Below are 53,451 nucleotides of genomic sequence, written 5' to 3'. Positions count from 1 at the left end.
GACCCGACCTACGTCTCGGCCAGCATCAGCCTGATCGTACACCCGCGCTCGCCGCGCGTGCCGACCGTACACATGAACACCCGCTTCCTGTCGACGGCCGAGAGCTGGTTCGGCGGCGGCGCCGATCTGACTCCGATGCTCGACGTTCAGCGCAGCCAGGAAGCCGACGACGCCAAGCTGTTCCACGCGGCCATGAAGGACGCCTGCGATCCCTACGATCCGGAGTGGTACGGCAAGTACAAGGCCTGGTGCGACGAGTACTTCTTCCTGCCCCACCGCAACGAGACGCGGGGCGTCGGCGGCATCTTCTACGACCGCCACAACAGCGGCGACTTCGAGAAGGATTTCGCCTTCACCCGCGCGGTCGGCGAGGCGTTCCTCGACGTCTATCCGAAGATCGTCCGCCACCGCATGGACGAGCCCTGGACCGAGGCCGACCGCCAGGAACAGCTGGTCCGCCGCGGCCGCTACGTCGAGTTCAACCTGCTCTACGACCGCGGCACGATGTTCGGCCTCAAGGCCGGCGGCAACATCGACACCATCCTGTCCTCGATGCCGCCGATGGTGGCCTGGGTCTAGGGGACAGGCGGCCCTTTCCCCTCCCGCCCGGAAGGGGAGATGTCAGGCGCCGAAAATTTCCCCTCTCCCCTTCCAAGGGGAGAGGTCGGGTGAGGGGTTAGCGCCGCCCAGCGGCGCCCTTCGGCCTCGGTGAAAGCGGAAACGCCCGCGCCCCCTCACCCTACCCTCTCCCCCGCGGGGGAGAGGGAGATGTCGAGCGCGCCAACGCCGCCCCGCGGCGTCCGCAGGCCCTAAGCCGTCTCGATGAACCGCTGCAGCCAGGCGCCGACCCGCACGCGGTCGTCGGGCTGCTCATAGCTCATCACCGCACGGTCGGCCTCTTCCACGCTCAGCCGCGTCCCGCGCCGCGTCTCGATCAGCGCCTTGGCGTAGTCAGGCTCGAATTCGGGATGCAGCTGCAGCGAGATCGCCCGGTCAGCGCCGTAGTCCAGCATGCCGACCGGGCAGAAGTCGTTGCCGCCGATGACCTTGGCGCCGGGCGGCGCCTCGACGACCTGGTCCTGGTGCGAACCGGGCACGGCGATCGGCTCCGGGCTGTCCATCCAGCCGCGCGCCGCCCCCATCCGATAGCGCTGTAGCCCCAGCCCCCAGCCGTTCGGCGACTTGATCACCTTGCCGCCGAACGCCTGGGCCATGATCTGGTGGCCGAAGCAGATCCCGACCAGCGGCGCTTGGCCCTTGGCGGCGCGCAGGAAGTCCTCCAGCGGCGCGATCCAGGGTTCGGGGTCGTACGCGCCCGCCGACGAGCCGGTGACCAGCCAGGCCCCGCACTCGGCCACGCCCGCCGGCATCTCGCCCGCCGCCACGTCGTAGACGGCGTAGTCATAGGCGCTTTCGCCGAACAGCCGCCGGAACATCGACGGATAGCTGCCGTACCGCCCGCGGATCTCCTCCGGCGGCGCGCCGGTCTCCAGGATGCCGAGTTTCATCGGGCCAAGGTCTCCACTTCTCAATTCCTCCCCCACCGGGGGAGGTGGATCGATGCGCAGCATCGAGACGGAGGGGGCTTGCTGCCGGAGTCGCAGTCCCCCTCACCGGGTCTCCGGCCCGGAGCTCCCCCAGCGGGGGAGCAATTGGGATCTAGTACGCCATGCCCTGAGCCACGGCCTTCAGCTTCTCGATGGCCGAGAACTTGTCGTCGATGAAGTCGTGGTCGATCCACCAGTCCTCGACCTCGCGCAGCACCTGGCCGACCATCGGCCCCTTGGGCACGCCCGACTTGAGCACGTCCTCGCCGGTCAGCGGGAACGGCGGCGGGGTCCAGCTCTCGGCCAAGGCCAACAGGCCGCGCCACTGGTGCGTGGCGGCCGAGCGCTCCGAGTGCGACCAGGCCAGCTTGATGCGGTCGCTGAAGGCCTGCACGCCGATCTTGTAGACCGCCCGCCGGCTCTCGCGCGGGCTCATCCACGAGGTGATGCGGGGGGTCTTGCCCATCGCCGCTATCAGCCGATCACGCTGCTCGTTGGAGAGCCTCAAGGCTTCGGCCGCCTTGCCGACCCCGACCTCGTTGTCCGGCAACAGCGTCGCCAGCCGCAGCAGCGGGTCGCAACTGAACAGCTGCTCGGTCTCGATCTCGACCAACTGGTTGAAGCCGGCGAGGTCCGTAGCGCTCGGCAGCAGCTGGGTCAGCACGCCGGTCTGGGCCATCAGCGCCATCGCCGGGCGCGGATCGTAGGCGGCCAGCAGCTTCAGCAGCTCCTTGGCCACCCGCTCGGCGGCCAGATTGCCCATCAACTCACGTCCCGCCTCGCAGGCGGCCAGCGCCGCGCCGTCCGGCTCGCCCTTGCCGTACCAGGCCAGGAACCGGAAGTAGCGCAGGATGCGCAAGCTATCCTCGGCGATGCGGGTGGCCGCCTCGCCCACGAACACCAGCCGCCCGGCCTGGGCGTCGGCCACCCCCGTCCCGGTCGGGTCGGTCAGGTTTCCCAGCCGGTCGGCATAGACCGCGTTCATCGTGAAGTCGCGGCGCTGGGCGTCCTCAGCCCAGTCCTTCGTGAAGGCCACCACCGCCCGGCGCCCGTCGGTCTCGACGTCGCGGCGCAGGGTCGTCACCTCGAAGGGCTGGCCGCCGACGATCGCCGTCACAGTGCCGTGGTCGACGCCGGTCGGCGCCACCTTGATGCCGGCGCTCCGCAGCGCCTTGGTCGCCTCGTCAGGGGTAAGGGTGCAGGCGATGTCGACGTCGTCCACCGGCGCGCCCAACAGCGCGTTGCGCACCGCCCCGCCGACGAACCGCGCGCAGCCCTCGCCTCCGGCGGCCTCCAGCGCCTCCATCACCGGCGCGGCGGGCTTCATCCAGGGCTTTTCGCCGATGCTCTGCGTCACTGTGCGGGCGCCTTCTTCTCGAAATGTCCCGGCGCCACGTGTCCGCCGGCCTCCACTTCCGCAGGAACATAGGTCTCCCCGCGGTTGTCGCCATGGAAAAGGCCGGTCGCCAGCAGCGAAATCGCCAGCAGCACCCCGGCGATCGCCACCAGCCAGGTCCAGGGCGTCGAGCCCATCGGCCGCCCCGTGCGCAGCGCCACCTCGCGCCAGACGAACCAGATGACGAACGGCGCCGCCATCAGCAGCAGCCGCGGGGCGAGCTCCCTAAGCAACCGCCGCCCCATAGAGCCGGTCATAGAGCGCCCGCAGCATCCCGGCCGTCGCGCCCCAGATGAAGCGGTCCTCGTGGGTCATGGCGTAGAAACGGCGCAGCTGCCCGTCAGGTCCCTGGCGCTCATGTCGTTCGTGGTTGGCCGGGTCCATCAGGAACCCGAACGGCGTCTCGAAGATATCGGCGACCTCGGCCGGATTGGGGGTCAGCGAGAACCCCGGCTGGATGAACCCCACGACCGGCGTCACCAGGAACCCGGTGCCGGTCCGGTAGGGCGAGGAGAGCCCGGCCAGCGTCACATAGTCCGGCGCCAGCCCGACTTCCTCGTGCGCCTCACGCAGGGCCGTGACCGGGCTGGTCTCGCCCGGGTCGCGGCGGCCGCCCGGCAACGCGATCTGACCGGTGTGGCTGCGCAGGGTGTCGGCCCGCCGGGTGAGCAGCACCGAATAGCCGTAGGGCCGCTCGATCAGCCCGACCAGCACCGCCGCCGGCTTCAGGTTCACCGGCTCGTTCGGAAAGGCGTTGGGGCCCAGGTCGAAATCCGAAGCCGTCGCGCTCGGCGGTTCAGCATCCAGCGGATCGAGGTGCCCGGAAATCCACTCGCGCAGCTCGGCCGGTTTGGCGCTCGGGCTCACAGTTGGTGGGCCCCAGCCGGGCCGACCGGGAACCAGGCGCCGTTCGATTCGACCCCCAGGCGCGGTCCGTCGGGCGTGTCGCGCTCCTGCGCCAGCTCGACCAGCTCGTAGAACACCGGCCGGGCGATCAGCGCCTCCAGCCCGCGCCGCACGTGCAGATACGGTCGCGGCTCGCCGGTGGCGGGGTCCATCTCGACCCGGATCTCGTTCTCCGGCCCGGCGACCACCTCGTCGCCGACATTGGTCAGGAACTTCAGCCCCTCGCCCTCGCGGTCCACCCGCGTGGCGATGAACGGCGCGTCCTCGACGGTGATCTTCATCTTCTCCACCGGGGTCACCAGGTGGAAGCCGTCCGGATCCTTGCGCAGCACGGTCGAGAACAGCCGCACCAGCGCCTCGCGCCCGATCGGCGATCCCTCGTGGAACCAGGTCCCGTCCTTGCGGATCACGATGTCGATCTCGCCGCAGTGGGCGGGGTGCCACAGGTGCACCGGCGGCAATCCGCGTCCAGGCGCCTGCTTGGCCGCCGCGATCACGCCCTCGAGGCCGGGCTTGGTTGTCGTCTCTCCCATGCAGCAAAGGTAAGGACCCGCGCGCGTCGCCTCAACGTCCTTCTTCCACAAGCTGCGGGGATCGCACGGCTCGACATCGACGGGCCGTTCGCCGCAAGGTGGCGCCCGCCGCCGAAGGACACGCCAGCATGACGCCGCCCGAATCCGCCTCAGCCGAGATCGACGCCCGCATCGCCGCGCTCGGCGACTGGCGCGGAGAGACCCTCGCCCACGTCCGCAGCCTGATCCATCAGGCCGTCCCGGAAGTGGTTGAGGAGGTGAAGTGGCGCGGCACGCCGGTCTGGTCCCACGACGGCATCATCTGCACCGGCGAGACCTACAAGGCCTACGTCAAGCTGACCTTCGCCAAGGGCGCGGCCCTCGACGACCCGGCCGGCCTGTTCAACTCCAGCCTTGAGGGCAATACCCGCCGCGCCATCGACATCCCGCAAGGCGCAGCCCTCGACGAGACGGCTTTCAAGGCCCTGATCGCCGCCGCCGCGGCGCACAACAGCGCCTCGAAGAAGAAGCCCAGGAAGGGCTGACAGCTCAGGCGCCCATGGCCGATCTCGACATCGCGCTGCGCGGCGCCGTCACGGTTCTCGCCGTCCTGGTTACGGCGCTGGTGCTGCGCGACCATCACGGGCGAGCAAGCGCCCGGCTGGCGGCGGTTTTCGCGCTGGGTGTCGCAGCGCACGCCTGGTGCGCCGCGCCGGGCCTGGCGGCGACCACCGGTTGGCTTCACGCCGCCTTGCTGGCGCTCAGCGCCGGCAACGCCGTCGTGGGCTGGCTCCTCGCGGCCTCGCTGTTTCGGACGTCATTCCGCCTTCGACCCTGGCATGGCGCGGCGTGGACCGCGATCGCCGCCCTCGGCTTCGCCGCGGCCGCCCCCGGACTCGACGCAGAGTGGACCAACCGCCTGCGCCTGGCGGTCAGCGCAGCGGTTCTGCTGGTCTCGGCCGGCGCCCTCACCGAAGTGTTCGCCAGCTGGCGCGACGACCTGGTCGACGCCCGGCTGCGCCTTCGCCTGATCGTCGTCGTCAGCCTCGCGGCCGCCACCATGCTCAACGCCGGGCTGTTCGCGGTGCACGGGCCTTCGCCCCGCGCCGACTTGGCGAGCGTCGCGGCGATCTCCGCCGTCCTGGCGGGCCTGGGGGCGGTGTCCTGGGGCCTGCTGAACCTTCAGGCCCGCGATCTCTTCGATCGACGGTACAGCCCGGACCGCCCCGCCCGCAGTCCGCCGCCCGAACAGGCCGAACGTCTCGCGAAGCTGATGACGGAAGAGCGCGTCTATCGCGAAGACCTCACCATCGGCAGCCTCGCCGCGCGTCTGGGCATGGCCGAACACCAGTTGCGCCGCCTGATCAACGACGGTCTCGGGCACCGCAACTTCTCGGCCTTCGTGAACGGCTATCGGCTCGCCGAGGCGCAGCAGGCGCTCGCCGATCCCACCCAGGTCGAGGTCTCGATCCTGACGATCGCGCTCGATACCGGCTTCTCCTCGATCGGCCCGTTCAATCGCGCCTTCAAGGCGCAGACCGGCGTCACGCCCAGCGCCTATCGCCGAGCGGCCCTGCCCCGCCCCAAATAGCGACTGGCCGATTTCGAAATCGGCCAGACCGGCCGCCCAGCCGCGCGCAGACCTCCCGAACGACCCGTTCGAAGAGGCCCCCATGTCCCCGAAGTTCCCCTTCCGCACCCTGCTGTGCGGCCTGCTCGCCCTGGCGCTCACGCCCCTTGCGGCGCTGGCCGCGCCCCCGGCGCTCGATCCGACCGGCGCGCCGCGCCTGTCGCGCTTCCAGGCGCGCGACGGCGCAGCCCTTGCCTACCGCGCCTATCCAGGCGGCCGCCGGGTCGCGATCCTGCTGCACGGATCGGCGGGACAGTCGCTGACCATGAACCCGCTCGCCAAGTCGCTGAACGCGGCGGGCGCCAGCGTCTACGCGCTCGACGTCCGCGGCCACGGCGCATCAGGCCCCAAGGGCGACATCGCCTATGTCGGCCAACTCGACGACGACCTGGCCGACTTCGCCGCCGTGGTCCGGCGCGAGCATCCGGGCGCCGACATCACCCTCGTCGGCTTCTCCGCCGGCGGGGCTTTCGCCCTGCGCACCGCGGGCGGGGCCGATCAGGATCTGTTCGACCGGTACATGCCGCTCGCCCCGGCGATTCCGTTCCCCTCGAAGATCGCACGCCGCGGCGGCGGCTGGGCGCAGATCGACCTCGCCCGCATCGTCGTCATCATGGGCCTCAACCGTCTTGGCCTGCACGGTTGGGACGGGGCCGAAGTGGCGCGCTTCGCCGTGCCGCCTCAGGTCGCAAGCCTGATGACGCCCGCCTACTCCTATCGCCTGGCGATGAACTATGGGGTCCGCGACCACCGCTCGGCGCTACGCGACGCCGATCGGCCCATCCTCGTTCTGGCCGGATCGCAGGATCAGCAGTTCCATGCCGACCGCTACGCGCCGGAGTTCCAGGCCGCCAATCCGAAGGTCCGCGTGCAGCTGGTCCCTGGCCTCGACCATGTCGGCCTGGTGACCCAGCCGGCCGGGCTGGCGGCGATCACCGCCGCCTTCCTCAGGCCGTGACCGGCCCGTCCAGCAGGTCGACGCCGCGCGCCAGCACCCGGCGCTGATTCACCGGCCCCGGCATCCGCACGCCCTTGCACGGCGCGGCCGAGAACCCGAAGCGGCTGAAATAGGGCTCGTCGCCGACCAGCAGCACCGGATAGCCGGCGGCCTGGGCGGCGGCGCAGGCGCGCTGCACCATCTCGCCGCCGACGCCGAACTTGCGGCCTTCGGCGCGCACCGCCAGCGGTCCCAGGAAGATCGCGGGCGTTGCGCCCACATGCACCTTCCACATCCGCACCACCCCGACCAGGCGGCCGCCGTCCCACGCGCAGAACGACATCTCGGGGCGGAATTCGGCGAACTCGCGCACGCGCTCGGACGACTTCACGAAGCGGCCCGGCCCGAAGGCATGGTCCAGCAGCGCCTCGATGGCGTCGGCGTCGGCGGGTTGTTCTTGGGTGTAGGAAAGGGCCTGGTCGGCGGGATCGATCATGAACGTCTTTGCGATGCGGGAGGCGACGGGGTCCGCCGCCATACGCGCAACGGCGCCGGCGAGCGGGGCTCTAGCTGGCGCGGCGGGCGCGCCCGGTTCGTCGCTGGCGTCGCATGGACGTGTTCCAGATCGTTCACAGGAAGCGCGGCGCATAAGGCCATGACGGGCCCGCGTCAATCGCGCGTTGCGGCGCAGGACGTCGCGGTCCAAGTTGCGCGGCCTTTGCAGTCCCCGAGTGCCGAGCTCGCATGTCCGACCAGACCGAAGCTTCCGACCAGCCGACCACCGCCCGCGAGCTCCTCGCCCACCGCGACTACATGCTGTTCTGGTCGACGCGCGTCGCATCGACCCTCGGCGTGCAGATCCAGAGCGTGGCGCTCGGCTGGCAGGTCTACGCCGTCGCCCGCCAGACCCACAGCGTCGCCCAGTCGGCCTTCTATGTCGGCATGATCGGGCTGGTGACCTTCATCCCGGTGCTGCTGCTGGCGCTGTGGGCCGGCGAGGCCGCCGACCGCTACGACCGCAAGCGCATCCTCCAGCTCTGCTACGCCGGCGAGATCGCCTCGGTGCTGATCTTGCTCTCGGCCAGCCTGTTCGGCTTCGCCACCATTCCGCTGCTGCTCGGCGTCGCCGTGCTGTTCGGGATCAGCCGCGCCTTCATGGGTCCGGCCGGCACCGCCATGGGGCCGATGCTGGTGCCGCGCAGCCTGCTGCCGCGCGCCATCGCCTGGAATTCGCTGGCCTGGCAGGGCGGCTCGATCATCGGCCCGGCGCTCGGCGGAGCCCTGGTCTCGATCTCGCCGGCCGTCGCCTACGGCACGACCAGCGGCCTCTACCTGATCGCGGTGCTGACGGTGTCGATGATCGCCATGAACACGAAGCCCGAGACCCAGGCCGGCTCGCGCTGGACCCTGATTAAGGAAGGGCTCGGCTACGTCTGGCACAACAAGATCGTCTTCGGGGCGATCTCGCTCGACCTGTTCGCCGTGCTGCTCGGCGGGGCCACCGCCCTGCTGCCGGTCTACGCCCGCGACATCCTGCACGTCGGGGCCGAGGGCTTCGGGATGCTGCGCGCCGGCCCGGCGATCGGCGCCACCCTGGTGGCGATGTGGCTGGCGGCCAATCCGATCCGCAGCAACGCCGGCCCGATCATGTTCGTCGGCGTCGCCATCTTCGCGCTCGCCACCATCGTCTTTGGCCTGTCGCAGACCTTCTGGCTGTCGGTGGTGGCCTTGGCCGTGCTCGGCGGGGCCGACATGCTCAGCGTCTATGTCCGCCAGACCCTGGTGCAAATCGTCACGCCCGACCAGATGCGCGGCCGCGTCGCCGCCGTTTCCTCGCTGTTCATCGGCGCGTCGAACGAGCTGGGCGAGTTCCGCACCGGCGTCGCGGCCCGCTTCATGGGCGCGGTCGCGGCCGCGGTCTCCGGGGGCGTCGCCGCGTTGATCGTCACCGGCCTCTGGGCCAAACTGTTTCCCGCCTTGCGCAAGGCCGACAGGCTCGAATAACAACGACGCTATTCTTTTAGGGAGATTGATCGATGGGTTCACTTTCAGGGAAAGTTGTTCTGGTCACCGGCGGCGGCAACGGCATTGGCCGTGATTGCGCGCTGATCGCGGCGGCCGAAGGCGCGAAGGTCGTGGTCAACGACCTCGGCGGCGGTCTGAAGGGCGAAGACGAAGGCTCGGCGGGTCCGGCCGAACAGGTCGCTCAGGAAATCCGCGCCGCGGGCGGCGAAGCGGTTTCCAACTCGGACAGCGTCACCGACCTCGACGCCGTCTACGGCATGGTCGAACAGGCCAAGAAGGAATTCGGCGGTCTGCACGCGGTCATCAATCCGGCCGGCATCCTGCGTGACGTCATGTTCCACAAGATGACCGAAGCCGAGTGGGACGCGGTCATCGCCGTCCACATGCGCGGCTCGTTCAACGTCGCCCGCGCCACCATCGAGCTGTTCCGCGAACAGAACGACGGCGCCTACATGTTCTTCACCTCGACCTCGGGCCTGCTGGGCAACATCGGCCAGGCCAACTACGGCGCGGCCAAGATGGGCATCGCCGGCCTGTCGCGGATCATCGCCATGGAAGGCGCGCGCAACAACGTGCGTTCGAACTGCCTGGCCCCGGTCGCCTGGACCCGCATGACCCAGTCGGTGCCGGTGAAGGACGAAGCCGCCGCGGCCCGCCGCGCCGTGATGGCCGAGAAGATCCGCGCCGACCAACCGGCCCGCTTCTCCGTCGCCATGATCACCCCGGCCGCCGCCAGCGTCTCGGGCCAGATTTTCGGCGCCTCGGGCGACAACATCATCCTCTACAGCCAACCGCGTCCGGTCGAGACCGTGACCAAGGAAGAAGGCTGGACGGTGCAGTCGATCCTCTCGGAAGCCATTCCGAAGATGGAGCCGAAGTTCACCCCGCTCTCGCGCCCGCCCCTGGCGAGCCAGGGCGGCGACGCGGCCCCGGCCAAGGCCGGCTGACCCTCGCGATAGCCTAGGACTTCAAGGCGGCGGCTCCTCACGGGGCCGCCGCTTTTCTTTACGCGCGCGCAATCGCTTACGCCGCAAGGGTTTTTGGCCTGAAACTTGCTTAACGTCAGGCGTCCATTTGTCAGGAGCGCCCCATGTCCGTGAGCAGCGTCGGCCCCGCCAGCTGGTACGCCCAGCCGCAGTTCGCCGCCCCGGCCGGCAAGGCCAAGGAAAGCGACGACACCGCCGGCAAGCTGCTCATCGAGGAGCCGGCCAAGCCCGACCGGACGCTGACCCCGGAAGAGGAAGAAAAGCTCAAAAAGACCCTGGCCGGCATGGCCGCCGGCGACTTTCAGAAAATCCTCGAGGAAGACGCCCAGCGCGCCGCCGACAAGCGCGCCGCGCAGGGCCGCGATCCGGCCGGCGCCGTCGTCGACCTGCGCGTCTGACCCTTTAGAGCCGGTGGGTGCGCACCCACTCCTCCCGCGTCAGCTCCCAATAGATTGAGCGCCGCGTCGTCCCGTCGGGCCGCACGCTGTCGATCTCGCCCATGCGCCGGAACCCGGCCGCGTCGATCGAGGCGGCCGAGCGCACATTGTCCAGCGCCGCGGTCAGCGCGATCAGCCGCACGCCCAGATGCTCGAACATGAAGGCGATCGAGCGGGCCACGCCCGACTTGCCGCTGTGCGAGTTCTGCAGATCCGCCCGCCGCGCCCCGGCGATCTCCGCGGCCGAGCGGTCGGGCCAGACGGTGAACCGTGAGTAGCCGGCGACCTCCCCGGCCTCGTCCAGCGACACGCTGAGAATGCACTCGCCCTGCTGGCGCAGCGCCTCGCTCGCCTCGACCCAGCGGCCGACGTTGGCGTGCGTGATCGGCCGCGGCAGATCGTAGATCGGGTCGGACACCTTCGGGTCGGCCAACAGCGCCGTCAGCCCCGCGACGTGCTCAGGCCCGGCGATGATCATCGCCGGCCCGCCGACGCTGCGCACCGCCGCGCGGATCGCCGCCTCTTCCTCGGGACTGACCTCAAGCACTGTCTTCGGCGGCGCACTCATCGCGTTTCCTCCTCTACCGCCGGTTGGCCCGGCCTTTGCTCCAGCCTAGCCCAGTCAAGGAGCGTTCGCATGCAAGTCGGCAGTTCAAACCTCGCCAACAGCCTTTTCTCGACCGATACGCTGAGCAAGATCGGCCAGCTCGGCAAAACCGACTCGGCAAAACCCTCCGCCGCGGCCGAAGCCGCGCGCAAGGCCGAGCTCTCCAAGTCCAGCCAACGCGCCGTCCTCGACGAGATCCGGGAGAAGGGCATCTACGCCTGGGCCCAGGAGCAGAAGCTCGAGAAGCTGAAGGCAAAGATCGAGGCCGAGGTCAAAGCCGCCAACCCCGACGCCGATCCGGCCACCGTCGAGAACGAAGTCGCCCGCCTGGTGAAGGAGGCGATGGAACAAGCCCTCAAGGCCGAGGCCACGGAGTCAGCCAAGCGCGGCGAACCGGCCAGACCGATGATCATCGACATCTCGGTCTGACGATCGCCTTTTCCGGTCTCAAGGTGTCATCCCGGTTTCGGCGCAGCCGAAGACCGGGACCCATGAACACCGAATGGATCAGAAGGCCGCTCAGCCTCGCCTCATTCTGTCAGGCGGCGCGAATGGGTCCCGGTCTTGCTTCGCAAACCGGGATGACACCGGTTGATCAGGCTCGCCAGGGGCTCCTCCCCTACACCGTCTCCCGCGGCCCCACCGGACTGGGCTGGTTCTCCGTCCGCCAGCGGATCTCGTCCTCTGTGCCGGGCAGCGGCGGGCGATAGCCCTGGATCGACCACAGCTCATAGGACGTCTCGTCGATGTGGTACTCCCAGTTCAGGCCGCGATCGCGGACGTAGGGCGCCAGCGCCTCGTCGACCATCTGGATGAACCTCGCCCGGATCTCCGGCGTCGGCATGGTTCGGGCGATGTGGTCGATCCAGATGCGCACGAAGTTGTCGACGCTCTCGCCGCCGATGAAGAACGAGTCGGCGGCGACCTCCTGGAACACCACTCCGACGTAGAACTTCGGCAGGCCGCGGGCGTAGAGCGCAGTGATCGCCTCCGACAGACCCTTCTTGTCCTCCAGGCTGAACGCCCCGACCGGGTGATAGATTTTCCAAAGCGGCATCGAACAGGTCCTTCGCTTGCGGCCCAAGCGCCGCCTTGACTTCAATAATGATTATTGTCATCATTGAATCCATAGGGTCGTCAAGAGGCAAGCCGATGAAGATCAGCAAGGCGCAGGCGCAGGAGAACCGCGAACGGATCGTCGGCGCGGCCGCCACGCTTTTTCGCGAACGCGGCTTCGACGGGGTCAGCGTCGGCGACCTGACCAAGGCCGCCGGCTTCACCCACGGCGGCTTCTACAACCACTTCAAGTCCAAGGACGCCCTCGCCGCCCAGGCCGTGGAGAGCGCCTTCGCGACCATGGCCGGCCACCGCGAACGCGCCCGCGACCTGCCCGAAATGCTCACCCACTATCTGTCGCACGCCGCCCGCAAAGCCCCGGGCAAGAGCTGCCCCGCCGCCGCCCTGGGCGGCGACGTCGGCCGCGCTTCCGACGATCTGAAGACCGCCTTCGCCGCCGGCGTCGAACAGATGATCGCCTCGGTCGAGGCGCGCCTGCCCGACACCCCCGATCGCCGTCAGCGCGCGCTGGGCGTCGTCACCCGCATGGCCGGCGCGCTGATGCTGGCCAGAGCCGTCCCCGACGGCCCCCTGGCCGACGAACTGCTGGAAACCAACCTCAGGCTGGCGATCGCCGAGGTGACCGCTCGGCCGTGATCGACCAAGACTCCCTCTCCCCACCTGAGGGGAGAGGGTTGGGGTGAGGGGTTAGCGACGCGCAGCGGCGCCCCCCGGCCTCAGCGATACCCCAACCGCCCAAGCCCCTCACCCTACCCTCTCCCCAGGGAGAGGAACGCAGCTGCACCGCCATGAACTCCCTCTCCCCACTCGAGGGGAGAGGGTTGGGGTGAGGGGTAAAGCGACGCGCAGCGGCGCCCTCAGGCCTCAGCGATACCCGAACCGCCCAAGCCCCTCACCCTACCCTCTCCCCAGGGAGAGGAACGCAGCTGCACCGCCAAGACTCCCTCTCCCCGCTCGAGGGGAGAGGGTTGGGGTGAGGGGTGAAGCGGCGCGCAGCGGCGCCCTCCGGCCTCGGACCGCCTCAGTGCTCGCCGCCGCAGTGCGAGTGATCGGCCAACGCCTCGATCACCCGGCACTCGGCCACCGCCCCGTGGCTGCAGGTCGCCAGCATCCGCGACAGCTCGCCCTTCAGCGCCGTCAGCTTGGCGATCTTGTCCTCGACCGCGGCCAGGTGCCGGCCGGCGATCTCGTCGACCGGCCCGCAGGACCCGCCCGGCCGGTCGCTCAGCTCCAGCAGCGTGCGCAGGTCCTCCATCTCGAAACCCAGCTCGCGGGCGTGGCGGATGAAGCTCAGCCGCCGCACATGCCCCGCGTCGTACAGCCGCCGGTCGCCCTCGCTGCGCGGCGGCGCGGGCATCAGCCCGGCGCCCTCATAGAAGCGGATGGTGGTCACTTTCACGCCGGCCCGGCGCGAGAGTTCGCCGATCGAGATGTCGCCCGCCATTCGCCGCTTGCTCCTACAGTGACTATAGGATGCAACACTTAGGCATGACCTACGAGATCGTCCACCACAAGGCGCCTGCGCCCGCTCCCGAAGGGGCCGCCTGCGCCTCCGCCGGCTGCGGCTGCGAGGCCACCGCCGCCGCCGTCGAGAACGGCTCTCCCGCCTTCCGCCGCGCCGTCTGGATCGTGCTGGCCTTGAACGCCGGCATGTTCGCGCTCGAGGTGATCCAGGGCCAGTTGGCCGGTTCCATGGCTCTCCAGGCCGACGCCCTCGACTTCGCCGGCGACAGCGCCACCTACGGCCTGTCGCTGTTCGCCCTGAGCCAGTCTCTCGCGTTCCGCTCCAAGGCCGCCCTGGTGAAGGGCGTCAGCCTCGGCCTGATGGGCGTCTACGTGCTCGCCGCCGCCCTCTGGCGGACCTTCGTGGACGGCACGCCGGACGCGATGACCATGGGCTGGGTGGGCGCGCTCGCCCTCTCGGCCAACGTCATCTCAGCCCTGCTGCTGCTGCGCTTCCGAGACGGCGACGCCAACGTCCGCTCGGTCTGGCTCTGCTCGCGCAACGACGCCATCGGCAACGTCGCAGTGCTCTGCGCCGCGGGCGTCGTCGCCTACACCGGCACCAAGTGGGCCGACCTCGCCGTCGCCGCGATCATGGCCAGCCTGTTCCTCTCGACCGCCTCGTCGATCATCCGCCAGGCCCGCGGCGAACTGCGGCTCCAAGCGGCCTAGCCTCTCAGACGCCGCGACCGAATCTCCCTCTCCCCGCTCGAGGGGAGAGGGCTGGGGTGAGGGGTCGGCGACGCAGAGCAGAGCCCCCCGACCTCGGTGATGCCCCAACGCCCAAGCCCCCTCACCCTACCCTCTCCCCCAAGGGGGCGAGGGAAAGTACGCCCGGACGCCCTACCCGCCAGCCCTCAGCTCTCGGCCAACGCCTTCAGCGGCGCGTCGGTCAGCCGGCGCACGATCCACTCGGTCTGCGCGCTCGCCCCCAGCGAGTCGTAGAACGCGATCGACGGCGCGTTCCAGTCCAGCACCGACCATTCCAGCCGCGCCAAGCCCTCCTCCTGGCAGCGCTGGGCCAGCCGCCGCAGCAGCGCCTTGCCGGCCCCCAGGCCCCGCGCCTGCGGAACCACGAACAGGTCTTCCAGATAGATCCCGTGCCGGCCGCGGAAGGTCGAGTAGTTGTAGAACCACAGCGCAAAGCCGACCGGCGTCCCGTCCGCCTCGGCGATGTCGCAGAACGCCCGCGGATGCTCACTGAACAGCGCGCCCTCGACGTCGGCCTGCGTCGCCTCAACCTCGTGCAGCAGCTTCTCATACTCGGCCAGGCCGCGGATGAAGCCATAGATCAGGCCCGCGTCCGCCGGGGTCGCCGGCCGCACTTGCACCTTGGCCGCCGCGGCGGTCTTCTCCTGGCCGATGCCCGTCTCTCCCGACTTCCTCGACTACGTGCTCGAACAGTTGCACCCGCTCGGCGGGATCACCCACCGCCGGATGTTCGGCGGCGTCGGCGTCTCGCACCACGAGCTGTTCTTCGCCCTCATCGCCGACGACGTGCTCTACTTCAAGGCGGACGCCACCACCGTCCCCGAGTTCGAGGCCGCTGGCTGCGAAGCTTTCAAGCCGTTCGGCGGCGACAAGGCGATGAGCTACTGGACCGTCCCGCTCGAAGCCCTCGAAGACCCCGACGAAATGACCGCCTGGACGACGCGGGCGCTCGACGCCGCGATGCGCGCGAAGGCGAGCAAGAAAAAGCGCTGAGCCGGCTGAGCCGGTGAGCCAACGCTCCCTCTCCCCGCTCGAGGGGAGAGGGTTGGGGTGAGGGGTAAGCGGCGCAAAGCGACGCCCTCCGGCTTCTGGGAATGACGGAACTGCAGCAACCCCCTCACCCTCCCCTCTCCCCCAAGGGGGCGAGGGAAGTGGAGCGTCGGGCCGCTCCCTATCCGATCACCACACCGGGCGGCGGCTTGCTGCTCTCGGGGACGAAGAAGTCCGGCATCAGCGGCGTGGTCGGATCGACCCGGTACTTGTCGAAGTCCCGCTCGCCCTCGCCATAGAGAAAGCTGTCGTCGATCAGGAAGTTGCCGGTGAACTCACGGCTCGGCTTCTCGAAAATCGCATGCGCCGCATCGGCCATGATCTCCGGCGTGCGGCAGGCCTTCATGCCCTCCTCGCCGGCCAGGGCGAACTGGATCGCCGCTGTGGCGATGCCGGTGCGCGGCCACAGGGCATTGAACGCGATCCCGTCCTCGCGGAACTCCTCGGCCATGCCCAGCACGCACATGCTCATGCCGAATTTGGCCATGGTGTAGGCGACGTGTCCCTGGAACCACTTGGGGCTCATGTCCAGCGGCGGCGACAGCATCAGCACGTGCGGATTGGCCGCCTTCTTCAGGTGCGGGATGCAGGCCTTGGAGGTCAGGTAGCTGCCGCGCGCATTGACCTGGTTCATCAGGTCATAGCGCTTCATGTCGGTGGCCAGGGTCGGCGTCAGCTGGATGGCCGAGGCGTTGTTGACGCAGATGTCGATGCCGCCGAACGCGGCGACGGTTTTCTCGACCGCCGCGTAGACGCTGGCTTCCTCGCGCACGTCGACAATCAGCGGCAGCGCCTTGCCGCCGGCCTTCTCGATCTCCTCGGCGGCCGAATAGATCGTGCCCGGCAGGTGCTTGTGCGGCTCGGCGGTCTTCGCGGCGATGGCGATGTTCGCCCCGTCCCGCGCCGCCCGCAGCGCGATGGCCAGGCCGATGCCGCGGCTGGCCCCGGTGATGAAGAGCGTCTTGCCGCTGAGGCTCATAGCGTCACTCCGGTGATCTCTTCCGACAGCGCCCACAGCCGCTCGGCCGATTCCGGATCGAGCGCATGGGGCATGACGCCCTTCACCGGGTTGTCCTTGCTCCAGGGCGCCGCCTCGGCGCAGTCCTCGAGGTAGAGCCCGCCGACGCCTTCCAGCTCCTCGCCGACCGCGGCCCAGACGCTGGTCGAGGCGCCCTGCTCGGGGGTCTTGAAGCCCTCACGGGCGTTGCCTTCCTCGTCCATCCAGCCCATCGCCACCATCTCCTCCTTGGGCAGGTAGCGCTGCAGCGGGGTCATGATCCCGCCGGGCATCACGGCGTTGGCGGTGATCCCATGTTCCTCGAAGCGGGCGTTGTAGCCCACCGCGAACAGCGAGTTGGCGGTCTTGGACTGGCCGTACGCCTCCCACTTGTCATAGGGCCGCGTCAGATAGTTGGGGTCGTCCCAGTTGATGTCGCTGCGCCGGTGGCCGATCGACGACAGCGCCACCACCCGCGCCAGACGGTCCTCGTCCGAGGCGTTCAGCAGCGCCCGCGTCAGCCCCACCGCCAGCACGAAGTGACCGAAGTGGTTGGTGCCGATCTGCAGCTCCAGGTCCTCGGCCGTGCGCAGCAGCGGCGTCGCCATCACCCCGGCGTTGTTGATCAGGATGTCCAGCGGCTGGTCGCCCCAGGCGTCAACGAAGGACCCCACCGAGGAAAGGCTGGCCAGGTCCAGGGTCCCGGCCACCACCTTGTCGGCGCCGATCGCCTCGTTCATCGCCACCGCCGCCTTCTCGCCGGCCACGCGGTCGCGCACGGCCAGCATGACGTCCGCCCCCGCCGCGGCCAGCGCCTTGGCGGTCTCGTAGCCGATGCCGCTCGCCCCGCCGGTGACGATGACGTTGCGGCCGGAGAGATCGTGATCGCCGGCCACCACGCGGGCGGGGGTGAAGGCGCCGAAGCGGGAGCGGATCATGGGTCAGGACACCTTGCTGAAGTCGGGGGCGCGCTTCTGGGCGAAGGCGGCGAACGCCTCCTTGGCCTCAGCGGACTTCAGCTGAGCGGCGAAGTGTGCGCCCTCTTCGTCCATGCGCTGGGCCAGGCCCGTCTCGTCGCGCATCAGCGCCTTGGTGATCACCACCGCGGCCGGCGGCCGCGCGGCGACGGCCTCGGCCGCGGCGCGGGCCTTGGCGCGGAGCTGGTCCAGCGGCACGACCTCGTTGGCGATGCCCCAGTCGACCGCCTTCTTGGCGTCGACCGCCTCGCCCAGCACGAACATCGCAAACGCCCGCGCATGGCCGATGCGGCTCGGCAGGGTGATGCTGGAGGCCGCTTCCGGCACCAGCGCCAGGTTCACGAACGGCGTGGTCAGCAGCGCGTTGTCGGCCAGATAGACCAGGTCGCAGTGCAGCAGCATGGTGGTGCCGACGCCGACCGCGCGGCCGTTGACCGCCGCGATCAGCGGGGTCTTGGCCCGCGCCAGCGCCGCCAGCAGCGGATTGCCGCCGCGCCGCGCCTCGTTCGCCGACGACTCGCCGGCGTTGACCGCCGCGAAGTCGCTGATGTCGTTGCCGGCGGTGAACATGTCGCCGTTGGCCTGGATCAGGACGCAGCGCACGTCCTTGTCGAACTCGGCCTGATCGATGGCGTCGCCCAGCGCCTGGTACATGTCCCGGGTCAAGGCGTTCTTCTTGTCGGGGCGGTTCATGGTCAGGGTCAGAACCCCGCCGGACTTCTCGATCAGAATGTGGTCGGACATAGAAATGCGCTCCTAAACTTACGCCGTATGCTAACGCGGCGGGGAGCGCGGATCGAAGCAGAATCTTCGCCGGGATGAAGCGGGATCCGACTGTTCCCTCTCCCCCGCGGGGGAGAGGGCAAGGGTGAGGGGGCCACCACCTCGCCGCCTCGCCGACGTCCGGCAGCAGAGCGCCGCTCCGCGCCGCCTCCCCTCACCCGACCTCTCCCCTCAAGCGGGGAGAGGAGAAGGTGGCTACGGCCCTAAGCCGCCCGGTACCAGATCACCCCGGCCTCGTCGGGCTCGGCGACCGCCTCGCGGCGGGTCATCAGGCAGTTGAGGTGCGCCAGGCTCTCGCCGGTCGCCATGCCCAGCACCCATTGGTCGATCTTGCGGCGGAACAGCACCGGGAACACGTCGACCGCCCGCTTCGGTTCGGCGATCAACTTGCGCAGCCGCGCCAGCCCGCGCTCGTGCCCGCCGATCAGATGGTCGATCCGCGCGTGCAGGCCATGGAACGGCTCGTTGTGCGCCGGCAGCACCAGCACCTCGTTGTCGACCCGGTCCTTGATCGCCGCAAGCGTCGTCAGCCACTCGGTCAGCGGATCGCCGTCCGGCTCGGTCGGGAACACCGAGACGTTCGACGAGATCTTCGGCAGCACCTGGTCGCCGGAGATGAACAGCTTCAGGTCCTTCTGCCACAGGCAGACATGCTCGGGGCTATGGCCCGACCCGACCACCACCTCCCAGGGCCGGCCGCCGATCTCCACCACGTCGCCGTCCGACAGCCGGCGGAAGGTGTCGGGCAGCGCATGCAGCCCTTTGCCGAAGCCGCCGAACCGGGCGCGGTAGTCCTCCAGCGCGTCGTCGTCCCAGCCGGCGGCGCGGTAGAACGCCAGGGCGTCGGCCGGGGCCTCGCGGCCGGTGTCGGCCGCCAGCGAGCGGCACATCAGGAACTCCAGGCGGCTGATCCACAGCCGGCACTGAAACTTGCGGGTCAGCCAGCCGGCCATGCCGATGTGGTCGGGATGCATGTGGGTGACGAACACCCGCGTCACCGGCTTGCCGCCCAGCACCCCGGCGAACGCCTTGCGCCAGGTCTGCTGGGTGTCCGAACCGCCCATACCCGTGTCGACGATCGCCCAGCCCTCGCCGTCCTCGATCGCCCAGACATTGATGAAGGCCAGCGAGCCGCCCAGCGGCATCCGCAGCCACTTCACGCCCGGCGCCACGTCCACCGCCTCGCCCAGCTCGGGCCCCGCGGCGAACGGATAGCTCAGCCGGGCCCGCGCCGCCTGTTCCTGGGTCTCTTCGAAACCGTCCCGCAAAGCGTCATCCCCTTCTCGTCGTCGCCCCATTTTGACCGCACTCGTGCTCAGGGCAAACGCAACCTTCAGCGCCATTCAGACGTCATTCACGACAAACTTGACCCACTGGCGCTGTGGGGGCTTATGTCCGCGCAATAGGGAACCACCCAGGAGTTTTTCGAACATGAGGCCATTCATCACGGGGCTGGCCGCCACCTTGGCCGTGCTGGCCTTGGCGCCGGCCGCCGTCTCGCAAGGCAAGCAAGCCGCCGCGATCTCGGATAAGGCGCGCACCCAAGGGATGGCCGAGGCTCCGGCCCTCGCCAAAGCCGCGGGCATTTCCTGCAACGTCACCGACGCCTTCTTCATCGGCAAGGTCGCCGACAAGAAGACGAAGACCAACACCAGCTACTACGAAATCGACTGCGACCAAGGCGTCGGCTTCGTGCTGTCGGCGGTCGAAGGCGGCGCGACCACCTCGTTCACCTGCATCGAGGCGGGCACCCCCGGTCCGGACGGCAAGCCGTCGAACCTGGCCTGCAAGCTGCCCGGCAACGCCGATCCGAAGTCCGACCTGGCCGGCGTGCTCGCCGCCGCCAAGGTCCAGTGCACGCCGGAAGCGGTCCGCGGCATCGGCCAAAGCGCCACCGCCACCTATCTCGAAGTCGCCTGCCAGGGCTCGGCCCAGGGCTATGTCCTGAAGACCAGCGCGCCGATCGATGCGGCCAAGCCGGTCGAGGCCAGCGACTGCATGGTCTACGACGGCGGCCAGTCGAACATCTCCTGCACGCTGCGCACTAAGGAACAGCGCCTGGCGGTGATCGACACCCTCGCGGCCCAGGCCAACAACGGCTGCACCGTGAAGGACAAGAAGTACCTGGGCATGTCCCAGACCGGCTCGTCGTTCTTCGAAGCCGCCTGCGCCGACGGCAAGGGCTACCTCTACCGCGTCGACGCCGGCAAGCTGACCCAGACCTACGACTGCGCCAAGGCGCAAGGCGTCATGGGCGGCTGCACCCTGACCGACACCAAGGAAGCGGTCACCGAGCAAAACGGCCTCTACACCAAGCTGGCCAAGGCTGCGGGCTTCAACTGCGACGTCTCGAAGTACGCTCCGTTCCCGAGCAGCAACAACAAGGACATCGTCGAGATGGCCTGCTCGAACCGTCCGGACGGCGCCGTCGGCGTCTTCGGCGGCCCGAACGACAAGCCGATCGTCTACGATTGCGCCCGCGCGCCGATCGCCGGCTACCGCTGCTCGTTCACCAAGCTGGACGCCAACAGCTACAGCGCCGTCACCGCCGACCTGAAGGCGACGGGCAAGGCCTCCTGCGCGGTGTCCAACGCACGCGTCATCGGCAAGTCGGCCAAGGGCACCACCTACATGGAAGTCGCCTGCGCCGACGGCCTGAAGGGCTACGTGCTCGAGTACACCGCCGACCTGAAGCCGGTCGAAGCCATCGGCTGCGCCTTCTCAGACCAGTGCAAGCTGCCGGGCAACACCTAAGCCCAGCCAGCCAAGCCAAAGCGAAAGGCCCGGGGGCGACCCCGGGCCTTTTTCTTTGGTCCTGCCTACTCGGTGCGGTCGTAGGAGAACTGGATCCCGGCCGTGCCGCCGGTCTCGATGAAGAGGTTCATGAACGCCGGAACCGTCTCGCTGCGCGCCCAGTCGCGCTGCAGTTCGCAGAACAGCTGCGGCACGCTGATCATCTTGGCCCCGGCCTGCTCGATCCGGCGCAGCGCCATCTCGTGCGCCGCAACCGACGTGCCGCCCACCGCGTCGGCGACCACATAGACCTCGTAGCCGTCCCGCAGCGCGTCCAGGGCCGGGAAGGTCAGGCAGGCCTCGGTCCACAGCGCCGTCATGATCAGCTTCTTGCGGCCGGTCGCCTCGACCGCCTTGCGGAATTCGACGTCCTCCCACGAGTTGATCGTCGTCCGGTCATAGGTCGGATAGCCGTCCAGCACCTTGCGCAGTTGCGGGATCGGCGGCTTGTTCAGCCCGGTCTTCACGTTCACCGTCGAGTGGACGATCGGCAGGCCGTAGGCCACCGCCGCCTTGGCGGTCCCGACGATATTGTTGACCAGAAGCTGGCGGTCCATCGAGGCGATCGAGTTCACCTGCACCGGCTGGTAGTCGATGATCACGAAGGCGGCGTTCTGCGGCGTCAGCAGGTGATCGCTGGCGCCGTCGCGAATGGGTTCGCTGGTCATGTGTCGTTCCTTTCAGGGGAAAAGGGACGCCGCCGGCCGGGGGGACCGGCGGCGTCAGGGGATCAGTGGGCGATCTGGCCGAACTGGCCGCGGTTGAAGTCGGCGACCGCCTGGGCGATCTCGTCCTCGCTGTTCATGACGAAGGGGCCGTAGCCGACGATCGGCTCGTCGATCGGCTCGCCGCTCAGCAGCAGCACCACCGCGTCGGTGTCGGCCCGGACCTCCAGGCCTTGGCCGTCAGGGTCCAGCATCACCATCTGGGCTTCGCGCACGTCCTGCCCGTTCACGTTGATCGCCCCGTCCAGGACGATGAGCGCCAGGGTCCGGCCTTCCTCGATCTCGAACCGGCTGATCCCGCCTTGGTTCAGGCGCATGTCCCAGACGTCCATCGGCGTGAAGGTCCTGGCCGGTCCGCGGCCGCCGCCGTACTGGCCGGCGATCACCCGCACCGATCCCGCGCCATCCAGCAGGGCCACCGCGGGAATCTCCGCATCGACCAGGGTCTGGTAGCCGGGGGCCGCCAGCTTTTCCTTGGCCGGCAGGTTCACCCACAGCTGGACCATCTTCAGGGTCCCGCCGGTGCGGGTGAAGTCGTGGGAGTGGAACTCCTCGTGCAGGATGCCCGAGGCGGCGGTCATCCACTGCACGTCGCCGGGGCCGATCTTGCCGCCGGCGCCGGTGGAGTCGCGGTGCTCGACCTCGCCGTCATAGACGATGGTCACGGTCTCGAAGCCGCGGTGCGGATGCTGGCCGACTCCGCGCGGCTTGGCCGCCGGCTCGAACTTGGCGGGACCGGCGTAGTCCAGCAGCAGGAACGGGCTCATGTGCCGCCCGTGGCTGTCGTAGGAAAACAGCGAGCGCACCGGAAAGCCGTCGCCGACCCAGTGCGGGCGCGGGGCGCTGTAGACGCCGAGTATCTTCTTCATGGTGGTCTCCTGAAGATCGGAGCGGGTCCGATCACGTTGGCTCAGGAGGTAGACCTGGGACGATAGCGGCGGTAGGCGTCGTTTCTCGACCTCAGAGTTCCAAAAATAGAACGACGCCGTGCAGGATCTGAACGACCTCTACTACTTCGCCCAGGTGATCGATCACGGCGGCTTCGCCCCGGCCAGCCGCGCCCTGGGCGTGCCGAAGTCCAAGCTCAGCCGGCGCATTTCCGGGCTCGAGGAACGGCTCGGCGTGCGCCTGATCCAGCGCTCCACCCGTCAGTTCGCCATCACCGAGGTCGGCGAGGTGTTCTACCGCCACTGCCGGGCCATGGTGATCGAGGCCGAGGCCGCCCAGGACGCCGTCGACCAGGTCCGCTCCGAGCCGTGCGGGACGGTGCGCCTCGCCTGCCCCATCGCCCTGCTGCACACCCAGGTCGCGCCGATCTTGGCCGACTTCCTGGCCCGCTATCCGCGCGTGAAGCTGCAGCTGGACGCGACCAACCGGCATGTCGACGTGGTCGGCGAGCGCTTCGACCTGGCCCTGCGCGTGCGCTTCCCGCCGCTGGCCGACAGCGACCTGGCCCACCGGGTGCTGGGCGAAAGTCCCCAGCGCCTGGTCATCCAGCCGGCCTTGCTCGCTCGCCTCGGCGAGATCCGCGTCCCCGCCGACCTGCATGGCGCGCCCAGCCTCGACTGGGGCCCCGGCGAGCACGTCTGGCGCCTGCAGGGGCCAGACGGCGCCCTGGCCGAGGTGCGCCACGATCCGGTGCTGACCACCGACGATTTCGAAACCCTACGCGCCGCCGCCCTGGCCGGAGCCGGCGTGGCCCAACTGCCGACCCTGATGCTTGGCGACACCCTGCAGACTGGCGCCCTGGTCGCCGTGCCCGACGGCTGGGCGCCGCGCAGCGGCTTGATCCACGCGGTGTTCCCGACCCGGCGCGGCCTCATGCCCGCAGTGCGGGCGCTGGTGGACTTCCTCGCCGAGCGGTTCGCGGCGCTGGCCCCGGTTTAGGCGATCCGTTCGAACGCCACCTGCGCCTGGGCCGGCTCAGCCATCTCCAGCCGTACGACCAGCCGGTCGCCGACCTCGACCTTGTGGGCGGTGACCCGCGCCACCACCGGCAGCTCGCACAGCTGCATCCGCGCGCCGCGCTCGTCGATGTCGGTGACCACCGCATCGAAGGTCTCGCCTTCCCGGCCCTGCAGCATCACGCTCTCGGCCAGGTCGATCACCGCGCGGTCGATCTGCCCCGCCTGGCTGTCGGCGCGGGCCATCACCTTGGGCAGCGCTTCGAACGCCTCGACCGCCGCGGCCGGCGGCGGCTGGCCGTTAGCGACCGCCAGGGTCGTCTCAACCACGTAACGGTCGGCCAGCCGGCGCAGCGGGGCCGTCGCGTGCGCATAGGTCGCCGCCATCGCCGCGTGCCAGGGCGCCTCGCCCTCGCGGAACGGCACATAGGCGGCCGGGGCGCCGGCCCGCCGCACGGCCAGCATGAACGCCGCCTGCTTCGGATCGTGCGGGTCCAGCCCGATCTCGAACTGCGCCAGGCTCTCCATCTGCGGCCAGCTCAGCCCGAACGCCCGCGCCGTCTGGCGCAGCCGCTTCACCGCCCAGTCGTCGGGCTCGGGCATCACCCGGAACAGGCCGGTCTTGTGCTGCTGCAGGGTCTGGGCGATCGCCAGGTTGGTCGCCAGCGACAGCGCCGCGTTCTGCTCCTCCGAACGCGCCCGCGGCCGGAACCGCAGTTGCAGCCGCCCCTCCACCATCGCCACCTCCTGCTCGGGCGGATCGACCCGCACCGCGCCGCGGCGCTCTTCGGCGGCCCGGATCCGCTCGGCCAGCTCCTCGAAGCCGTCCGGCAGATCGGCGGAAGCGACCTGGTCATAGGCCAGCTTGGCGCGGCTCTGGATCAGCGCCCGCTCGGCGCCCTCCAGCGCCACCTTGCCGTCCGCCGCCACCTTGACCGTGAACACCACCGCCAGCCGCGGCCCGCTCGGCAGCAGGCTCGCCGCCCCCTCGCTCAGCGCCGGCGGATAGAGGCTGGCCTTGCCGTCCGGCAGGTAGAGCGTCGCGCCGCGCTTCCAGGCTTCCTGGTCGACGGGGTCGCCGTCGCGCACGAACCACGCCACGTCGGCGATCGCATAGTGCAGCAGCAGGTCGCCGCCCCGGCACTCGATCGCGAAGGCCTGGTCGAGATCGGTCGAGGTCGCGGGGTCCAGGGTGACGAACGGCCGCTCGGTGCGGTCGACGTGCTCGCTGGGCGCGCGTTGCGCGGCGGCCTCGGCGGCGGCCAGCACCAGCGGCGGAAAGCTCGCCGGAACCTTGAAGCGGGTGCGAAGGTCGGCCAGGCCTTGGCTCAGCGCCTTGTGCGGATCGACGAGCGTCTTCATGCCCAAGCTCTGTCAGGCCCGCCCGCCGATGTCATCCCGCCGGACGCAAAACGATCGCCCAAACGAAAAGGCCCGCGGATCGCTCCGCGGGCCTTTCTCATTGGGTCAGGTTCGCCTTAGGCGTGCGAAAGCAGGTGTTCCGCATTGCCGCGCAGATGCGCCAGCGCCTTGGTCACGAACGCGTTGACCGTTTGATAGAAAGCCAGTTGGCCTTCGATGTTCTCGTAATCGGCAAACAGCATGATCGCCTCCATATGCTGAAGGCTATCTATGTTGCGGCGCACACAAAATCAATGGTGCGACGCAATATTTCAGATTGTGATGAAAAACGTGAAGCGCCGCAGTACGGCGCTTCAGGCTGGCGGCCGGTTGCGCTCCACGATCTTCCGCACGACCAGCCAGATCCCCACCGCCGCGACGACGAAGCCCAGCAGCATCGTAGTCGTGGCGCTGTTGAAGACGCCGTAGAGCACGACCGCCAACCCAATGACGGTCAGGATCAGCCCCAGCAGGTACTTCGCCAGCAGCGTTCCCGCGCTCGAACGAACTTCAGCCATGGTCCACTCCCGCAAACCTGCGCAGCCAATTCCGGAACGGCGTTATCTAGGGGTTGGTTCCTGGCCCGCTCAGTGCTGGGTGGCGAAGTTCTCCTGCCGCGCCTGGGCGCAGGCTTGTTCGCACATGCGGCAAGCTTCAGCGCAAATCCGGCAATGCTCCATGTGCGCGGCGTGCCGTTCGCACTCCTGCGCGCACAGCCGGCAGGCCGCTTCGCACAGCCCGATCATCTCGCCGACCAGCACCTGGTTGGATCCCGTGCGCCGCGTCGCCAGCGCCCCGGTCGTCGCGCAGACGTCGGCGCAGTCCAGGCAGAAGCGGATACACTGGGTCAGCTTGACCACCTTGTCCTCGCCCAGGCAGGCGTCGGCGCAGGCAGTGCAGGTCTGGGCGCAGTCGTAGCATTCCTCGATGCAGGCGATCAGCGCCGCATTGGTCAGCCCGCCGGCCTGGGGATGCGTCGGAATGATCTGCTGGGCGTGCATGGCGGCCTCCTGAGGTTGGGAATGTCCCCCAACCTGCGGACCGCGCCGCGGTTCCCACTCCCGCTTCGGTGAGAGTGGATCCTCCCCTCACCCTCCCTCTCCCCGCGGGGAGAAGTTGAGCCATGCCCTGACGTCCCCTCTCCCCTTCCAAGGGGAGAGGTTGGGTGAGGGGTTCGCGCCGCGGAGCGGCGCTCTTCCAGACCGCCTAGATCGCCGCTTCGATGAACTTCGGGCCGGGCTCGGCCATGGCCTTGGCGAAGGCGGCATCGAACTCCTCGGCCGTCTCGCAGCGCACGGCCGGCACGCCCAGGCCCTTGGCCAGCGACACCCAGTCGATCTTGGGATCGCCCAGGTCCAGCAACTTGCTGGCCGACGGGCCCGGATTGCCCGAGCCGGTGCGGCCCATCTCGATGTTGAGGATCCGGTACGAGTGATTGGCGAACACCACCACCGTCACGTCCTGGTTCTCGCGCGCCATCGTCCAGAGGCTCTGCACCGTGTACATCGCCGAGCCGTCGCCGTTCAGCGACACGATCTTGCGGTCGGGCGCGGCGACCGCCGCCCCAATGGCCAGCGGCCCGCCGATGCCGATCGCCCCGCCGGTCAGGGCCAGCACGTCATGCGCCTTGGCGGTCGCGCAGGGCACGGCGATGCCGCCGCCCGAGGTCACCGAGTCGTCGCAGATGATCGCGCCTTCCGGCAGATGGCGGGCCACCGACACACCCGCCGACTGCGGGGTCAGGGGCCCGGTCGGCGCGGCGTCGGCCACCTTGTAGGACTGGACCGGGCCGCTCGCCGGCGCGCCCAGGGCGTCGGCCAGGGCCGCCAGGCCGGCGACCGCGTCCTCCGACCGCTGCGCCAGGGTCGTGGTCTCGCAGCCCTCGGGCACCAGCACGCTCGGCCGGTCCGGATAGGCGAAGAACGCCACCGGGGTCACGGTGCCCACGAACACCATCAGGTCTGTGCCTTCCAGGTCGGCCAGCGCCGCCTCGCCGAAGTACTGCATCCGCGCCGGCTGGAAGACGCCCGCGCCGCGCGGCTGGCGCGCGCAGAAGGTGTCGGCCATCACCCGCACGCCCGCCGCCTGCAGGCGCGCGGCCTGCTCCAGGGCCTTGGCGCTGGTCCCCTGCCCGCCCAGCAGCACCACCGGCTTGGCGGCGGCGCGGACCTTCTTGGCGACCTCCTCGACCACGCCGCTGGCTGGCGGCGCGCGCGTCGGGACAGGGGCCTTCACCGCGCCCTTGGTGGTCTCCAGCCAGGCCGAGTCGGCCGGCAGGATCAGGCTGACCGGCCCGCCCGGCGCGCCATAGCTGGCGGTCACCGCCTCGGCGGTCAGTTCGGCGACGCTGTCGGGGCTGTCGGCCGACTTCACCCACAGCGAGTTGGGGCCGACGATGGTCGGGATGTCGGAGTTCAGCGGCGCGTCGTACTGGCGGTGATAGGTGGCGTGGTCGCCGATCACGTTGACGATCGGGGTGAAGGCGCGTCGCGCGTTGTGCAGGTTGGCCAGGCCGTTGCCGTAGCCGGGGCCCAGGTGCAGCAGGGTGCAGGCCGGGGTCTCGGCGATCCGGCCATAGCCGTCGGCCGCGCCCGTCGCCACGCCCTCGAACAGGCACAGCACCGGCCGCATCCGCGGTTCACGGTCCAGCGCCGCGACGAACTGCATCTCGCTGGTGCCGGGATTGGCGAAGCAGGCGGTGACCTCGTTTTCGACGAGGGTGGTAATCAGGGCGTCGGCGCCGTTCATCAAAACACCATCACATCAGCAGCATCGGAAAAGAGACGTTCGGCCTGCGCCGCCCGCAGCGTGCGGGCGACGGGCTGGGCGATATAGCCCTTGTCGGTGATCTCGCCGGCGTTGGCGTCGGGGGGCGTGTCCAGCACCAGCGCGCGGGCCACCTTGCCGCCCGAGCCCTTGGCCCCGGCGTTGAAGCGCTCGATCCCGGCCCGCACCGCCGCGGCGATCGCCGCGCGGTCCATGTTCGGGTTCGGATAGAACAGCAGGCCGACGGCTTCCTTGCCCTCGCCGCAGACCACGGCGTCGGTGACCGCGTCGCCCACCGCCGAGACCGCCTTCACCCGCAGGTCGCCGACCGTGACGAAGGTGCCGCTGGCCAGCTTGAAGTTTTCCGAGATGCGGCCGTCGAAGGCCAGGCCCGCCTGCGGGCTGCCCTCGTCGACGAACCGCGCCGCGTCGCCCAGCAGATAGAAGCCGTCGGCGTCATAGCTCTGCGCCGACAGCTCCGGCCGGCCCAGATAGCCGGGCGAGACCTGCGGCCCCTTCACCCGGAACTCCAGCTTGCCCGCCGACGGGGTCAACTTGACCGCCGTGCCCGGCACCGGCAGGCCGATCAGCCCCATGCGGTCGTTGCGCCAATGGACGTTGCAGGCGGTCGGCCCGGTCTCGGTCGCGCCATAGCCGGACGCAAAGCTGATCTTCTCGCCGACAGTCGCCAGGGCGACGGCCTGGATGCGGTCGCAGGTGTCCTGGCCCAGCGCCGCGCCGCCGTACTGCAGCACCCGCACCTGCTCGAAGAAGGTCTTGGCCAGCGCCTCGTCGCGCTCCAGCTCGCCGACCAGCAGCATCCAGCCGGCCGGGACCATGTTGTGATAGGTGGTCGCCACCTCGGTCAGGTTGCGCACCGTCTCGGCGAACCGCCCGGCCACCGGCTGGCCAGCGTCGATATACACGGTCCCGCCGCGATGCAGCGCCATGTGCAGGATCGAATTGGCCCCCAGGCTGTGGCTCCAGGGCGCGGAGTTGACCATCACCGGCGGCTCGTCGTCGGCGAAGCAGGCCGCGATCTGCGCGGAGTTCAGCGCGATCCCGCGATGCAGGCAGATCACCGCCTTGGGCAGGCCGGTCGATCCAGAGGTCAGCAGATACTTGGCGTGGTCGTCGGGCTGGGCGCTCGCATCGACGCCGGCCGCGCTCAGCAGCCGCGCCAGCGGCACGTCGCCCGGCCGCGCGTTCTTGCCAGCGATGACCGGCAGCCCGGCCAGGAACGGCGCTTCCAGCGCCTCGGAGAACAGGCCGGCGTCCTCGGTGTAGACCGCCGCCGGTTTGAGCACCTCGACCGCATGGGCCAGCCGCGTCAGATTCGCGCCCGGCAGCCCATACTGCGGCGAGACCGGCGCGATCGGCATGCCCTGGCTCATCGCCGCGTAGCCGACCAGCCCGTGGTCGATCCCGTTGCGCGCCAGGATCAGCAGCGGCCGGGTCCCGACCACGCCCAGTTCGCGCAGGCCCCCGGCGATCGCCCGCACCTGCTCGCGCGCCTCGCCGAACGAGGTCCGCCGCCACCCCTCGCCCGAGCGCTCGGCCAACCAGGCCCGGCCCGGCGCCTCGCGCGCCCAGCGGTCCAGCGCCTGGGTCATGGTGGTGAAGTCGCCGGAGAACGGCGTCGGATTGGACAGGATCAGCTCGCCGCCGCCCCTCTCCTCGATGTCCAGCTGCGTCGGCGCATAGCGCGCGTCGCGGAACGGGGCGTCTGTGGGGCGGATTCTAGCGTCCATGATGCGCATAGCCTTAGCGGGCGAGCGCCGGGGATGTCATCCCATCAAAGCAAATCGGCCGCGGCCTCAGGCCCCCGCCCTGGCCTCCACGGGCGCGAACGCCACGGCCGCCAACCGCCGCGCCGCTCTCGTCCGCCTCGACAGCCGGCGCGCTTCTTCCAGCCGCGAAAAGACGAACGCGCTCTCACGGGCCGCCGCGTAGGGCGCCAGCGCCCCCAGCGAGACGATGCGCAGCGCGGTGTTGGTCGCCTGCAGCCGCGCCCAGGCCCGCCGGCGTAGCGGCAGCGCCAGGCCCAGTCCCGCCGCCGTCGCGCTGCGCCGCGCAGCCTGGTACGGCGCCCAGGCGAGCACCAGGGGCGGCCATAAGCCCAGCACCAGCGCGACCAGCCCCGCCAGCAGGCCCAGGCTCGACCCCGTTCCGATGGCGATCGTGGGCACCAGGCCCGCCGCCAGGCCCAGCAGCACCCCCGCCGCGAACAGCGCGATCATCACAGTCCCGAACCAGCCGATGGCGAAGACGCTGTAGAGCGGACGGCGCGCCGCAGCCGCCGCGTCATAGGCGGCCGGGCGATGCGGGTGGCGCAGGCCGCCCCACAGCGCCGCGTCGCGCCGCCGGTCGGCCGCTGGCCGCGACCAGCCGAGCGTCAGCACGCTGATCGCCGCGTCGCGCAACTCGCCCAGCGCAAAAGTCGCCGACGAGCCGTCGACCTCGAACACCTGCCCGCGCCACTCCGTTCGGGTGGCCAGATAGACGAAGCCGACGAAGCGGCAGAATCCCAGGAACAGCGTGACGCTGGCCGCCGCGACCAGCGCCGCCGGCGCGCCCCAGGCGCCGTATCCCCGGACCGCCGCCACCGCGGCGGCCAGCGCCGCGCCGACGACCACCAGCTTGGCGAGCGCGCCGATCATCAGCTCGACCCCGAGACCGCCATAGTCCAACGGCTCGCCGTTCATGTCGGTGGCCGCCCACAGCCGCCGGCGGCTCTCGCTCCGGCCCCAAAATCGGTAAAGCCCGAGGGTGGCGATGTTCAGCGCCCCGTGGCGCAGGGCAAGCGGCAGAAAGTCCCGTGCATCCAGCTGCTGCACGAGCGTCAGACTCGGGCCGCCCGACTCGGCGGCGTTCGATCGCGACATCTACTCCCCCGCGACGAGCCTTCGGCGCGCGAGTGCGCCGGTCACTTCCCACTGTCAGTAGTATGGGGGTGAAAGTATTGCCGAGACGCGAACCCGACGCCCGCGGCTTCACCCGGCGCGGGAACTCAGCGCTCGAAGCGGCCGGCGCCCAAGAAAGCGGCGACCTGGCTCTGCACCGCCCCGGAGCGGACCATGAAGGTGTGGCCGACGTGCAGGGTCAGGAAATCAGCCATTTCCGGCAATCGCGTGCTCTCGACGCTGACCTTGCCGTCGTTGGGCCGCCCCTCGAAGCAGCCGGCGAACCAGGGTTCATAGTTCCGCGTGCCGGCGATGACGCCGACGTCCAGCGGCAGCGGCCGCGCGAAGACGGGCGGCTCGCGCGCGCCCAGCGCCTGACCGGCCGGGCCGAGCGCGCGCCTGAACCACCAATGGTGCTTGAGCTCGTCGGCGACCTCGCTGCCGGCGTTGGGCGGCCCCAGCATGACGGCCCGCCCGGCCTCGGCCACCTCGTGGTCCTGGAAGTAGCGCCGCAACAGCACGCCGCCGAGCGAGTGGGTCACGAAGTGGATGCGCGTCGCCTCGCGCCGCCGGCACTGGTCGATGTCCTGGTCCAGGCCCGCCGCCGCCGCCTCGATGCTCAGCCGAGTCGAGGGGTAGCTGCGGGCGACGACCGCATAGCCGCGGTCGGTCAGATAGCGGCCGATAGGCGCCATCGAGGCGGCGCTACGCCCCAGGCCGTGGATCAACACGACGCACTCGCCCGGTTGCGCCATCGGCAGGGCCAGCGAAGCGACCATCGCCGCCAGCAATTAGCCGCCCAGGGTCTCGGCGAACCGCACCGGCTGGCCGATGCTCGGCGCGACCAGCTCGTCGTCGCGCATCACCACCGTGCCGCGGATGATCGTCGCCGTCGGCCAGCCCTTGGCCTCGAAGCCGTCGAACGGGGTCCAGCCGACACGGGTCGACATGTCCTCGTGCTTGATGGTGCGGCGCGCCTTCATGTCGACCACGGTGATGTCGGCGTCGTAGCCGACCGCCAGCCGGCCCTTGTCGGCCATGCCGAACACCCGGTTCGCGCCATGGCTGGTCAGGTCGACGAAGCGCTCCAGCGACAGCCGGCCCTCGTTCACGTGGGTCAGCATCACCGGCACCAGGGTCTGCACGCCGGGCATGCCCGACGGCGAGGCCGGATAGGGCCGGGCCTTCTCGTCCTTGGTGTGCGGCGCGTGGTCCGAGCCCAGCACGTCGGCGATGCCGGCGGCGACGCCGTGCCACAGCCCGGCCTGGTGATAGGCGTTGCGGATCGGCGGGTTCATCTGGGCGTAGCCCTTCAGCCGCTCATAGGCTTCCGGCGCGGTCAGCGTCAGGTGCTGCGGGGTGACCTCGACGCTGGCCACGTCCTTGTGCAGCGCCAGGAACTCGATCTCCTCGCGGGTGGTCACGTGCAGCACGTGGATGCGCTTGCCCAGCGCCTTGGCGATCCGCACCAGCCGGTGAGTGCTCTCCAGCGCCGAGGCGGCGTCGCGCACTTCCTCGTGGCTGGTCCAGTCGCCGGTGCGGGCCAGCGGCCGGCGTTCGGCCAGCCGGTATTCGTCCTCGGAGTGGAACGCCGCGCGGCGGTTCACATGGCGCAGCACCTGCTCGATGCCCTCGTCGTCCTGCACCAGCAGGCTCCCCGTCGAGGCGCCCATGAACACCTTGATGCCGCAGCAGCCGGGCAGCCGCTCCAGCTCGCCCAGGAACTTGGCGTTCTCGTGGGTGCCGCCGACATAGAAGGCGTGGTCGGTGTGCATCCGGCCGGCCGCGCGATGCAGCTTGTCGGCCAGGGCGTCGGGGTCGGTGGTGGTCGGCTCGGTGTTCGGCATTTCGAACACGGCGACGACCCCGCCCATGGCGGCGGCGCGCGAGCCTGTCTCCAGGTCTTCCTTCCACTCCAGGCCAGGTTCGCGGAAGTGGACCTGGGTGTCGATCACCCCCGGCAGCACGGTCAGGCCCTTGGCGTCGAACACTTCGCCGGCGCTGGCCTGGCTCAGGTCGCCGATCTCGACGATCTTGCCGGCGCGAACGCCGACGTCGGCATGGCCGCGGCCGGCATGGTTCACCACCTCGCCGCCCCTCACGATGAGGTCGAAGGTCTCGGGCATGTGTCGTCTCTGGGCTTAACTGGCTTTGGAACTGGTTTGGGCGAGCAGGTCCTTGGCGGCGTTGGTCACCCAATCCACCGGCAGGTCCATCATGTGACAGAGCGCCTGCGAGAGGCCGGGGTCAACCTCGCGGATCTGATCGAGGCTGCGAATGCCGCGGACGATGCGGGTGTTCTCCCCCCATGGCCCATAGAGCTTGTCGTCCGACGGCCCGAACAATCCGATGGTCGGGGTCCCGGCCGCGGCGGCCATGTGCATCAGGCCGCTGTCGTTGCCGATGAACAGCTGCGCACGCTTCAGGCAGGCATAGCTGGCCAGCAGTTCGACCTTGCCGGCCAGATCGATGGTCCGCTCGCGCGGCACGACGTTGCGCAGCGCGCTGACCGCCTGTTGGTCTGCGGGCCCGCCCAGCAGCATCAGCCGCCCGCCGGCCAGCGGCCCGCCCAACAGCTGGATCGCCACCTGCGCGAAGCGTTCGGCCGGCCAGGTCTTGCCGACCCAGTTGGCGGCCGGAGCCATCGCCAGGATCGGCCCCTTGCCCGCAGTCAGTTCGTCGGTATACGCCTCGGTCGCCGCCGAGGTGAACAGGTAAGGCGACGGCGGATCGTCCTCGATCTTCAGCAGCCGCGCGGCCTCGATGACCTTGTGCACGCCGCCGCCGGAGCCGCGCTTGTAGACCGCCCGCCGCTCGCGGCGCAGGAACTGCGAGATCGCCGAACCGCGCAGGTCGACGATCAGCCCCCACTTGCGATGGCGCACCTCGCGCCACAGCTTGAACCAGTGGCCGCCGTTCTTGGCCTTCTCCAGCACGATGAGACGGTCGAGGTTCGGGACCTCGGCGAACAGCGGCGCGGCCGCCTTGCCGGCGACGATCGTGAAGCGCGCGTTCGGAACCTCGTCCAGCAATCGTTTGATCAGGCCGGACGACAGCACCGCGTCGCCGATCCGGGTCGCGGTGATGAACAGAATCGGGAAGGACCCGTGCGCCATCGTCCTTCTATAGGGCTCCTGACGCTGGCGCTCCACCCGCGCAGCCCTTAACTCCACTACCATGTCGACGCAGCCCCCGATCGCAGCCCTGTCCAGCCGAGCCCTGATCGCCGTCTCTGGCGAGGATTGGCGCAGTTTCCTGCACGGCCTCATCACCCAGGACGTCGAGACCCTCGCGGACGGCGAGGTGCGGTTCGGCGCTCTCTTGAACCCCCAGGGCCGGCTTTTGTTCGATTTGTTCGTGGTCGGACGGTCCGGCGGCGCCTTGATCGACGTCGAACGGACCAGCCGCGAGGCCCTGATCCTGCGCCTGACCATGTACCGGCTGCGCGCCAAGGTCGTGATCGCCGCCGACGAGTCTCCGGTGCTGGCCGCCTGGGGCGCCGACCCCGGCCCTGGCTGGGCGCCCGACCCGCGCCTGCCCGCGCTCGGCTGGCGCGGCTACGGCCTCGAGGCCGCGCCGACCGCCGACGAAGCCGCCTACGACGCCCACCGCCTGGCGCTCGGCGTGCCCGGCCCGGCCGACTGGGGCGTCGAGCAGACCTATCCGATCGAGGCCAATTTCGACCTGCTGCACGGCATCGACTTCCACAAGGGCTGCTTCATCGGCCAGGAGACCACCTCGCGCATGAAGCGCCGCGGCCAGATCAAGAACCGCATGCTGCCCCTGGCCTTCGACGGCGCCCCGCCGCCGCCGGGGTCCGAGCTTCTCCTCGACGGCGAACGCCGCGCCGGCGAAGTGCTCTCGGGCGCGCAAGGCCGCGCCATCGCTCTCGTCCGCCTCGACCGCCTCGAAGGCGCCCTCACCGCCGACGGCCGCGAAGCTCGCGCGGAAAAGCCGGAGTGGCTGGAAACCAACTAGATCCTCCCCCGCTGGGGAGGTGGCTCGATGCAAAGCATCGAGACGGAGGGGGCTTGCTCGCCCCTAAGATCGTCATGGCCGGGCTTGACCCGGCCACCCATACACGCCGCGCTCAGCGAACTAGACGGCGCCGTCGCCGCCTATGGGTCCCCGACACTCCGCTGCGCTCCGGTCGAGGATGACGAGCGGTAAGTGGAGCATCCCGCAAGCCCCGGCGAGTAGCGCGGCCCTAGGAGCGTTTCACGTTCGACAAGCGCGATGCGGTCGCCAACGACGCAGCCGTGGCCGCGACGCATGCCGAGGCGCACACGTCGTTCTCCCACTTCCACCCAAATTCCTGGCCGCGTACCGGTCTCGGACTCGCTCGAAAGCAATCCGACGACCGCACCTTCCGTCTCGCGCCCCGGCTCAAGGCTGATGATCGGCAGCACGAGGCCCGCAAGAACCAGCACGACCACAGACATCGCGACGGCGAGCATGATGCCGTCCCGATGCACGGCAATGAACAAGCGCAACCTCACCCGAGCAAAAAACCCCGCAGCGCCGCCAGCGTCTCGGCCGGCTTCTCCTCGGCCAGGAAGTGCCCAGCCCCCTCGATCGCCTGGCCGCGCAGGTCCTCGCACCAGGGCCGCCAGACCTGCAGCACGTCGTACCAGCGACCGACCGCTCCGTTGGCGCCCCACAGCACCTGGGTCGGGGCGGCGATCTTCTTCACGCCGCGATCGGCCTCGTCGGCGGCGACGTCGTAGGTCGCCCCGGCCCGGTAGTCCTCGCACATGGCGTGGATCACAGCCGGGTCGGCCAGGGCCTCCACATAGTCGGCGTAGGCCGCAGGCTCGAAATAGGTCGCGCCCTGGGCGATGCGGAACGCGAAGTGCACCGGGTCGGCGGCGATGAAGTGCTCGGGGAACGGATGAGCCTGCGCCAGGAAGCTCCAGTGCCAATAGCCCAACGCAAAGCGCCGGTCGGCCAGCCGCCAGACGTCGGCGGTCGGGATGATGTCCAGGAGGCTCAGCTTACCGACCGCGTGCGGCGCGTCCAGCGCCAGCCGATAGGCCGTTCGCCCGCCGCGGTCGTGGCCGACGACGTCGAAGCGGTCAAAGCCCAGCAGCGCCATCAGCGCCACCACGTCGCGCGCCATCGCCCGCTTCGAATAGGGCTCATGGTCGGGCGCCGTCGACGGCTTGGAACTGCCGCCGTAGCCGCGCAGGTCGGGAGCCACCACCGTAAAGTCCCGGGCCAGCTCCCCGGCGATCTGGCCCCACATCATGTGCGTCTGCGGATAGCCGTGCAGCAACAGCAGCGGCGGCCCCGAGCCGCCGTGCCGAAAACGCAGCACGGCCTCGCCGGTGCTCATGCGCTCGAGCTTGAAGCCTTCGAAGGACATCGCTCAGCCCTCCGCGTCGGCCGGCTCGTAGGTCAGCTGGATCGCGTCCGGACCGATCCGCTCGTGCCCGACCAGGCGCAGCCGCGGCCGCGGCCCGACGAAGTACGGACTGCCGTCGCCCAGCACGACGGGATGCAGATAGATGCGATAGGCGTCGATGAGCCCGAGCTCGCCCAAACTCTTGGCCAGCACCGGGCCGCCGACCTCGATCTCGCCGGGCTGCTCGGCCTTCACCTTGCGGAGCACCGCCTCGAAGTCCTCGCCGACCAGCGTGGCGTTCGGCCCGACCTGCGTCAGCGAGCGCGACACCACCCACTTGTGCTGCTTGCGCCAGGCGTCCGCAAACGCGCGCTCGGCCTCGCCCCAACCGGCGTCGTCGACGTCCCAGTAGCGCATGATCTCATAGAGCCCGCGGCCATAGATCGCCCCGGTCTGCTCGCGCGCCTGCTCGACGAAGTGCTGGAACAGCACGGGATCGGGCGCGAACCTGTCGTAGTCGACATAGCCGTCGAGCGACTGGTTCATTCCAAAGACGAGCCTCGCCATGCGCAGCCTCCCTTGCTTGGGGCGACGATAGCGCGATCTCGCGGAAAGGCCATTTTCCTCCCCTGCGTAGCGGGGGAGGAAATCGATCCCTCAATCGATCTCTAGAAGAACAGCTTGCGCACCGTGAACTTCACCGTCCGGCCGACCGGGTCCAGCAGGTCGGGCTGGTAGCTGATCGGGGTGGTCCCCTGCGGGGTCGTGACGTCCTGGCGCTCGTCGAACAGGTTGTCGACCGACAGCGTCGCGCGCATGCCGCGCAGCCACTTCTGCTCGCGGGCGATCGGCTGCATGCCGAGGTCGGCGAACAGCCGCAGGTTCACCGTCGTCAGGTCCGAGAATTCCAGGTCCTCGGCCGCGGTCAGGCCCGTGACCTTGGTCGCGCTCTGCCACTTGGCGTTCGCCGCTACGCCCATCCCGCCGCGGGTGTAGTTGGCCTGCAGATCGACCTGGTGGCGCGGCGAGCCGCCGCCCGAGCCCAGCGCCCCGCCGTCCAGCAGATCGAGCGTCGGCACGCCCGGCCGGATCTCGACTTCGTCCTTGAACGCCACGGTGTGATAGAGCCCGACCTGGAACACGCCGTTGCGCGGGCCGCCGGGGCCGAAGCCGCCGATCCGATTGCCGCCCCCGCCCGGGCCGCCGAAGCCGCCGCCCATCCGAGGTCCGTCGCCGCCGCCCATGCCGGCGCCGGGCGGCGGACCATCGCCAGACGGCGGGCCGTCCGGCGGGCCTTCGCCCTGACGCTGCTGGCCTTGCCCCTGCTGGCCCTGAGCTTGTTGGCCCTGGCCTTGTCGGCCCTGAGCTTGTTGGCCCTGCCCCTGCTGACCCTGACCTTGCTGTGCTTGCCGCTCGGCCTGGAACCGCTGGCGCATGGCGGCCATCTGCTCCGGAGTCGGCTGCGGGCCGACCGGGCGCGAATAGGTGAAGCCGTAGCGCAGCTCATCGCGCGATTGCTTGGCGAAGTTCACTGGCCGCGCGTCGATCAGGGTCAGGTCGCCGGCCGCGTTGCGCACGAAGCGATCGGGGAAGGCGTCCTCGATCTGGGTCGAGGCCGACGGGAAGGCCGCGATGGCGTCGTCGGTGCGGGTCGAGACGAAGTTGGCCTGGAAGTTCAGGTTGACCTTGTCCCAGGGCTTGTAGCTGACGCCCAGCTTGAAGGTGTCGCGCTGGCTGGCGTCCAGGGTCGAGAGGCCGCCGCTCACGCGGGTCACCTCTACCGTCTGGCCGGTCTGGAAGTCGAACACCCGCACGCCCGGCGTCGAGGTCAGCGGGTCGCCCAGCTGGTTCATGGTCGGCGCCTGGTCGGCGCGCGTGAACGAGGCCAGCACCCGCAGCGGCTTGATCGGGGTCCAGTTGAGACCGCCGCCGATCGTCTGCAGGTCGCCGAAATCCGACAGGTTCTGGTAGCCGAGGTTCACATTGGCCGACAGCTTGCCCAGATGCTCGCCCAGCCCCTCGCCGGCGGCGATCAGCGGCACGTCGAAATTGGCCTGCAGTTGACCGATGTTGCGGTCCAGCGTGTTCGACGCCGTCACGCCTAGCCGGTCGGCCTCGCTCTCGAACTGGGTCGCCGAGGCCCGCGCGGTCAGGGTCGTGCTGACCCGTCCGGCCGGCAGCTCCCACAGCGCGCGGTTCAGCACGATGTCCGACTGGGCCGTGGTGGTCGTGCTCTTGGTGCGGTCGGTATAGGGCAGGCCGCTGAAGTCGCGGTCGGTCGACGACTTGGCGACGTCCTGCGTCAGCCCGCCGGTGTACGACCACTGCCAGCCGGCATAGGCGCCGGCCGCTGCGGCGGCGAGCCGGCCCGACGTGGTCTCCGAGCGACGCAGCAGCGCGTCGTCCGAGAACGGCGACAGGCCGAGCTTGCCCTGGCTGTCGGTGAAATCGAGCCCGGCGTTGATGGTGCCGCTGACCCCCTCGCCCAGCGGCCGCGCATAGACCCCGTTCAGCGACAGGGCCGTGGTGTCCGAGCTCAGGGTGCGCAGGTCGCCCTCGCCGCCAACGATGTCGCGGTCGCCTTCGTAGATCGGCTTGGTGTCGGTCACCCGCGCGTCGAGCATCAGCCGCTGGCCGCGCAGGATGTTCAGGACCGAGCCGTGGCCCATCACGCTCTGGCCGCCGCCGTCCTGGGTCGGGGTCGAACCCGAGGCCTCGGCCAGGGTCGCCTTGAAGCGCTGGCGCAGTACGAAGTTCACGACCTTCTGGTCGGCCGGATAGCCGTACTTCAGCGAGACCTCTTCCGGCAGGATGTCGACCCGCACGATCGCCTCGGTCGGCAGGTCGCGGATTTCCGCAAAGCCGGTGATCCGGCCGCCGTTGATCAGCACCACCGGCCGCCCGCCCGAGCCCTGGCCGCTGGTCAGCTGCGGCGACAGCGCGTCGAGCAACTCGGTGACGCTGGCCGCGCCATAGGCCCGGATCTCGCGCGGCGAGATCGACAGCTCCGGCGTGATGTCGCCGATCACCGAGCCCGGCAGATTGCCGCGACCGGCGACGACCACCAGTTCCTCGACCTCGGTGTCGGTCTCATGCTCCTCGGTCTGGGCCAGCGCCCCTCCGGCGCAGAGCGTGGCCACGGCGACCCCGCAGAGCAGGCGGGCGGCGATCCGGCGTGGAAAAGGCGATGAACTCACGAGGTACGATCCAGTCATTGGGGAGGATGGAGGCGTGCGGCTAACTGCCTCCACTCTCCTGAACGGGAGATGAGGGAATTTCCGTCGCTCGTGTTGCGGTCGTTCGTCAGGATCGACAAAAACCTGCCGCGCGCCGATAGGCGCCGATAGACACTGAAACATGCCGCGACAAACCGCGCCCTGGCGTCGCTATCGGCGGCTTGCTGCAAGATCGGCGGCGAAACCTGCCGATAGGCCCTCTATCGGCAGGCTTGTGACGCTCCCTGCCGAAAGCCAAGACTGCGCCCCATGACCGGCGACCTGATTCGATGCGGCTGGCGCGGCATGGCCGGCGACCCGCTCTACGAGGCCTATCACGACACCGAGTGGGGCGTGCCCGAGTACAGCTCCCGCGCGCTCTGGGAGAAGCTCGTCCTCGACGGCTTCCAGGCCGGCCTCGCCTGGATCACCATCCTGCGAAAGCGCGACGCCTTCCGCGAGGCCTTCGCCGGCTTCGATCCCGAGGTCGTCGCCCGCTTCGGCGCGGCCGAGCGCGCCGCCCTGATGGCTAACGCCGGCATCGTCCGCTCGAACGCCAAGATCGACGCCGCCATCCAGAGCGCGCGGATCTATCTCGACATGCGCGAGAAGGGCGAGGACTTCAGCCAGTTCATCTGGAGCTTCACCAACGGCCGCGTGGTCCAGAACAAGTGGAGCGAGATCGGCCAGGTGCCGACCCAGACCCGCGTCGCCGAGGAAATGTCCAAGGCCTTGAAAGCCAAGGGTTTCAAGTTCGTCGGCCCGGTGATCGTCTACGCCTTCATGCAGGCCACCGGCGTCGTCAACGACCATCTGACCCGCTGCCACCGCCACGAACAAGTCAAACGGCTGGTGCGTTAGTATGCCTGACATGATGCTCGAACTGGCCTGTCCGACCGGCCCCGTCTGCGGGGTGGACGAGGCCGGCCGCGGCCCCTGGGCCGGACCGGTCAGCGCCGGCGCGGTGATCCTCGATCCGAACCGCGTGCCCGAGGGGCTCAACGACTCGAAGAAGCTCAGCGCAAAGGCCCGCGACGCCCTGGAACTGGAGATCAAGTCGTGCGCCGTGGCCTGGGGCGTCGGCTTCGCCAGCGTCGACGAGATCGACGAACTGAACATCCTGCACGCCACCGGCCTGGCCATGCGCCGGGCGGTCGAGGCGATGGCCGTCACGCCGGCCTTCGCCCTCGTCGACGGCAACTACAAGTTCAAATTGCCCTGCGAAATCAAGACCGTGGTCAAGGGGGACTCGATCAGCGCCTCGATCGCCGCGGCCTCGATCCTGGCCAAGGTCGCCCGCGACCGGCTGATGGTCGAGATGGACGGCCTCTATCCCGGCTACGGCTTCGCCGGCCACAAGGGCTACCACGCCCAGGTCCACGTCGAGGCGCTGCGCACGCTCGGCCCCTGCCCGATCCACCGCCGCGGCTGGGAGCCGATCCGCCTGGCCCTGATCGAACGCGGCGAGATCGCCCGCGTCGTCGATTGATCAATTGAATCAAGATTGACGCTTCGGCCCCGCGGACCGATCGCAGGGACATGGACAGCGCCCTCGCCCCCTCGCTCCGCCTCCAGGCCCAGGCCTGCCTGGCGCTTGGCTCGCCTTTCCATGGCCAGCTTCTGGAGCTGGCCGCCGAGGACCTCGACGCCGGCGGTCCGACCGCCGGACTGCTGACGCCCTGGAACGGCCAGGACCTCCGCGGCCTGATGGCCGCGGCCGTCCCGCTGCGGCTGCTGGGGGCCCTGCACGACCTGGTGCTCAGCGGCGATGATCCTGCCCTCGCCGACGCCTATCCCAAGCCTGGAAAGGATTTCGACGCCGGTTCCGCCTGGCGCGAGGCCCGCCGCGCGATGGCCCAGAACCCCGCCCGCCTCGCCGCCTTCATGGACCACGAGCCGCAGACCAACGAGGTGCGCCGCTCGGCCGCCCTGCTAGGCGGCTTCCTGATCGTCGCCAAGGAGACAGGCTTGCCGCTGCGCTGCTTCGAGATCGCCGCCAGCGCCGGGCTCAACCTCTCCTGGGACCGCTATCGCTACGATCTTTCAAGCTCCGCCTGGGGTCCGGAAAGCCCGGTGCTGCTGCCCTCCGACTGGTCCGGGGCCTTGCCGCCCCTGGACGCGCAGGTCCGCGTCGTTCATCGCCAGGCCTGCGACCGCCGACCGGTGGACCTTAAGGATCCCGTCCAACGCCGACGTCTTGTGGCCTATGTCTGGCCCGATCAGTTCGACCGGCTCGAGCGAATTCGGGCGGCGATCGACGTTGCGCTCGCAAACGGCATCGAAGTCGAGGCGGCCGACGCCGTCGACTGGACCGCGCGTTCTGCGGCCCCGACGCGAGGCGCGGCGACGGTGATCTATCACTCGGTGTTCTGGCAATACATGCCGGCCGAGAGCCAGACTGCGCTCCGCCAAGCCATTGAAAATCTTGGCGCCTTAGCCACGCACGACGCCCCGCTGGCCTGGCTGCGCATGGAGCCGCCGCCCGAGAACATGGCGATCATGGAGGTGAGGCTGACGATGTGGCCCGGTGGACAAGAGCGCGTCCTGGCGGTCGTTCACGCCCACGGCGCGTCGGCGAGATGGACCGGTTAACCAAGATCAACGGCCGTTAACCACGTTCGGTAAACACGCGTTCACCACGAGGACTCAGGATTCTGACTCCGGACATCGAGGTGAGATTATGGGCGTTCAGGCCGACACGATCATTCACGGCGACTGCATCGAGGAGCTGAAGAAGCTGCCCGAGAAGTCGGTCGACCTGGTCTTCGCCGACCCGCCCTACAACCTCCAGCTCGGCGGCGACCTGCTGCGCCCCGACAACTCCAAGGTCGACGCCGTCGACGACCATTGGGACCAGTTCGAGAGCTTCGCCGCCTACGACAAGTTCACCCGCGAATGGCTGACCGAATGCCGCCGGGTGCTCAAGGACGACGGCGCGCTCTGGGTGATCGGCAGCTATCACAACATCTTCCGGGTCGGCGCGACCTTGCAGGACCTGGGGTTCTGGCTGCTGAACGACATCGTCTGGCGCAAGTCCAACCCGATGCCGAACTTCAAGGGCACCCGGTTCACCAATGCCCACGAGACCCTGATCTGGGCCGCCAAGGGCCGCGGCTCGCGCCGCTACACCTTCAACTACGACGCCATGAAGATGGCCAACGACGACGTCCAGATGCGCTCGGACTGGACCTTCCCGCTGTGCACCGGCGAGGAGCGCCTGAAGGACGAGAACGGCGCCAAGGCCCACCCGACCCAGAAGCCGGAAGCCCTGCTGCACCGCCTGATCCTGGCCTCCACCAAGCCCGGCGACATCATTCTCGATCCGTTCTTCGGCACCGGCACCACCGGCGCGGCCGCCAAGCGCCTGGGCCGCCGCTATATCGGCCTGGAGCAGGACGAGAAGTACGTCGCTCTGGCCAAGGACCGGATCTCGAAGATCATCCCGATCGCCCCGGGCGACCTGGAGGTCACCGGCTCCAAGAAGTCCGAGCCGCGCGTGCCCTTCGGCCAAGTGCTGGAAGCTGGCCTGCTCAGCCCGGGCGACGCGCTCTACTGCCCCAAGGGCGAGCGTATGGCCCGCGTGCGCGCCGACGGCAGCCTGGTGGTCGGCGATCTTTCCGGCTCGATCCACAAGGTCGGCGCCATGGTCCAGTCGGCCCCGGCCTGCAACGGCTGGACCTACTGGCACTTCAAGTCCGACAAGGGCCTGGCCCCAATCGACGTGCTGCGCGCCAAGATCCGCTCGGCGATGCCGCAGGCCTGAGCCCGTGGCTTACGGCCTTGGGCTTGAGCGGACGGAGAACCGCCTGGCGGCGTCGCATCCCCAATGGGGACAGGCGTTCGAGGAGGAGGCCGCCCGCATCCGCGCGGCGGTCGGCGCCGACATCCTAGCGATCGAGCACTACGGCAGTACGTCGGTGCCGGGGCTTTCGGCCAAGCCGATCATCGACCTGCTGATCGGCGTCTCCGACCTGGCCGTTGCGGACCGCCACGCGTCGGCCATGGTCGCGCTGGGCTATGACGACGCTGGCGACGGCGGCGTCGAAGGCCACCGCATCTTCGGCAAGGGCTCGACGCGCACCCACCTGGCTCACTTTGTCGTCCACGACGGCCCTGAGTGGATCGCGACGTTGCGGTTTCGAGACATGCTCCGCGCCAATCCCGAACTAAGCGCCGCCTATGAGCAGTTGAAGACCCGGCTGGTCGCCGAGCATCCCACCGACCGCGCCGCCTACACCGCCGGCAAGTCGAGGTTCATCCTGGCGGCCCTGGCCTAGAGCAAGTTGCTCAGCCCCGCCCGCGCGGCCTTGAGGAACACGCTCGGCAACGCGTCGAGACCCGAGCGCGGCGTCCAGATCAGGCCCTCCGCGTCGCCCTCGGCGCGCAGCAACCGCAAGGTCAGACTGAAGTGCGTGAAGACGTGCTCGACCTCGCCCACCGCCCGCCAGTCGGCCCCCACCGGCGCTGCCGCCGCGCCCTCGGCGTCGGTCCAGCCCGTAGCGCGCCAGTCGCTGGTCGGCAGGGCCAGCATGCCGCCGAGCAGTCCCTTGGGCGGCCGGCGCACCAGCGCCACCTCGCTCCCCCGCGTCAGGATATAGGCCACGCCGTTGCGGTGTGGCCGCGCCGCCTTGGGCGTCTTGCGCGGATAGGTCTCCGGCGCGCCGCCGGCCAGCCCGACGCAGAATTCGGCCACCGGGCAGCGGTCGCAGAGCGGCGCCTTGGGCCGGCAGACTGTGGCCCCGAGATCCATCAGCGCCTGGGCCCAGTCGCCCGGCCGCTGGTCGCGGACCAGCGCCGCGGCCAACGTCTTCAACTCTGTCTTGCCATCGGGCAGCGGCGTCTCCACCGCAAACAGCCGCGCCATCACCCGCTCGACATTGCCGTCGACGACGTTGGTCGGCAGATCGAAGGCGATCGCCCCGACCGCCGCCGCGGTATAGGGGCCCAGCCCGGGCAGCGCGCGCAGCCCCTCCTCGGTGTCGGGGAAGACGCCGCCGTGGTCGTTGGCCACGGCGCGAGCGCAGGCCAGCAGGTTGCGGGCCCGGGCGTAGTAGCCAAGCCCGGCCCAGGCGGCCATCACCTCGCCGTCGTCCTCGGCCGCCAGGTCGCTGACGCGCGGCCAGCGATGGGTGAACTTCAGGAAGTACGGCGTCGCGTGCGGCACCGTCGTCTGCTGGAGCATGACCTCGGACAGCCACACTCGGTAGGGATCGGCGCGCACGCCAAGGCCATGATCGGCCGGCCCCACCCGCCAGGGCAGGTCGCGGGCGTTAGCATCGTACCAGGCCAGCAGGCGGTCGCGGAGCGTCTCGGGCGTCACAGGGTCTCAGCTACCCGATCCTCGCCTCGGACGGGAGCCTTGTTGTAGGGTGGCGTCAGATGCCCCGTCCCCTGCCCACTCCCGCCGAAGCCGCCGAGATCCTGGCGCGCAAGCGCACGCGGCCCCAACACCGGCCGCCGCCGGTGGCCGGGCGGGGTCTGTCCAAGCTGCTCAAGGAGCTGGACGCCAAGTACGGCCAGGGTCCGGGCGCACTGCAGGCCCGCTGGCGCGAGATCGTCGGCGTCGAACTGGCCAAGCGCACCGAGCCGGTGAAGCTGACCAAGCCGCGCGGCGGCGGGCCTGGCGCGCTGGAGATCCGCGTCGCCGGCGCCTCGGCCGCGCTCATCCAGCACCAGGCGCACGAGATCGTCTCGCGGGTGAACCTGTTCCTCGGCGAGGGGGCGGTGAACAAGCTGCGCATCGTCCAGGGCCCGCTGCGCAACGCCGCTTCGATCGAGCCCAAGGCCGCCCGCAAACGCGCCGCGCCGCTCGACGCCGCCCGCGAGGCCGAGCTCGCCAGGTCACTGGAGAACGCTCCCGACGGCCCCCTGAAAGCCGCATTGCTGAGGTTGGGTCGGGGCGTTATGCGGCGGAGAACCAGCTGAGCCTGGTTGACTTTGCCCCGGCGCCCACGTTCCACGGGCCGGGAATCGCGCTTTAATCTTTCATTCGGACTTCCGCAGAGGTGCAAATGCCGAACTTCAACCGTCGTCTTCTCGTCGTTGCGGCCCTGGGCGCGCTCGCGCTGGCCGGCTGCTCCAAGAGCGGCGGCGCCGGGTCCGTCGACACCGCCGACATGACCCTGGGCGATCCGAACGCCAAGGTGAAGATCGTCGAGTACGCCTCGCTGACCTGCAGCCACTGCGGCAAGTTCAACAACGAGGTCTTCCCCGAGTTCAAGAAGAAGTACATCGACACCGGCAAGGTGCATTACACCTTCAAGGAATTCCTGACCCCGCCGAACGAGGTGGCCGCGGCCGGCTTCCTGACCGCGCGCTGCGCCGGCAAGGACAAGTACTTCCAGGTCACCGACGCCATCTTCCATGCCCAGCAGGAGATGTTCACCACCGGCGACATGCGCGGGATTCTGCTGCGCACCGCCCAATCGGCTGGCATGACCGAAGAGAAGTTCAACGCCTGCATCACCGACGAAGCGGCGCTGAAGGCCCTGAACGAGCGCGTCGAAAAGGCCGTGAAGGTCGACAAGATCACCGCCACGCCGTCGTTCGTCGTCAACGGCAAGAAGGTCAAGGAAGGCGAGATGACCATGGCCGAGCTCGACGCGGCCGTCGCCGAGGCTTCGAAGTAAGCATGCGCCAGCCGAACCGCCGCATCGCCGTCGCCGTCTTCGGGGCGGTCGCGCTCTGCGCCGGTTCGGCCCTGGCCGCCCCGGCGGCCCTGCCCGACGACATGACGCTGGGCGACCCCAAGGCCAAGGTGAAGCTGGTCGAGTATGCCTCGCTCAGCTGCAGCCACTGCGCGACCTTCAACAACGAGGTCTTTCCGGCCTTCAAGAAGAAGTACATCGACACCGGCAAGGTCCATTACACCCTGCGCGAGATCCTGACGCCGCCGGCCCAGGTGGCCGCCGCTGGCTTCATCACCGCCCGCTGCGCCGGCAAGGACAACTACTTCACCGTCGTCGACGCGGTGTTCCGCGGCCACGAAGAGATGGTCAAGACCGGCGACGCCCGCGCGGTGCTGGTCGGCGCGGCCAAGCTCGGCGGCATGAGCGAAGCGCAGTTCGAGGCCTGCCTCTCCGACACCGCCAACCTGGATGCGCTCAACGCCCGCGTGGCCAAGAACGCCAAGGACGGTGGCATCACCGGCACCCCCACCTTCGTCTTCAACGGTAAGAAGGTGAAGGAAGGCGAGATCACCGCCGCCGAACTCGACGCCGCGGTCGCCGCGGCCTCCAAGCGGTAGGAGGCGCCCCCGGCCCGTGCACTTCCAGCGGCTCCGACTCTCCGGCTTCAAGTCCTTCGTCGATCCGACCGAGTTTCGGATCGAGCCCGGAGTCACGGGCATCGTCGGACCGAACGGTTGCGGCAAGTCGAACCTGCTGGAAGCCCTGCGCTGGGTGATGGGGGCCAATTCCGCCAAGGCGATGCGCGCCGGCGGCATGGACGACGTGATCTTCGCCGGCTCGGGCAATCGCGCCTCGCGCAACCACGCCGAAGTCGTCCTGACCATCGACAATTCCGCCCGCCGCGCGCCGCCGGCGTTCAACGACGCCCCGGTGCTCGAGGTCGTGCGGCGGATCGATAAGGGCGCCGGCTCGACCTACAAGATCAACGGCCGCGAGGTCCGCGCCCGCGACGTCCAGTTGCTGTTCGCCGACGCCTCCACCGGCTCGAACTCCCCGGCCCTGGTGCGCCAGGGCCAGATCTCCGAGCTGATCGCCGCCAAGCCGCAGAACCGCCGCCTGATCCTCGAAGAAGCCGCCGGCGTCTCGGGCCTGCATTCGCGCCGGCATGAGGCCGAGTTGCGCCTGCGCGCGGCCGAGGCCAACCTCGCCCGCCTCGACGACGTCTCCGGCGAACTTGAGACCGCGCTCAACCGCCTGCGCCGCGAGGCCCGCCAGGCCGAGCGCTACAAGAAACTCTCCGCCGAGATCCGCGCCCTGCAGGGCGCGGTGCTGTTCGCCCGCTGGTCCGAGGCCCGCGACGCCGCCGTGCGCCTGCGCGAGGAAGCCGCCGCCGCCGCCGCTGCGGTCGAGGCCAACACCCGCGAGGCCGCCACCGCGACCACCCGCGCCGCCCAGGCCGAGGAGGCGATCAAGCCGCTGCGCGAGGCCGAGACCATCGCCGCGGCGATCCTCAACCGCCTGGCCATCGACAAGGATCGGCTGGAGCGCGAGGGCGAGGCCCTGGCCGCCGAGGTCGAGCGGTTGACCGGCGACCTGACCCGCATCGACGGCGACCGCGCCCGCGAGACCCAGATCGCCCACGACGCCCAGGCCGCCCTGGCGCGGCTGGTCGAGGACCTGGAAGCGCTGGAGGCCGCCATCGCCGCCGCCCCCGAGCGCGTGCCGGAGCTGGAAGCCGCCGCCCGCGCCGCCGAGGAGGCCCGCATCGCCGCCGACAAGGCGGTCGAGGAACTGGCCGCCCTGGCCGCCGCCGACGAGGCCCGCCGCCGCGCCGGCGCCGCCCGCGTCGACGAGGCCCAGAACCGCGTCTCGCGCACTCGCCGCGCCCTCGATCAGGCCAAGAGCGAGCGCGCCCAGCTAGGCCCCGCCGTCACCCCGCAGATCGAAGAAGCCCGCGCCGAACTTGAGCGCGCCCAGGCCGTCCTGGCCGCCGTTCGCGCGGCGCTCGAGACCGCCGAGGACGAGCGCGGCAAGGCCGCGGCCGCCGAGACCGAAGCCCGCGAAGCGGCCCGCAAGCAGGACGAGCACCTTGGCCGTCTGACCGCCGAGGCCCGCGCCTTGGCCCAGATCGTCGCCCAACAGCGCCGCGCCGGCTTCGCCCCGGCCCTCGACTCGGTCGTTCCGGCTCGCGGCTATGAACGCGCCGTCGCCGCCGCGCTCGGCGACGACCTCGACGCCGCTCTCGATCCCAAGGCCCCCGCCTATTGGGGCGGCGGCGAGACCGCCCCCGCCGCCTGGCCGCCCGGCGTCGAGCCGCTGGCCGGCAAGGTGAAGGCGCCCGACGCCCTCGCCGCCCGCCTCGCCCACATCGCCGTGGTCCCCCGCGAGGATGGCGATCGCCTGCAGGCGTCGCTGCCGACCGGCGCGCGGCTGGTCTCCAAGGAAGGCGACCTCTGGCGCTGGGACGGCTTCGTCGCCCGCGCCGACGCCCCCAAGCCGGCCGCCATCCGCATGGAGCAGAAAACCCGGCTGGCCGAGGTCGAGAGCGAAATCGAAGGCGTCGCCCCCAAGGCGGCGAGCGCCAAGGAGGCCCTGCAGGCGGCCTCCACCCGCGTGCGCGCCGCCGAGGACGCGGTGCGCAACGCCCGCCGCGAACCGCCGGCCGCCGAGCAGAAGGTGACCATCGCCCGCGGCGTGCTCGAGAAACTCGACCGCGAGGCGACTCGCCGCGAGGCCCAGGCCCAGTCGCTGGACGACATGATCGGCCGCTTCGAGGCCGAACTGGCCGACGCCGAGCAGATCCTGGCTGTCGCCGTCGCTGAAACCTCCAGCCAGAGCGAGGCCGGCGACCTGGTCGAGCGCCTGGCCGCCGCCCGCGCCGCCGCCGGCCCGGCTCGAGAGGCCGCCTCGGCCGCGCGCTCGGCCCTCGAGCTGGAGGTGCGCGAACGCGACGGCCGCGCCCGCCGCCACGAGAACCTCAAGCGCGACAGCGACGACTGGACCCGCCGCGGCAAGACCGCCGCGCGTCGGCTGGACGATCTGGCCGAGGGCCGCGCCAAGGTGCAGGCCAATCTCGACACCGCGCTCGAAGCGCCGGCCTCGCATCAGGAACGGCTCGGCAAGCTGCTCGACGAACTGGCCGCCGCCGAGGCCCGCCGCGCGCAGTCCGCCGACGCCCTGGCCCAGGCCGAGGCCGCCCGCACCGAGGCCGACCGCGCGCTGCGCGCCGCCGAGGGCGCGGCCGGTGAAGCCCGCGAACTGCGCGCCTCCCTGGCCGCCAAGCTGGAAGCGGCGATCGAGCGCCTGACTGAAATCACCACCCAGATCCGCGAGACCGCGCGCATCGAGCCTGAGCAACTTGGCCGCCAACTGGCTGAAGAAGCCGTCGCCATTCCGACCGACGCCGGCGGCATGGAGGCTCACCTCTACGCCCTGGAGCGCCAGCGCGACTCGATCGGGGCGGTGAACCTGCGCGCCGAGGAGGAAGCCGGCGAGCACGCCGCCCGCCTCGAGACCATGATGAGCGAGCGCACGGACCTGACCGGCGCCATCGCCAAGCTGCGCCAGGGCATCGACGAACTGAACGGCGAGGGCCGCGAGCGGCTGCTGGCCGCCTTCGAGATCATCAACGAACACTTCAAGACGCTCTTCCAGGCCCTGTTCCAGGGCGGCCAGGCCGAACTGCGACTGGTCGAGTCCGAAGATCCGCTCGAAGCCGGCCTCGAAATCTACGCCTGCCCGCCCGGCAAGCGGCTCTCGACCATGAGCCTGATGAGCGGCGGCGAGCAGGCCCTGACCGCCTGCGCGCTGATCTTTGGGGTGTTCCTGGCCCAGCCGGCGCCGATCTGCGTGCTCGACGAAGTCGACGCCCCGCTCGATGACGCCAATGTCGATCGCTACTGCAACCTGCTCGATGAAATGCGCCGGCGCACCGAGACCCGGTTCATCACCATCACCCACAATCCGGTGACCATGGCGCGGATGGATCGGCTGTTCGGAGTGACCATGGCCGAGCGCGGCGTCTCGCAACTGGTCTCGGTCGACCTGCGCCAAGCCGAGGCGATGGCGGCGCAATAAGCCTAGGTTCCGCAAGGGAATCTGCGCGGTAGCTAACGTCAGTTCCCGACAACCGAGCGGCGCGGGCGGTGGACGAGTTGTCGCGACGCCATTTTCCCAAGCAATTACAACGCGCTAAATCACACAACCCCAGCCTTGACGCACCGCACCCGCGCCTATAGGTTCCGCGCGACTTGAAGCCCCGGCCGCGGCGGGCGACGTCGTGGTTCCAAAAGGCCGCCCGACGCATGCCGCATCCGGACAATTCGCGCGACGAGGCCATTAAGCGCCTCGACGAGAGGGCTGCGGCGCTGGAACAGCGCACTACCCCGATCGTGCGCGACTACGGTTCCAAGGCCGCCGGCTACGGCTATCGCCTCATGGGCGTGCTGATAGGCGGGGTCTTTGTGGGACTGGGCTTCGGAGCTGGGGCGGACGTCGTTCTGAAGACGGCGCCTTGGGGGATGATCATCGGAGTCCTAGTGGGCTTCGGCGTTTCTATTTGGATGGCCGTTCGTTCGGCCCAGCGCATGACCGCCGAAGCGGCGAGGGAATGGGGTCCTGTGCAGGACCTCCCCCCCGACGACGAGGACGATTGAGGGAGTTCGAGGCGGCATGGCCGACCCGATGCATCAGTTCGAGATCCACAAGGTCGTGGATCTGCCTTCGTTCAGTCTGCCGGGCGTCGGCTCGATTGACATGTCGATCACCAATTCGACCGTCGCCATGCTTTTGGCTGCGGCGCTGGTGGTTGTGTTCTTCGCGGTGACCACCGCCAAGGCCGCCGTCGTGCCGGGCCGCTTGCAGGTCATCGGCGAGGGCATGTTCGGCTACATCGACGACCTCGTCTCCGGGATCATCGGCCGCGAAGGGCGCAAGTTCTTCCCCTACATCCTGACCCTGTTCATGTTCATCCTGATGATGAACTTGCTGGGCATGTTCCTGGTCTTCACCGCGACCTCGCAGCTGGCGGTGACCGCCTCGCTGGCCGTGATGACCATGCTGATCGTCATCATTTACGGCGTGCTGCGCAACGGCGCGAACATGTACAAGCTGTTCGTTCCGGCCGGCATCCCCTGGTACATGCTGATCCTGGTCACTCCGATCGAGATCCTCTCCTTCCTGCTGCGTCCGGTGACCCTCGCCCTGCGTCTGTTCGGCAACATGCTGGGCGGCCACGTGGCCATGAAGGTCTTCGCCGGGTTCATCATCTCGCTGGGCGCTCTGGCTGCCACCGGCGGCGTCGCCTCCCTCGCCTATGTGGCGGCGGCTCTCTCGCTGGGCGGCGTCGTCGCTCTGACGGCCCTCGAGTTCCTGGTCGCCTACCTGCAGGCGTTCGTCTTCGCGGTTCTGGCCTGCGTCTATCTCAACGACGTGGTCAACCTCGGCCATCACCACTGATCGGCCGTCGCACTCAACAACCCTCTTCAACTTTCAAACGGGACTGAAAACTATGGACGCTGAAGCCGCTAAGTTCATCGGCGCTGGCCTCGCTACCCTGGGCATGATCGGCGCCGGCATCGGCGTGGGCACCATCTTCGGCCACTTCCTGGCGGGCGCCACGCGCAACCCGTCGGCCGCTGGCGGCCAGTTCACCAACCTGATCCTCGGCGCGGCTCTGACCGAAGCTCTGGGCATTCTGGCCTTCGTGCTCGGCCTGCTCATCCTGTTCTCCTAAAGCCAGATCCGCAGGTCCCGAGGGGCGCGTCGTCATCGCCGCGCCCTGACCTGCGTTTATAAGGACGCCTAAGCCTTATGGCCGCCGAGACCACATCCCACGAGGCCGTCGCCGCCGATCACGGGGCTCACGCTCCGGCCGGCACGACGGAAGTCGCCGCCCATGGCGGCGGCGAGAGCGGAGGTGGCCTGCCCCAGTTCGAATTCGAACATTGGGGCGGCCAGATCGTCTGGCTCTTCCTCATCTTCGCTGTCCTCTACATCCTGCTGGCCAAGGTCTTCATTCCTCGGCTCCGCATGATCCAGGACACCCGCGCGGCGACCATCGCCGATGCGGTGACCCAAGCCCGCAGCGTTCAGGCGGAAGCCGAGGCGCAAGCCAAGGCCGCCCAGGCCGAGATCGACGAAGCCCGTGCTCGCGCGCGCGGCCTCGCCGTCGACGCCAAGACCAAGGCCGCCGCCGAACTGGCCTCCAGCCAGAAGGCCGAAGACGAACGTCTTCAGGCCCAGATGGATGAGGCCGAGGCTCGCATCCGCGGCCTGCGCGACCAGGCCATGACCAACGTCCGCGGCATCGCCGGCGAGACGGCCCAGGCCATGGTCGAGAAGCTGACCGGTCAGAAGGTGACCGCGGCCGAGATCGACGCGGCGCTCACCGCCCGCGTTCAAGGAGCCGCCTGATGCCCGCTTTCCTTAATCCCGCCAACGCGGAGTTCTGGGTCGGCGTCGGCCTGCTGATCTTCTTCGGCATCGTGATCTTCGTGGCTAAGGCCCCGAAGGCCATCAACGCCGCTCTGGACGCCACGACCGCCAAGATCCAGGCCGACCTGGACGAAGCGGCCCGCATCCGCGAGGAAGCCCAGCGCCTGCTGACCCAACTGAAGGCCGAGCGCGCCGAAGCCGAGGCGCAAGCCAAGGACATGCTGGCCGCCGCTCAGGAAGAGGCCCGTCGCTACGAGGCCGACGCCAAGGCGAAGCTGGAGGAGAGCCTGGCTCGCCGTCAGCAGCTCGCCGAGCGCAAGATCGCCAACGCCGAGGCGCAAGCCGCGGCCGAGGTGAAGGCCGCCGCCGCCGACCTGGCGGCTCAGGCCGCCGAAGTGGTGCTGACCCAGCGCCTCTCCGGCGTGAAGAGCGATCCGCTGGTCGACCGTGCGATCAGCCAACTGGGCTCCAAGCTCCAGTAGGAACTACGGTTTAGCGCCGGCGTCTGAAAAGGCGCCGGCTGCGAACCATGAAGCGAAGGCCCTTAGGCGCCAGAAGACGCTCGATCTTCAAAGCCTGATGCCAGGACATCTTCAGGATTTGCGGATCCCGCCGCAGCAGCCGCCGGATCGGCGAGATCACCCGCGGGTGCGCGTGATGCAGGCGGACGAACTGCCGCCGCGCCTTGAACGAATTGCGCAGGATCACCATCAGGCCGACGACGATCACCGGGATTCCCCCGGGACCGGGTAGCGGCGCGATCAGCACGCCGGCGAGCACGATCACACCGCCGACCATCACCAGGCCAAAGCGCACGAGTCGCCCCGCGAGATCGCGGGTGACGTCGTCGGTGGCGCGATTACCGCGCACGCTGGGCATGGCGAGTGACACGTTCATAACCTGGATTGAGCCCGCGCGCCGAACTGGGGAGGACCAGCGGTCGGGCGTCCTGCCGATATGAGAACCTATCTAGGACTCGTAAAGGCGACCCAGCGGTTAAATTTCGTCCACTTGCGGCTATTCGGCGGCGAGCGGCGCCGGGGACACACCCTTGCCCTCGGGACGCCAGGTCAAACGCGGCTTGCGGGCCGCCAGCGTCTCGTCCAGCCGGCGCAGCGGGGCCAGATAGGGGGCCCCCTTGAAGCGCTCGGCATCGCCGGCCTTGGCGGCGTGCGCCAGGGCGATCAGCGCCTCGCAGAACCGGTCCAGCTCGTGCTTGGGCTCGGTCTCCGTCGGTTCGATCAGCATCGCGCCA

60 protein-coding genes and 1 pseudogene (1 of these 61 only partly in view) are annotated in these 53,451 nt (G+C 69.6%); 28 read left to right on the top strand and 33 right to left on the bottom strand.

Going from position 1 to position 53,451, the window contains the following annotated elements:
• On the top strand, positions 1–579 hold the 3' portion of the coding sequence (gene hemF / locus C0481_RS18390) for an oxygen-dependent coproporphyrinogen oxidase (protein ID WP_293406523.1). 300 nt of this gene lie to the left of the window's left edge; only the last 579 of its 879 coding nucleotides appear in the window; its start codon lies off the left edge, out of view; its stop codon occupies positions 577–579.
• Positions 580–809: 230 nt separating this feature from the next.
• On the opposite strand, the gene C0481_RS18385 is transcribed toward hemF, so the two are convergent.
• The 5 genes from C0481_RS18385 to C0481_RS18365 form a co-directional block, all read right to left on the bottom strand.
• On the bottom strand, positions 810–1,508 hold the full coding sequence (locus C0481_RS18385) for a type 1 glutamine amidotransferase (protein WP_293406521.1): 699 nt from the start codon (positions 1,506–1,508) through the stop codon (positions 810–812).
• A 151-nt stretch (positions 1,509–1,659) separates the two neighbouring features.
• Positions 1,660–2,874 carry a CCA tRNA nucleotidyltransferase gene (locus C0481_RS18380; RefSeq protein WP_293406621.1) on the bottom strand — a complete coding sequence of 405 codons (1,215 nt, stop codon included), beginning with the start codon at positions 2,872–2,874 and terminating at the stop codon, positions 1,660–1,662.
• Positions 2,875–2,900: 26 nt separating this feature from the next.
• Positions 2,901–3,176: a DUF6111 family protein gene (locus C0481_RS18375; RefSeq protein ID WP_293406519.1), complete on the bottom strand. Its 276-nt coding sequence runs from the start codon at positions 3,174–3,176 to the stop codon at positions 2,901–2,903.
• Positions 3,169–3,810, bottom strand: coding sequence for a CoA pyrophosphatase (locus C0481_RS18370; RefSeq protein ID WP_293406517.1), 642 nt, complete (start codon positions 3,808–3,810; stop codon positions 3,169–3,171). The genes C0481_RS18375 and C0481_RS18370 overlap by 8 nt, the downstream gene beginning before the upstream one ends.
• A complete protein-coding gene (locus tag C0481_RS18365; protein WP_293406515.1) occupies positions 3,807–4,382 on the bottom strand; it encodes a DUF1285 domain-containing protein in 576 nt (191 codons plus the stop codon). Before C0481_RS18365 ends, C0481_RS18370 begins: the two co-directional genes overlap by 4 nt.
• A 128-nt stretch (positions 4,383–4,510) precedes the next feature.
• Between C0481_RS18365 and C0481_RS18360 the strand changes: the two genes are divergently transcribed.
• The 3 genes from C0481_RS18360 to C0481_RS18350 all read left to right on the top strand — a co-directional run bounded on the left by C0481_RS18360 (position 4,511) and on the right by C0481_RS18350 (position 6,949).
• Entirely contained in the window at positions 4,511–4,906 is a 396-nt protein-coding gene (locus C0481_RS18360) for a DUF1801 domain-containing protein (RefSeq protein WP_293406513.1), read from the top strand.
• Positions 4,907–4,920: 14 nt separating this feature from the next.
• Positions 4,921–5,952 (top strand): AraC family transcriptional regulator, encoded by a 1,032-nt coding sequence (locus C0481_RS18355; RefSeq protein ID WP_293406511.1) that lies wholly within the window; start codon positions 4,921–4,923, stop codon positions 5,950–5,952.
• An 82-nt stretch (positions 5,953–6,034) separates the two neighbouring features.
• Positions 6,035–6,949, top strand: a complete 915-nt coding sequence (locus C0481_RS18350; protein WP_293406509.1) for an alpha/beta hydrolase — start codon at positions 6,035–6,037, stop codon at positions 6,947–6,949.
• Here the strand turns inward: C0481_RS18350 and C0481_RS18345 are convergent.
• A complete protein-coding gene (locus C0481_RS18345) occupies positions 6,939–7,424 on the bottom strand; it encodes an N-acetyltransferase (protein ID WP_293406507.1) in 486 nt (161 codons plus the stop codon). The two genes, C0481_RS18350 and C0481_RS18345, sit on opposite strands and share 11 nt — an antisense overlap.
• 248 nt (positions 7,425–7,672) lie before the next feature.
• Here C0481_RS18345 and C0481_RS18340 point away from each other — a divergent pair, with 248 nt between their 5' ends.
• From C0481_RS18340 to C0481_RS18330, 3 genes are all read left to right on the top strand, one after another.
• Positions 7,673–8,932, top strand: a complete 1,260-nt coding sequence (locus C0481_RS18340; protein ID WP_293406504.1) for an MFS transporter — start codon at positions 7,673–7,675, stop codon at positions 8,930–8,932.
• A 32-nt stretch (positions 8,933–8,964) separates the two neighbouring features.
• Positions 8,965–9,900, top strand: a complete 936-nt coding sequence (locus C0481_RS18335; RefSeq protein WP_293406503.1) for an SDR family NAD(P)-dependent oxidoreductase — start codon at positions 8,965–8,967, stop codon at positions 9,898–9,900.
• A gap of 143 nt (positions 9,901–10,043) precedes the next feature.
• Positions 10,044–10,337, top strand: a complete 294-nt coding sequence (locus tag C0481_RS18330) for a hypothetical protein (RefSeq protein ID WP_293406501.1) — start codon at positions 10,044–10,046, stop codon at positions 10,335–10,337.
• A gap of 4 nt (positions 10,338–10,341) precedes the next feature.
• On the opposite strand, the gene C0481_RS18325 is transcribed toward C0481_RS18330, so the two are convergent.
• Positions 10,342–10,944: a GNAT family protein gene (locus C0481_RS18325; protein WP_293406499.1), complete on the bottom strand. Its 603-nt coding sequence runs from the start codon at positions 10,942–10,944 to the stop codon at positions 10,342–10,344.
• A gap of 69 nt (positions 10,945–11,013) precedes the next feature.
• Here C0481_RS18325 and C0481_RS18320 point away from each other — a divergent pair, with 69 nt between their 5' ends.
• On the top strand, positions 11,014–11,412 hold the full coding sequence (locus tag C0481_RS18320; protein WP_293406497.1) for a hypothetical protein: 399 nt from the start codon (positions 11,014–11,016) through the stop codon (positions 11,410–11,412).
• A 190-nt stretch (positions 11,413–11,602) separates the two neighbouring features.
• Here the strand turns inward: C0481_RS18320 and C0481_RS18315 are convergent, their stop codons facing one another.
• Positions 11,603–12,040: a tautomerase family protein gene (locus C0481_RS18315; protein WP_293406495.1), complete on the bottom strand. Its 438-nt coding sequence runs from the start codon at positions 12,038–12,040 to the stop codon at positions 11,603–11,605.
• Positions 12,041–12,135: 95 nt separating this feature from the next.
• On the opposite strand from C0481_RS18315, the gene C0481_RS18310 reads away from it, so the two are divergent.
• A complete protein-coding gene (locus tag C0481_RS18310) occupies positions 12,136–12,696 on the top strand; it encodes a TetR/AcrR family transcriptional regulator (RefSeq protein ID WP_293406493.1) in 561 nt (186 codons plus the stop codon).
• Between the two features lie 385 nt (positions 12,697–13,081).
• Here C0481_RS18310 and C0481_RS18305 read toward each other — a convergent pair whose 3' ends face one another.
• Positions 13,082–13,504, bottom strand: a complete 423-nt coding sequence (locus C0481_RS18305; protein ID WP_293406491.1) for a helix-turn-helix domain-containing protein — start codon at positions 13,502–13,504, stop codon at positions 13,082–13,084.
• A gap of 44 nt (positions 13,505–13,548) precedes the next feature.
• Here C0481_RS18305 and C0481_RS18300 point away from each other — a divergent pair, with 44 nt between their 5' ends.
• Positions 13,549–14,235 carry a cation transporter gene (locus C0481_RS18300; RefSeq protein ID WP_293406489.1) on the top strand — a complete coding sequence of 229 codons (687 nt, stop codon included), beginning with the start codon at positions 13,549–13,551 and terminating at the stop codon, positions 14,233–14,235.
• Between the two features lie 185 nt (positions 14,236–14,420).
• Here the strand turns inward: C0481_RS18300 and C0481_RS18295 are convergent, their stop codons facing one another.
• Positions 14,421–14,894, bottom strand: a complete 474-nt coding sequence (locus C0481_RS18295) for a GNAT family N-acetyltransferase (RefSeq protein WP_293406487.1) — start codon at positions 14,892–14,894, stop codon at positions 14,421–14,423.
• A gap of 31 nt (positions 14,895–14,925) precedes the next feature.
• Here C0481_RS18295 and C0481_RS18290 point away from each other — a divergent pair, with 31 nt between their 5' ends.
• Positions 14,926–15,267 (top strand): TfoX/Sxy family protein, encoded by a 342-nt coding sequence (locus C0481_RS18290; RefSeq protein ID WP_293406485.1) that lies wholly within the window; start codon positions 14,926–14,928, stop codon positions 15,265–15,267.
• Positions 15,268–15,445: 178 nt separating this feature from the next.
• Here C0481_RS18290 and C0481_RS18285 read toward each other — a convergent pair whose 3' ends face one another.
• The 4 genes from C0481_RS18285 to C0481_RS18270 all read right to left on the bottom strand — a co-directional run bounded on the left by C0481_RS18285 (position 15,446) and on the right by C0481_RS18270 (position 19,349).
• Positions 15,446–16,303, bottom strand: a complete 858-nt coding sequence (locus C0481_RS18285; protein WP_293406483.1) for an NAD(P)-dependent oxidoreductase — start codon at positions 16,301–16,303, stop codon at positions 15,446–15,448.
• Positions 16,300–17,259 carry an oxidoreductase gene (locus C0481_RS18280; RefSeq protein ID WP_293406481.1) on the bottom strand — a complete coding sequence of 320 codons (960 nt, stop codon included), beginning with the start codon at positions 17,257–17,259 and terminating at the stop codon, positions 16,300–16,302. Before C0481_RS18280 ends, C0481_RS18285 begins: the two co-directional genes overlap by 4 nt.
• Before the next feature lie 3 nt (positions 17,260–17,262).
• Positions 17,263–18,042 carry an enoyl-CoA hydratase-related protein gene (locus C0481_RS18275; RefSeq protein ID WP_293406479.1) on the bottom strand — a complete coding sequence of 260 codons (780 nt, stop codon included), beginning with the start codon at positions 18,040–18,042 and terminating at the stop codon, positions 17,263–17,265.
• 242 nt (positions 18,043–18,284) lie between these two features.
• Positions 18,285–19,349 (bottom strand): MBL fold metallo-hydrolase, encoded by a 1,065-nt coding sequence (locus tag C0481_RS18270; RefSeq protein ID WP_293406477.1) that lies wholly within the window; start codon positions 19,347–19,349, stop codon positions 18,285–18,287.
• Between the two features lie 163 nt (positions 19,350–19,512).
• Here C0481_RS18270 and C0481_RS18265 point away from each other — a divergent pair, with 163 nt between their 5' ends.
• Positions 19,513–20,835 carry a hypothetical protein gene (locus tag C0481_RS18265; protein ID WP_293406475.1) on the top strand — a complete coding sequence of 441 codons (1,323 nt, stop codon included), beginning with the start codon at positions 19,513–19,515 and terminating at the stop codon, positions 20,833–20,835.
• A 65-nt stretch (positions 20,836–20,900) separates the two neighbouring features.
• Here C0481_RS18265 and C0481_RS18260 read toward each other — a convergent pair whose 3' ends face one another.
• The gene (locus C0481_RS18260) at positions 20,901–21,542 is read right to left on the bottom strand and encodes a hydrolase (protein WP_293406473.1); all 642 of its coding nucleotides are present in this window, start codon (positions 21,540–21,542) and stop codon (positions 20,901–20,903) included.
• A gap of 62 nt (positions 21,543–21,604) precedes the next feature.
• A complete protein-coding gene (locus tag C0481_RS18255) occupies positions 21,605–22,468 on the bottom strand; it encodes a pirin family protein (RefSeq protein WP_293406471.1) in 864 nt (287 codons plus the stop codon).
• 118 nt (positions 22,469–22,586) lie between these two features.
• On the opposite strand from C0481_RS18255, the gene C0481_RS18250 reads away from it, so the two are divergent.
• The gene (locus C0481_RS18250) at positions 22,587–23,486 is read left to right on the top strand and encodes a LysR family transcriptional regulator (RefSeq protein ID WP_293406469.1); all 900 of its coding nucleotides are present in this window, start codon (positions 22,587–22,589) and stop codon (positions 23,484–23,486) included.
• Here the strand turns inward: C0481_RS18250 and C0481_RS18245 are convergent.
• The 10 genes from C0481_RS18245 to C0481_RS18200 all read right to left on the bottom strand — a co-directional run bounded on the left by C0481_RS18245 (position 23,483) and on the right by C0481_RS18200 (position 33,689).
• Entirely contained in the window at positions 23,483–24,865 is a 1,383-nt protein-coding gene (locus tag C0481_RS18245) for an RNB domain-containing ribonuclease (RefSeq protein ID WP_293406467.1), read from the bottom strand. The genes C0481_RS18250 and C0481_RS18245 overlap by 4 nt on opposite strands.
• A 116-nt stretch (positions 24,866–24,981) precedes the next feature.
• Positions 24,982–25,107, bottom strand: a complete 126-nt coding sequence (locus tag C0481_RS18240) for a hypothetical protein (RefSeq protein ID WP_293406465.1) — start codon at positions 25,105–25,107, stop codon at positions 24,982–24,984.
• A gap of 111 nt (positions 25,108–25,218) precedes the next feature.
• A complete protein-coding gene (locus C0481_RS18235) occupies positions 25,219–25,422 on the bottom strand; it encodes a hypothetical protein (protein ID WP_293406463.1) in 204 nt (67 codons plus the stop codon).
• A gap of 69 nt (positions 25,423–25,491) precedes the next feature.
• The gene (locus tag C0481_RS18230; protein WP_293406461.1) at positions 25,492–25,905 is read right to left on the bottom strand and encodes a four-helix bundle copper-binding protein; all 414 of its coding nucleotides are present in this window, start codon (positions 25,903–25,905) and stop codon (positions 25,492–25,494) included.
• 205 nt (positions 25,906–26,110) lie between these two features.
• Positions 26,111–27,652 (bottom strand): acetolactate synthase large subunit, encoded by a 1,542-nt coding sequence (locus tag C0481_RS18225; protein WP_293406459.1) that lies wholly within the window; start codon positions 27,650–27,652, stop codon positions 26,111–26,113.
• The gene (locus C0481_RS18220) at positions 27,652–29,421 is read right to left on the bottom strand and encodes a feruloyl-CoA synthase (protein ID WP_293406457.1); all 1,770 of its coding nucleotides are present in this window, start codon (positions 29,419–29,421) and stop codon (positions 27,652–27,654) included. The genes C0481_RS18225 and C0481_RS18220 overlap by 1 nt, the downstream gene beginning before the upstream one ends.
• A 66-nt stretch (positions 29,422–29,487) precedes the next feature.
• Positions 29,488–30,555 carry a DUF898 family protein gene (locus C0481_RS18215; protein WP_293406455.1) on the bottom strand — a complete coding sequence of 356 codons (1,068 nt, stop codon included), beginning with the start codon at positions 30,553–30,555 and terminating at the stop codon, positions 29,488–29,490.
• Positions 30,556–30,680: 125 nt separating this feature from the next.
• Positions 30,681–31,352, bottom strand: coding sequence for an alpha/beta fold hydrolase (locus tag C0481_RS18210; RefSeq protein WP_293406453.1), 672 nt, complete (start codon positions 31,350–31,352; stop codon positions 30,681–30,683).
• A 12-nt stretch (positions 31,353–31,364) separates the two neighbouring features.
• Positions 31,365–32,699 (bottom strand): dihydroorotase, encoded by a 1,335-nt coding sequence (locus tag C0481_RS18205; protein ID WP_293406451.1) that lies wholly within the window; start codon positions 32,697–32,699, stop codon positions 31,365–31,367.
• A 15-nt stretch (positions 32,700–32,714) separates the two neighbouring features.
• Positions 32,715–33,689 (bottom strand): glycosyltransferase family 9 protein, encoded by a 975-nt coding sequence (locus C0481_RS18200; protein WP_293406449.1) that lies wholly within the window; start codon positions 33,687–33,689, stop codon positions 32,715–32,717.
• 61 nt (positions 33,690–33,750) lie between these two features.
• Between C0481_RS18200 and C0481_RS18195 the strand changes: the two genes are divergently transcribed.
• A complete protein-coding gene (locus tag C0481_RS18195) occupies positions 33,751–34,551 on the top strand; it encodes a folate-binding protein YgfZ (RefSeq protein WP_293406447.1) in 801 nt (266 codons plus the stop codon).
• Between the two features lie 140 nt (positions 34,552–34,691).
• On the opposite strand, the gene C0481_RS18190 is transcribed toward C0481_RS18195, so the two are convergent.
• From C0481_RS18190 to C0481_RS18175, 4 genes are all read right to left on the bottom strand, one after another.
• The gene (locus tag C0481_RS18190) at positions 34,692–35,060 is read right to left on the bottom strand and encodes a hypothetical protein (RefSeq protein ID WP_293406445.1); all 369 of its coding nucleotides are present in this window, start codon (positions 35,058–35,060) and stop codon (positions 34,692–34,694) included.
• An 8-nt stretch (positions 35,061–35,068) separates the two neighbouring features.
• Positions 35,069–35,938, bottom strand: coding sequence for an alpha/beta hydrolase (locus C0481_RS18185; RefSeq protein WP_293406443.1), 870 nt, complete (start codon positions 35,936–35,938; stop codon positions 35,069–35,071).
• Between the two features lie 3 nt (positions 35,939–35,941).
• Positions 35,942–36,484, bottom strand: a complete 543-nt coding sequence (locus tag C0481_RS18180) for a dihydrofolate reductase family protein (protein WP_293406441.1) — start codon at positions 36,482–36,484, stop codon at positions 35,942–35,944.
• A 101-nt stretch (positions 36,485–36,585) separates the two neighbouring features.
• Positions 36,586–39,114 carry a hypothetical protein gene (locus C0481_RS18175; protein ID WP_293406439.1) on the bottom strand — a complete coding sequence of 843 codons (2,529 nt, stop codon included), beginning with the start codon at positions 39,112–39,114 and terminating at the stop codon, positions 36,586–36,588.
• Between the two features lie 288 nt (positions 39,115–39,402).
• On the opposite strand from C0481_RS18175, the gene C0481_RS18170 reads away from it, so the two are divergent.
• From C0481_RS18170 to C0481_RS18150, 5 genes are all read left to right on the top strand, one after another.
• Positions 39,403–39,993, top strand: a complete 591-nt coding sequence (locus tag C0481_RS18170; RefSeq protein WP_293406437.1) for a DNA-3-methyladenine glycosylase I — start codon at positions 39,403–39,405, stop codon at positions 39,991–39,993.
• A 1-nt stretch (position 39,994) separates the two neighbouring features.
• The gene (locus C0481_RS18165; protein WP_293406435.1) at positions 39,995–40,621 is read left to right on the top strand and encodes a ribonuclease HII; all 627 of its coding nucleotides are present in this window, start codon (positions 39,995–39,997) and stop codon (positions 40,619–40,621) included.
• Between the two features lie 50 nt (positions 40,622–40,671).
• Positions 40,672–41,724, top strand: a complete 1,053-nt coding sequence (locus C0481_RS18160; protein ID WP_293406433.1) for a DUF2332 family protein — start codon at positions 40,672–40,674, stop codon at positions 41,722–41,724.
• A gap of 88 nt (positions 41,725–41,812) precedes the next feature.
• A complete protein-coding gene (locus C0481_RS18155) occupies positions 41,813–42,895 on the top strand; it encodes a site-specific DNA-methyltransferase (RefSeq protein ID WP_293406431.1) in 1,083 nt (360 codons plus the stop codon).
• Between the two features lie 4 nt (positions 42,896–42,899).
• On the top strand, positions 42,900–43,409 hold the full coding sequence (locus C0481_RS18150; protein ID WP_293406429.1) for a GrpB family protein: 510 nt from the start codon (positions 42,900–42,902) through the stop codon (positions 43,407–43,409).
• On the opposite strand, the gene mutY is transcribed toward C0481_RS18150, so the two are convergent.
• Positions 43,406–44,452, bottom strand: a complete 1,047-nt coding sequence (gene mutY, locus C0481_RS18145) for an A/G-specific adenine glycosylase (RefSeq protein WP_293406427.1) — start codon at positions 44,450–44,452, stop codon at positions 43,406–43,408. The two genes, C0481_RS18150 and mutY, sit on opposite strands and share 4 nt — an antisense overlap.
• Positions 44,453–44,511: 59 nt before the next feature.
• On the opposite strand from mutY, the gene C0481_RS18140 reads away from it, so the two are divergent.
• The 9 genes from C0481_RS18140 (at position 44,512) to C0481_RS18100 (ending at position 52,678) form a co-directional block, all read left to right on the top strand.
• A complete protein-coding gene (locus C0481_RS18140; RefSeq protein ID WP_293406425.1) occupies positions 44,512–45,057 on the top strand; it encodes a DciA family protein in 546 nt (181 codons plus the stop codon).
• A gap of 86 nt (positions 45,058–45,143) precedes the next feature.
• A complete protein-coding gene (locus tag C0481_RS18135; protein WP_293406423.1) occupies positions 45,144–45,761 on the top strand; it encodes a DsbA family protein in 618 nt (205 codons plus the stop codon).
• 2 nt (positions 45,762–45,763) lie between these two features.
• The gene (locus C0481_RS18130; protein WP_293406421.1) at positions 45,764–46,378 is read left to right on the top strand and encodes a thioredoxin domain-containing protein; all 615 of its coding nucleotides are present in this window, start codon (positions 45,764–45,766) and stop codon (positions 46,376–46,378) included.
• Between the two features lie 16 nt (positions 46,379–46,394).
• On the top strand, positions 46,395–49,838 hold the full coding sequence (locus C0481_RS18125) for an AAA family ATPase (RefSeq protein WP_293406419.1): 3,444 nt from the start codon (positions 46,395–46,397) through the stop codon (positions 49,836–49,838).
• Between the two features lie 227 nt (positions 49,839–50,065).
• Positions 50,066–50,416 (top strand): AtpZ/AtpI family protein, encoded by a 351-nt coding sequence (locus tag C0481_RS18120; RefSeq protein ID WP_293406417.1) that lies wholly within the window; start codon positions 50,066–50,068, stop codon positions 50,414–50,416.
• Between the two features lie 16 nt (positions 50,417–50,432).
• Positions 50,433–51,218 carry a F0F1 ATP synthase subunit A gene (locus tag C0481_RS18115; protein WP_293406415.1) on the top strand — a complete coding sequence of 262 codons (786 nt, stop codon included), beginning with the start codon at positions 50,433–50,435 and terminating at the stop codon, positions 51,216–51,218.
• A gap of 52 nt (positions 51,219–51,270) precedes the next feature.
• Positions 51,271–51,495, top strand: coding sequence for a F0F1 ATP synthase subunit C (locus C0481_RS18110; protein ID WP_183772054.1), 225 nt, complete (start codon positions 51,271–51,273; stop codon positions 51,493–51,495).
• A 77-nt stretch (positions 51,496–51,572) separates the two neighbouring features.
• Positions 51,573–52,175: a hypothetical protein gene (locus C0481_RS18105; RefSeq protein WP_293406412.1), complete on the top strand. Its 603-nt coding sequence runs from the start codon at positions 51,573–51,575 to the stop codon at positions 52,173–52,175.
• A complete protein-coding gene (locus C0481_RS18100) occupies positions 52,175–52,678 on the top strand; it encodes a F0F1 ATP synthase subunit B (protein ID WP_293406410.1) in 504 nt (167 codons plus the stop codon). Before C0481_RS18105 ends, C0481_RS18100 begins: the two co-directional genes overlap by 1 nt.
• A 10-nt stretch (positions 52,679–52,688) precedes the next feature.
• Here C0481_RS18100 and C0481_RS18095 read toward each other — a convergent pair whose 3' ends face one another.
• Both C0481_RS18095 and C0481_RS18090 read right to left on the bottom strand, forming a co-directional pair.
• Positions 52,689–53,093: a hypothetical protein gene (locus tag C0481_RS18095; protein WP_293406408.1), complete on the bottom strand. Its 405-nt coding sequence runs from the start codon at positions 53,091–53,093 to the stop codon at positions 52,689–52,691.
• Positions 53,094–53,213: 120 nt separating this feature from the next.
• Positions 53,214–53,451: pseudogene (locus C0481_RS18090) on the bottom strand (aminomethyl-transferring glycine dehydrogenase subunit GcvPB); the annotation flags it as partial.

The sequence above is a fragment of the Phenylobacterium sp. genome, assembly GCF_013822795.1.
Lineage (GTDB): Bacteria > Pseudomonadota > Alphaproteobacteria > Caulobacterales > Caulobacteraceae > Phenylobacterium.
Note: the sequence above shows the minus strand (reverse complement) of the source record. Positions and strands in the feature narration are given on the sequence as shown.

What these genes read in the sequence shown, in the direction of transcription:
- C0481_RS18180 (WP_293406441.1), bottom strand. Translation starts at nt 36,484, where the DNA reads ATGGCGAGGCTCGTCTTTGGAATGAACCAGTCGCTCGACGGCTATGTC.
- C0481_RS18325 (WP_293406499.1), bottom strand. Translation starts at nt 10,944, where the DNA reads ATGAGTGCGCCGCCGAAGACAGTGCTTGAGGTCAGTCCCGAGGAAGAG.
- C0481_RS18330 (WP_293406501.1), top strand. Translation starts at nt 10,044, where the DNA reads ATGTCCGTGAGCAGCGTCGGCCCCGCCAGCTGGTACGCCCAGCCGCAG.
- C0481_RS18160 (WP_293406433.1), top strand. Translation starts at nt 40,672, where the DNA reads ATGGACAGCGCCCTCGCCCCCTCGCTCCGCCTCCAGGCCCAGGCCTGC.
- C0481_RS18385 (WP_293406521.1), bottom strand. Translation starts at nt 1,508, where the DNA reads ATGAAACTCGGCATCCTGGAGACCGGCGCGCCGCCGGAGGAGATCCGC.
- C0481_RS18305 (WP_293406491.1), bottom strand. Translation starts at nt 13,504, where the DNA reads ATGGCGGGCGACATCTCGATCGGCGAACTCTCGCGCCGGGCCGGCGTG.
- C0481_RS18290 (WP_293406485.1), top strand. Translation starts at nt 14,926, where the DNA reads ATGCCCGTCTCTCCCGACTTCCTCGACTACGTGCTCGAACAGTTGCAC.
- C0481_RS18120 (WP_293406417.1), top strand. Translation starts at nt 50,066, where the DNA reads ATGCCGCATCCGGACAATTCGCGCGACGAGGCCATTAAGCGCCTCGAC.
- C0481_RS18365 (WP_293406515.1), bottom strand. Translation starts at nt 4,382, where the DNA reads ATGGGAGAGACGACAACCAAGCCCGGCCTCGAGGGCGTGATCGCGGCG.
- C0481_RS18155 (WP_293406431.1), top strand. Translation starts at nt 41,813, where the DNA reads ATGGGCGTTCAGGCCGACACGATCATTCACGGCGACTGCATCGAGGAG.
- C0481_RS18115 (WP_293406415.1), top strand. Translation starts at nt 50,433, where the DNA reads ATGGCCGACCCGATGCATCAGTTCGAGATCCACAAGGTCGTGGATCTG.
- C0481_RS18185 (WP_293406443.1), bottom strand. Translation starts at nt 35,938, where the DNA reads ATGTCCTTCGAAGGCTTCAAGCTCGAGCGCATGAGCACCGGCGAGGCC.
- C0481_RS18165 (WP_293406435.1), top strand. Translation starts at nt 39,995, where the DNA reads ATGCCTGACATGATGCTCGAACTGGCCTGTCCGACCGGCCCCGTCTGC.
- C0481_RS18310 (WP_293406493.1), top strand. Translation starts at nt 12,136, where the DNA reads ATGAAGATCAGCAAGGCGCAGGCGCAGGAGAACCGCGAACGGATCGTC.
- C0481_RS18360 (WP_293406513.1), top strand. Translation starts at nt 4,511, where the DNA reads ATGACGCCGCCCGAATCCGCCTCAGCCGAGATCGACGCCCGCATCGCC.
- C0481_RS18095 (WP_293406408.1), bottom strand. Translation starts at nt 53,093, where the DNA reads ATGAACGTGTCACTCGCCATGCCCAGCGTGCGCGGTAATCGCGCCACC.
- C0481_RS18380 (WP_293406621.1), bottom strand. Translation starts at nt 2,874, where the DNA reads ATGAAGCCCGCCGCGCCGGTGATGGAGGCGCTGGAGGCCGCCGGAGGC.
- C0481_RS18285 (WP_293406483.1), bottom strand. Translation starts at nt 16,303, where the DNA reads ATGAGCCTCAGCGGCAAGACGCTCTTCATCACCGGGGCCAGCCGCGGC.
- C0481_RS18300 (WP_293406489.1), top strand. Translation starts at nt 13,549, where the DNA reads ATGACCTACGAGATCGTCCACCACAAGGCGCCTGCGCCCGCTCCCGAA.
- C0481_RS18215 (WP_293406455.1), bottom strand. Translation starts at nt 30,555, where the DNA reads ATGTCGCGATCGAACGCCGCCGAGTCGGGCGGCCCGAGTCTGACGCTC.
- C0481_RS18265 (WP_293406475.1), top strand. Translation starts at nt 19,513, where the DNA reads ATGAGGCCATTCATCACGGGGCTGGCCGCCACCTTGGCCGTGCTGGCC.
- C0481_RS18260 (WP_293406473.1), bottom strand. Translation starts at nt 21,542, where the DNA reads ATGACCAGCGAACCCATTCGCGACGGCGCCAGCGATCACCTGCTGACG.
- C0481_RS18275 (WP_293406479.1), bottom strand. Translation starts at nt 18,042, where the DNA reads ATGTCCGACCACATTCTGATCGAGAAGTCCGGCGGGGTTCTGACCCTG.
- C0481_RS18245 (WP_293406467.1), bottom strand. Translation starts at nt 24,865, where the DNA reads ATGAAGACGCTCGTCGATCCGCACAAGGCGCTGAGCCAAGGCCTGGCC.
- C0481_RS18100 (WP_293406410.1), top strand. Translation starts at nt 52,175, where the DNA reads ATGCCCGCTTTCCTTAATCCCGCCAACGCGGAGTTCTGGGTCGGCGTC.
- C0481_RS18220 (WP_293406457.1), bottom strand. Translation starts at nt 29,421, where the DNA reads ATGGACGCTAGAATCCGCCCCACAGACGCCCCGTTCCGCGACGCGCGC.
- C0481_RS18235 (WP_293406463.1), bottom strand. Translation starts at nt 25,422, where the DNA reads ATGGCTGAAGTTCGTTCGAGCGCGGGAACGCTGCTGGCGAAGTACCTG.
- C0481_RS18280 (WP_293406481.1), bottom strand. Translation starts at nt 17,259, where the DNA reads ATGATCCGCTCCCGCTTCGGCGCCTTCACCCCCGCCCGCGTGGTGGCC.
- C0481_RS18140 (WP_293406425.1), top strand. Translation starts at nt 44,512, where the DNA reads ATGCCCCGTCCCCTGCCCACTCCCGCCGAAGCCGCCGAGATCCTGGCG.
- C0481_RS18135 (WP_293406423.1), top strand. Translation starts at nt 45,144, where the DNA reads ATGCCGAACTTCAACCGTCGTCTTCTCGTCGTTGCGGCCCTGGGCGCG.
- C0481_RS18105 (WP_293406412.1), top strand. Translation starts at nt 51,573, where the DNA reads ATGGCCGCCGAGACCACATCCCACGAGGCCGTCGCCGCCGATCACGGG.
- C0481_RS18355 (WP_293406511.1), top strand. Translation starts at nt 4,921, where the DNA reads ATGGCCGATCTCGACATCGCGCTGCGCGGCGCCGTCACGGTTCTCGCC.
- C0481_RS18200 (WP_293406449.1), bottom strand. Translation starts at nt 33,689, where the DNA reads ATGGCGCACGGGTCCTTCCCGATTCTGTTCATCACCGCGACCCGGATC.
- C0481_RS18345 (WP_293406507.1), bottom strand. Translation starts at nt 7,424, where the DNA reads ATGATCGATCCCGCCGACCAGGCCCTTTCCTACACCCAAGAACAACCC.
- C0481_RS18320 (WP_293406497.1), top strand. Translation starts at nt 11,014, where the DNA reads ATGCAAGTCGGCAGTTCAAACCTCGCCAACAGCCTTTTCTCGACCGAT.
- C0481_RS18350 (WP_293406509.1), top strand. Translation starts at nt 6,035, where the DNA reads ATGTCCCCGAAGTTCCCCTTCCGCACCCTGCTGTGCGGCCTGCTCGCC.
- C0481_RS18130 (WP_293406421.1), top strand. Translation starts at nt 45,764, where the DNA reads ATGCGCCAGCCGAACCGCCGCATCGCCGTCGCCGTCTTCGGGGCGGTC.
- C0481_RS18335 (WP_293406503.1), top strand. Translation starts at nt 8,965, where the DNA reads ATGGGTTCACTTTCAGGGAAAGTTGTTCTGGTCACCGGCGGCGGCAAC.
- C0481_RS18210 (WP_293406453.1), bottom strand. Translation starts at nt 31,352, where the DNA reads ATGGTCGCTTCGCTGGCCCTGCCGATGGCGCAACCGGGCGAGTGCGTC.
- C0481_RS18110 (WP_183772054.1), top strand. Translation starts at nt 51,271, where the DNA reads ATGGACGCTGAAGCCGCTAAGTTCATCGGCGCTGGCCTCGCTACCCTG.
- C0481_RS18230 (WP_293406461.1), bottom strand. Translation starts at nt 25,905, where the DNA reads ATGCACGCCCAGCAGATCATTCCGACGCATCCCCAGGCCGGCGGGCTG.
- C0481_RS18240 (WP_293406465.1), bottom strand. Translation starts at nt 25,107, where the DNA reads ATGCTGTTTGCCGATTACGAGAACATCGAAGGCCAACTGGCTTTCTAT.
- C0481_RS18315 (WP_293406495.1), bottom strand. Translation starts at nt 12,040, where the DNA reads ATGCCGCTTTGGAAAATCTATCACCCGGTCGGGGCGTTCAGCCTGGAG.
- C0481_RS18255 (WP_293406471.1), bottom strand. Translation starts at nt 22,468, where the DNA reads ATGAAGAAGATACTCGGCGTCTACAGCGCCCCGCGCCCGCACTGGGTC.
- C0481_RS18205 (WP_293406451.1), bottom strand. Translation starts at nt 32,699, where the DNA reads ATGCCCGAGACCTTCGACCTCATCGTGAGGGGCGGCGAGGTGGTGAAC.
- C0481_RS18170 (WP_293406437.1), top strand. Translation starts at nt 39,403, where the DNA reads ATGACCGGCGACCTGATTCGATGCGGCTGGCGCGGCATGGCCGGCGAC.
- C0481_RS18225 (WP_293406459.1), bottom strand. Translation starts at nt 27,652, where the DNA reads ATGAACGGCGCCGACGCCCTGATTACCACCCTCGTCGAAAACGAGGTC.
- C0481_RS18195 (WP_293406447.1), top strand. Translation starts at nt 33,751, where the DNA reads ATGTCGACGCAGCCCCCGATCGCAGCCCTGTCCAGCCGAGCCCTGATC.
- C0481_RS18340 (WP_293406504.1), top strand. Translation starts at nt 7,673, where the DNA reads ATGTCCGACCAGACCGAAGCTTCCGACCAGCCGACCACCGCCCGCGAG.